The sequence below is a fragment of the Chitinophaga sp. 05T412 genome (assembly GCF_056396465.1).
The window spans coordinates 1-57,671 of sequence record NZ_JBFTLN010000025.1 but is presented as its reverse complement, the minus strand read 5'-3'; the positions used below and the strand labels follow the sequence as shown (position 1 = coordinate 57,671).

At 45.4% G+C, this 57,671-nt stretch carries 47 protein-coding genes, 1 other RNA gene and 1 riboswitch (1 of these 49 running past the window's edge); of the genes, 22 read left to right on the top strand and 26 right to left on the bottom strand.

What is annotated here, in order from left to right:
- The 8 genes from AC1DFM_RS33840 to AC1DFM_RS33805 all read left to right on the top strand — a co-directional run.
- On the top strand, window positions 1-4,296 hold part of the coding region annotated (locus AC1DFM_RS33840; protein ID WP_477081213.1) for a Calx-beta domain-containing protein (this coding region is incomplete at its 5' end). The annotated region extends 1,557 nt beyond the left edge of the window; 4,296 of 5,853 annotated nt are visible.
- A gap of 56 nt (window positions 4,297-4,352) precedes the next feature.
- A complete protein-coding gene (locus tag AC1DFM_RS33835) occupies window positions 4,353-5,267 on the top strand; it encodes a PorP/SprF family type IX secretion system membrane protein (protein ID WP_477081212.1) in 915 nt (304 codons plus the stop codon).
- A 22-nt stretch (window positions 5,268-5,289) separates the two neighbouring features.
- Window positions 5,290-7,434, top strand: a complete 2,145-nt coding sequence (locus tag AC1DFM_RS33830) for an OmpA family protein (protein WP_477081211.1) — start codon at window positions 5,290-5,292, stop codon at window positions 7,432-7,434.
- Between the two features lie 42 nt (window positions 7,435-7,476).
- Window positions 7,477-9,960, top strand: coding sequence for a Calx-beta domain-containing protein (locus tag AC1DFM_RS33825; RefSeq protein WP_477081210.1), 2,484 nt, complete (start codon window positions 7,477-7,479; stop codon window positions 9,958-9,960).
- Window positions 9,961-10,234: 274 nt separating this feature from the next.
- The gene (locus tag AC1DFM_RS33820) at window positions 10,235-11,485 is read left to right on the top strand and encodes a porin family protein (RefSeq protein WP_477081209.1); all 1,251 of its coding nucleotides are present in this window, start codon (window positions 10,235-10,237) and stop codon (window positions 11,483-11,485) included.
- 18 nt (window positions 11,486-11,503) lie between these two features.
- Window positions 11,504-11,938: a QcrA and Rieske domain-containing protein gene (locus AC1DFM_RS33815; protein WP_477081208.1), complete on the top strand. Its 435-nt coding sequence runs from the start codon at window positions 11,504-11,506 to the stop codon at window positions 11,936-11,938.
- A 12-nt stretch (window positions 11,939-11,950) separates the two neighbouring features.
- Window positions 11,951-13,039 carry an imelysin family protein gene (locus tag AC1DFM_RS33810; RefSeq protein WP_477081207.1) on the top strand — a complete coding sequence of 363 codons (1,089 nt, stop codon included), beginning with the start codon at window positions 11,951-11,953 and terminating at the stop codon, window positions 13,037-13,039.
- Between the two features lie 6 nt (window positions 13,040-13,045).
- Window positions 13,046-14,425 carry a di-heme oxidoreductase family protein gene (locus AC1DFM_RS33805; RefSeq protein ID WP_477081206.1) on the top strand — a complete coding sequence of 460 codons (1,380 nt, stop codon included), beginning with the start codon at window positions 13,046-13,048 and terminating at the stop codon, window positions 14,423-14,425.
- Between the two features lie 199 nt (window positions 14,426-14,624).
- Here AC1DFM_RS33805 and AC1DFM_RS33800 read toward each other — a convergent pair whose 3' ends face one another.
- The 7 genes from AC1DFM_RS33800 to rplU all read right to left on the bottom strand — a co-directional run bounded on the left by AC1DFM_RS33800 (window position 14,625) and on the right by rplU (window position 19,644).
- On the bottom strand, window positions 14,625-15,119 hold the full coding sequence (locus tag AC1DFM_RS33800; RefSeq protein ID WP_477081205.1) for an N-acetyltransferase family protein: 495 nt from the start codon (window positions 15,117-15,119) through the stop codon (window positions 14,625-14,627).
- A gap of 5 nt (window positions 15,120-15,124) precedes the next feature.
- The gene (locus AC1DFM_RS33795) at window positions 15,125-15,760 is read right to left on the bottom strand and encodes a DsbA family protein (protein WP_477081204.1); all 636 of its coding nucleotides are present in this window, start codon (window positions 15,758-15,760) and stop codon (window positions 15,125-15,127) included.
- 32 nt (window positions 15,761-15,792) lie between these two features.
- Window positions 15,793-16,497 (bottom strand): PrsW family intramembrane metalloprotease, encoded by a 705-nt coding sequence (locus tag AC1DFM_RS33790; RefSeq protein WP_477081203.1) that lies wholly within the window; start codon window positions 16,495-16,497, stop codon window positions 15,793-15,795.
- Entirely contained in the window at window positions 16,494-18,182 is a 1,689-nt protein-coding gene (locus tag AC1DFM_RS33785) for a helix-hairpin-helix domain-containing protein (protein WP_477081202.1), read from the bottom strand. The genes AC1DFM_RS33790 and AC1DFM_RS33785 overlap by 4 nt, the downstream gene beginning before the upstream one ends.
- Before the next feature lie 281 nt (window positions 18,183-18,463).
- Window positions 18,464-18,895 (bottom strand): hypothetical protein, encoded by a 432-nt coding sequence (locus AC1DFM_RS33780; RefSeq protein ID WP_477026043.1) that lies wholly within the window; start codon window positions 18,893-18,895, stop codon window positions 18,464-18,466.
- Window positions 18,896-18,960: 65 nt separating this feature from the next.
- Window positions 18,961-19,239: a 50S ribosomal protein L27 gene (gene rpmA, locus AC1DFM_RS33775; RefSeq protein WP_079468897.1), complete on the bottom strand. Its 279-nt coding sequence runs from the start codon at window positions 19,237-19,239 to the stop codon at window positions 18,961-18,963.
- Between the two features lie 48 nt (window positions 19,240-19,287).
- A complete protein-coding gene (gene rplU / locus AC1DFM_RS33770; protein WP_291929311.1) occupies window positions 19,288-19,644 on the bottom strand; it encodes a 50S ribosomal protein L21 in 357 nt (118 codons plus the stop codon).
- A 384-nt stretch (window positions 19,645-20,028) separates the two neighbouring features.
- Between rplU and AC1DFM_RS33765 the strand changes: the two genes are divergently transcribed.
- From AC1DFM_RS33765 to AC1DFM_RS33745, 5 genes are all read left to right on the top strand, one after another.
- A complete protein-coding gene (locus tag AC1DFM_RS33765) occupies window positions 20,029-21,528 on the top strand; it encodes a GH3 auxin-responsive promoter family protein (RefSeq protein ID WP_477081201.1) in 1,500 nt (499 codons plus the stop codon).
- Between the two features lie 89 nt (window positions 21,529-21,617).
- A complete protein-coding gene (locus AC1DFM_RS33760) occupies window positions 21,618-22,784 on the top strand; it encodes a 1-deoxy-D-xylulose-5-phosphate reductoisomerase (RefSeq protein WP_477081200.1) in 1,167 nt (388 codons plus the stop codon).
- 85 nt (window positions 22,785-22,869) lie between these two features.
- A complete protein-coding gene (gene rseP / locus AC1DFM_RS33755; RefSeq protein WP_477081199.1) occupies window positions 22,870-24,210 on the top strand; it encodes an RIP metalloprotease RseP in 1,341 nt (446 codons plus the stop codon).
- Window positions 24,211-24,325: 115 nt separating this feature from the next.
- Window positions 24,326-24,699: a transfer-messenger RNA gene (gene ssrA / locus AC1DFM_RS33750) on the top strand.
- A gap of 323 nt (window positions 24,700-25,022) precedes the next feature.
- Window positions 25,023-25,634 (top strand): hypothetical protein, encoded by a 612-nt coding sequence (locus AC1DFM_RS33745; RefSeq protein ID WP_477081198.1) that lies wholly within the window; start codon window positions 25,023-25,025, stop codon window positions 25,632-25,634.
- Between the two features lie 446 nt (window positions 25,635-26,080).
- Here the strand turns inward: AC1DFM_RS33745 and AC1DFM_RS33740 are convergent, their stop codons facing one another.
- The 3 genes from AC1DFM_RS33740 to AC1DFM_RS33730 form a co-directional block, all read right to left on the bottom strand.
- On the bottom strand, window positions 26,081-27,313 hold the full coding sequence (locus tag AC1DFM_RS33740; RefSeq protein ID WP_477081197.1) for an MFS transporter: 1,233 nt from the start codon (window positions 27,311-27,313) through the stop codon (window positions 26,081-26,083).
- 98 nt (window positions 27,314-27,411) lie between these two features.
- The gene (locus AC1DFM_RS33735) at window positions 27,412-28,362 is read right to left on the bottom strand and encodes a helix-turn-helix domain-containing protein (protein ID WP_477081196.1); all 951 of its coding nucleotides are present in this window, start codon (window positions 28,360-28,362) and stop codon (window positions 27,412-27,414) included.
- A gap of 88 nt (window positions 28,363-28,450) precedes the next feature.
- Window positions 28,451-29,041, bottom strand: coding sequence for a hypothetical protein (locus AC1DFM_RS33730; RefSeq protein WP_477081195.1), 591 nt, complete (start codon window positions 29,039-29,041; stop codon window positions 28,451-28,453).
- Window positions 29,042-29,271: 230 nt separating this feature from the next.
- On the opposite strand from AC1DFM_RS33730, the gene AC1DFM_RS33725 reads away from it, so the two are divergent.
- From AC1DFM_RS33725 to AC1DFM_RS33700, 6 genes are all read left to right on the top strand, one after another.
- Window positions 29,272-29,700 (top strand): hypothetical protein, encoded by a 429-nt coding sequence (locus AC1DFM_RS33725; RefSeq protein WP_477081194.1) that lies wholly within the window; start codon window positions 29,272-29,274, stop codon window positions 29,698-29,700.
- A gap of 12 nt (window positions 29,701-29,712) precedes the next feature.
- Window positions 29,713-30,171, top strand: a complete 459-nt coding sequence (locus AC1DFM_RS33720; RefSeq protein WP_477081193.1) for a hypothetical protein — start codon at window positions 29,713-29,715, stop codon at window positions 30,169-30,171.
- A gap of 100 nt (window positions 30,172-30,271) precedes the next feature.
- Entirely contained in the window at window positions 30,272-30,679 is a 408-nt protein-coding gene (locus AC1DFM_RS33715; protein ID WP_477081192.1) for a hypothetical protein, read from the top strand.
- A 16-nt stretch (window positions 30,680-30,695) separates the two neighbouring features.
- The gene (locus tag AC1DFM_RS33710) at window positions 30,696-31,538 is read left to right on the top strand and encodes an SH3 domain-containing protein (RefSeq protein WP_477081191.1); all 843 of its coding nucleotides are present in this window, start codon (window positions 30,696-30,698) and stop codon (window positions 31,536-31,538) included.
- A gap of 2 nt (window positions 31,539-31,540) precedes the next feature.
- The gene (locus tag AC1DFM_RS33705; RefSeq protein WP_477081190.1) at window positions 31,541-32,245 is read left to right on the top strand and encodes a hypothetical protein; all 705 of its coding nucleotides are present in this window, start codon (window positions 31,541-31,543) and stop codon (window positions 32,243-32,245) included.
- Window positions 32,246-32,493: 248 nt separating this feature from the next.
- Entirely contained in the window at window positions 32,494-33,591 is a 1,098-nt protein-coding gene (locus tag AC1DFM_RS33700; protein WP_477081189.1) for a UDP-glucose--hexose-1-phosphate uridylyltransferase, read from the top strand.
- 40 nt (window positions 33,592-33,631) lie between these two features.
- On the opposite strand, the gene AC1DFM_RS33695 is transcribed toward AC1DFM_RS33700, so the two are convergent.
- The 6 genes from AC1DFM_RS33695 to eat form a co-directional block, all read right to left on the bottom strand.
- On the bottom strand, window positions 33,632-34,762 hold the full coding sequence (locus tag AC1DFM_RS33695) for a DUF5074 domain-containing protein (RefSeq protein ID WP_477081188.1): 1,131 nt from the start codon (window positions 34,760-34,762) through the stop codon (window positions 33,632-33,634).
- A 183-nt stretch (window positions 34,763-34,945) separates the two neighbouring features.
- Window positions 34,946-35,156, bottom strand: a riboswitch (cobalamin riboswitch).
- Window positions 35,157-35,284: 128 nt separating this feature from the next.
- A complete protein-coding gene (locus tag AC1DFM_RS33690) occupies window positions 35,285-36,649 on the bottom strand; it encodes an aldehyde dehydrogenase family protein (RefSeq protein WP_477081187.1) in 1,365 nt (454 codons plus the stop codon).
- A gap of 2 nt (window positions 36,650-36,651) precedes the next feature.
- Window positions 36,652-37,356: a gamma-glutamyl-gamma-aminobutyrate hydrolase family protein gene (locus tag AC1DFM_RS33685; protein WP_477081186.1), complete on the bottom strand. Its 705-nt coding sequence runs from the start codon at window positions 37,354-37,356 to the stop codon at window positions 36,652-36,654.
- Window positions 37,357-37,358: 2 nt separating this feature from the next.
- Window positions 37,359-38,495, bottom strand: a complete 1,137-nt coding sequence (locus tag AC1DFM_RS33680) for an iron-containing alcohol dehydrogenase (protein ID WP_477081185.1) — start codon at window positions 38,493-38,495, stop codon at window positions 37,359-37,361.
- A gap of 10 nt (window positions 38,496-38,505) precedes the next feature.
- Window positions 38,506-39,864, bottom strand: coding sequence for a glutamine synthetase family protein (locus tag AC1DFM_RS33675; RefSeq protein ID WP_477081184.1), 1,359 nt, complete (start codon window positions 39,862-39,864; stop codon window positions 38,506-38,508).
- On the bottom strand, window positions 39,861-41,177 hold the full coding sequence (eat, locus tag AC1DFM_RS33670; protein ID WP_477081183.1) for an ethanolamine permease: 1,317 nt from the start codon (window positions 41,175-41,177) through the stop codon (window positions 39,861-39,863). Before eat ends, AC1DFM_RS33675 begins: the two co-directional genes overlap by 4 nt.
- Window positions 41,178-41,300: 123 nt before the next feature.
- Between eat and AC1DFM_RS33665 the strand changes: the two genes are divergently transcribed.
- Window positions 41,301-41,642 carry a winged helix-turn-helix domain-containing protein gene (locus AC1DFM_RS33665; RefSeq protein WP_477081182.1) on the top strand — a complete coding sequence of 114 codons (342 nt, stop codon included), beginning with the start codon at window positions 41,301-41,303 and terminating at the stop codon, window positions 41,640-41,642.
- Window positions 41,643-41,646: 4 nt separating this feature from the next.
- On the opposite strand, the gene AC1DFM_RS33660 is transcribed toward AC1DFM_RS33665, so the two are convergent.
- From AC1DFM_RS33660 to AC1DFM_RS33640, 5 genes are all read right to left on the bottom strand, one after another.
- Window positions 41,647-42,132 (bottom strand): molybdopterin-dependent oxidoreductase, encoded by a 486-nt coding sequence (locus AC1DFM_RS33660; protein WP_477081181.1) that lies wholly within the window; start codon window positions 42,130-42,132, stop codon window positions 41,647-41,649.
- Between the two features lie 5 nt (window positions 42,133-42,137).
- Window positions 42,138-43,211 (bottom strand): cytochrome-c peroxidase, encoded by a 1,074-nt coding sequence (locus AC1DFM_RS33655; RefSeq protein ID WP_477081180.1) that lies wholly within the window; start codon window positions 43,209-43,211, stop codon window positions 42,138-42,140.
- 4 nt (window positions 43,212-43,215) lie between these two features.
- Window positions 43,216-45,216, bottom strand: a complete 2,001-nt coding sequence (locus tag AC1DFM_RS33650; protein WP_477081179.1) for a TonB-dependent receptor plug domain-containing protein — start codon at window positions 45,214-45,216, stop codon at window positions 43,216-43,218.
- Window positions 45,217-45,449: 233 nt separating this feature from the next.
- Window positions 45,450-46,229 carry a sterol desaturase family protein gene (locus AC1DFM_RS33645; RefSeq protein ID WP_477081178.1) on the bottom strand — a complete coding sequence of 260 codons (780 nt, stop codon included), beginning with the start codon at window positions 46,227-46,229 and terminating at the stop codon, window positions 45,450-45,452.
- 90 nt (window positions 46,230-46,319) lie between these two features.
- Window positions 46,320-46,916: a Crp/Fnr family transcriptional regulator gene (locus AC1DFM_RS33640; RefSeq protein ID WP_477081177.1), complete on the bottom strand. Its 597-nt coding sequence runs from the start codon at window positions 46,914-46,916 to the stop codon at window positions 46,320-46,322.
- Between the two features lie 163 nt (window positions 46,917-47,079).
- On the opposite strand from AC1DFM_RS33640, the gene zwf reads away from it, so the two are divergent.
- Entirely contained in the window at window positions 47,080-48,585 is a 1,506-nt protein-coding gene (zwf, locus tag AC1DFM_RS33635) for a glucose-6-phosphate dehydrogenase (RefSeq protein ID WP_477081176.1), read from the top strand.
- A gap of 63 nt (window positions 48,586-48,648) precedes the next feature.
- On the opposite strand, the gene AC1DFM_RS33630 is transcribed toward zwf, so the two are convergent.
- The 5 genes from AC1DFM_RS33630 to AC1DFM_RS33610 all read right to left on the bottom strand — a co-directional run bounded on the left by AC1DFM_RS33630 (window position 48,649) and on the right by AC1DFM_RS33610 (window position 56,857).
- Complete coding sequence (locus AC1DFM_RS33630; RefSeq protein ID WP_477081175.1) at window positions 48,649-49,611, bottom strand: endo-beta-N-acetylglucosaminidase H; 963 nt, start codon at window positions 49,609-49,611, stop codon at window positions 48,649-48,651.
- Window positions 49,612-49,777: 166 nt separating this feature from the next.
- Window positions 49,778-51,421: a SusD/RagB family nutrient-binding outer membrane lipoprotein gene (locus AC1DFM_RS33625; RefSeq protein WP_477081174.1), complete on the bottom strand. Its 1,644-nt coding sequence runs from the start codon at window positions 51,419-51,421 to the stop codon at window positions 49,778-49,780.
- A gap of 25 nt (window positions 51,422-51,446) precedes the next feature.
- Window positions 51,447-54,728 (bottom strand): SusC/RagA family TonB-linked outer membrane protein, encoded by a 3,282-nt coding sequence (locus AC1DFM_RS33620; protein ID WP_477081173.1) that lies wholly within the window; start codon window positions 54,726-54,728, stop codon window positions 51,447-51,449.
- A 250-nt stretch (window positions 54,729-54,978) separates the two neighbouring features.
- Complete coding sequence (locus tag AC1DFM_RS33615) at window positions 54,979-56,160, bottom strand: FecR family protein (RefSeq protein ID WP_477081172.1); 1,182 nt, start codon at window positions 56,158-56,160, stop codon at window positions 54,979-54,981.
- Window positions 56,161-56,254: 94 nt separating this feature from the next.
- Window positions 56,255-56,857, bottom strand: coding sequence for an RNA polymerase sigma factor (locus AC1DFM_RS33610; RefSeq protein ID WP_477081171.1), 603 nt, complete (start codon window positions 56,855-56,857; stop codon window positions 56,255-56,257).
- Window positions 56,858-56,998: 141 nt separating this feature from the next.
- Here AC1DFM_RS33610 and AC1DFM_RS33605 point away from each other — a divergent pair.
- Window positions 56,999-57,671 (top strand): ATP-grasp domain-containing protein (locus tag AC1DFM_RS33605; protein WP_477081170.1); only part of this gene is annotated, 673 nt, incomplete at its 3' end.

Below are 57,671 nucleotides of genomic sequence, written 5' to 3'. Positions count from 1 at the left end.
ACCGATTACAGCCTGCCTGTGGATACCAGCTTCACCACTGCATCCGCGGCGATTGAAGTAAAAGTAGCGGGTGATATCCTAGTGGAAGATGTGGAGAATATTCACATTACGCCATCGATCAGCGACATCTATAGTACGCCTTATACCTTTAATCCGGCCAGCCTCGATCTGACGATTAAGGATGCACAATATCCATTCCCTGCCGGTGACTCCATGATATTGACCAGTGTGCCGGATAGCATTAACGAAGGACAGAGCTCCGTGATTACCGCTACCTTCCCTCATGGGTGGAAAGCAGGTAAAGTATGGACCATCAACCTGGCTAAGAATGCAACATTATCTACCGTGGCAGATAATCGCCATAGCAGCATCCCTGCTACTATCACCATTGCCAATAATGCAGCTTCTGGTACTACACCGGCTATTACTACCAGCACCAACGTTATATTAGATGACGAAGGCGCTATCGTAGTGGATGGTAATGATGGTAATGTAGATATGCCTGCTACCCGCACCGCTATCTATATTAAAGACATCACCCAGCTTCAGCCAAATGCAAGAAAAATAACGCTGACGCCAGATGCTACCCTGGTGCCGGAAGGCAACCGCGTAATGGTACATGTATCCGTACCATATGCATCTACCAAAGATGTAACCATTCAACTGGCAGTAGATAATGCCCTGACAACGGCTAAAAACGTAGACGACTATACGATGTCTGCTACTTCATTTGTACTGCCGCACGGCACCACTACTGCTGATTTTGAACTGCTGAGAACAGCAACAGATAAAGTATTGGAGAATAATGAATCACTGGTAGTGAAAGCGAACACAGGCAACGGTTACACCGTAAATGACCTGAATCTGCAGATCCAGGATCTGACCCGCACCATTCCGGGCAACCTGCAGCTGAGTGTGAATATCTTCAAATCACCGCTGGTAGAAGGCGATAGCGGCGCAGTAACTATTAGTCTGCCTGCAGGAGTAACTACTGCCATCCCTATCCACATCCAGTTGCCGCAAACAGCAGGCACTGCAGAAGCAGGACTGGATTATGCCATGGCTACCACTGTAACTATCGACAGCAGCAGTGTGGTAACGGGATTGGCTATCCGGAAAGATAATTTTACGGAAGGTCCGGAAACCATTACGCTTTCGCCAACAGCCGGAGATGGTATCAGTACCTTTAGTATTGCTATCCCAACCCTGACTATCCAGGACGATGCGGCACAATACCCATTGCCTGCGCCGATTGTAATGCACACAACTGCTGCCGCTATAGATGAAGGTGCCGCACAGGGAGCTCAGCTCAGTGTACAATTGCCAGCTAACTTACAGGCGGGCAGGGACATCACGGTACATATTAATAAGGACAACACCCTGAGTACGGCTATCAATACAGATCATAACGCACTGCCATCTCCCTATGATATTATTATCAAAAAAGGACAAAATATCGGTACACATACTTTTGTACTGAAAGCAGTGAAAGATTTGATTTTGGAAGATGATGAAACCGTAGTGTTCACTGGTAATATCACCGATCCGGTATTCAGTGCAGCAGTAGTAAAAGATACTACTGTTACCATCAAAGACAGAACCCATGATGATCCGGCTACCGGGTTGATACATCTCACGGCCGTTACTACGGGCACGCATGTACTGGAAGGTAATAACTATACCATGAAGGTAGCGTTAGCACCAGGCGTAACTTCCGGCAAGCCAATCGATGTGACATTGAATATCGGTGCAAGATCTGTGGCCACCGCAGGAGACATCGACAACCTGCCTGCTACCGTGACTATTCCGGCTGGCCAGTCCGGTGTGAACTTCACCTTCCAGGCTAAAACAGACTTCATCCTCGAAAAACCAGAACTGTTGTGGATTCAGGCAATGCCGCAGTATGCTGGAATGAAAGGGGATAGCCTGTCAGTTACCATTGATGATGCTACCCGCTTGAATCCGGATAACCTGAAAGTGGAAGTACGTATCGACTCGTCCCTGGTACATGAAGGCAGCGCCAGCAATGCAACCGTTGGATTTGTAAATAGTCAGATTACTTCTTCGGAAGATGTGATCATCAATATCGCCAGAAATATCAGTTCTACGGCAGATGACGCAGACTACAGCGGTGTACCTGCACAGGTAACCCTGGCAGCTGGCGTACACAATAAGGTATATGAACTGAAGATTACCGATGATCAGGTGCTGGAAGGTGATGAGCAACTGCAATTGACTGCACAGTTAGGTACGGCTGGTTATACCCTAGTACAACCGGGCATTGTACTCATCCCTGAAACCGGTGATATGCGTGTAGTGCTGCAGAAAGACAAAGATGCGTCTGAACCGGCTACCAATGGCGCTTACCTCGTGAAGCTGCCAGGTAACCTGACCGCCGCCGCCGATGTGAAAGTAGTGTTCTTCGTGAGCAGCATTGCTGGCACTACCAATATTTCGCCGATCCAAACTTCCGCAGTGATACCGATAGGGAAGAACAGTGTATCCGTTCCTGTTAATGTGATCGATAATAAGATTATTGAGGGAGATGAAACGGTGAAGGTATCCCTGATGCTGGCACAGATGAAACGCTTTAACAGAAATCTGGCCCTGGATGTGGATGACCGTGATTCCGTGAGCCTGAATGTACATGATGATGATGCAGATGCTCCGGGCCGCGCTATCACGATCCAGAAAACAGCAGATGCATCTGAACCAGCTACTGTAGGATCTTTCCGGGTACAGTTTACAGATGCCCAGTTATCTGCCGCCAAAGATGTAACCGTTAATTACACCGTGTCTGGTAGCGCTATAGCAGATACCCGCTACCGTAAACTCAGCGGTACAGTGGTGATCCCGGCTGGCCAGCATAGTGCGGATATCGCAGTTACGCCTATTGATAATGATATTGTAGAGGGAGATGAAGACGTAGTAACGCAGTTAAGCACCGTTAGCAGCACCATCCCGGGTGTGACCTGGCCATTGTCTTCTAACGCATCGGCTACTGTCATCATTCATGATAATGATACCCTGGTGGTGGAAATTTTCGCGAAAGATGCCAGCGTAGCGGAAGGTAAGGCGGTGCAATTTACCCTTAGCTCTCCATCGTCTGCAGCACATGATATTCCTATCCGGATACAGGTCATGCAGGATGCGGCCCGCACGTTTACCGCCGGAGAAGGCACCACCAACAGTAATGTGGTGACGATTACCATGCCGGCACATGCGAAGCAACATACCTTCACCCTTACCACCAACGATAACGATATCAACGATGATGACGGCTATCTGAAAACAACCGTACTGCCGTTCCTCAATGGAGGTAGCAGCACGTTGGTATACAAACCAGGTGATAACGATACTGCCAGAGTGACCATTACGGATAATGATCCGCTGACCCTGTCTTTTGCTGCTGACAAATTCAGCGTGAAAGAAGGTAACCTGGGAGAAAATACACCGCTGCGGTTTAACGTACAACTGAGCAGACAAAGTTCCCGTAAGATTACCATTAACTACGACTTTGAAGAGTCTACCGATGGGGTATCCTATCCATACATGGACTTCAAAGCTACACCGGGTGTAGATTTCGATAACACGATCAAGCAAACGGTGATTGCTCCGCTGCAAACCATCGGACAGATTACGGTGAATATCAAGGGTGATACTACGTTTGAACAAAATGAAACCTTCATCGTGAAAATGTCTTCCGTATCAGTACCATCGGGACAAAACACACCTACCCTCGGTAATCCGCTTAAAGCAACAGGCGTTATCCTGAATGATGATCCGATGTGCAAAACCTGTGATACCGATGGTGATGGCTTAACAGACGGACAGGAAGATATTAACGGTAACGGTGATCCATTTGATGATGACACCGATGGCGACGGTATTCCAAACTTCCTGGATCTGGATTCTGATGGTGACGGTGTACCTGATTCGGTTAGCAGATTTAACCTGGATAAGGATAAGAAAATTAATTACCTCGATGGAATAGATGGTAAGATCCGCGTACATCCTGCTATTTCACCAAATAATGATGGTTTGGGTAATGAGGCGATGTATATCGAGAACATCGAGAAGTATCCAAATAATGAAGTGACAATATTTAATCGCTGGGGTGGCACGGTGTTCAAGCTGAAGAACTATGACAATAAGTCCAACAACTTCAGAGGACGTTCCAATGCAGGAGGCAGTGCGGGTAATGATGTACCAGATGGGTCTTACTTCTATAATATAGAGGTGACCATAAATGGTAAGAAGGAGCGCGTCACGGGCTTTATCGTGATTAAACGTTAACGCATATATGAATTTATTAGTAAGATGAGTTTGATAAAATATTTAAGCTGATACCTATGAAAGAGCGTCTTATGCAAGCTTTAGGAATTGTGGTCCTATGCTGTTGTGTGGGTTTGAAAGCGACTGCACAACAGGAACCGCTGTACTCGCAGTACATGTTCAACGGCATGATTATAAATCCGGCGTATCCTTCTATGGACGAATCTTCCAGTCTTACCGCAGTTGGGCGTAACCAATGGGTGGGAGTAGATGGAGCGCCTAAAACAGCTACAGCTTCTTTTTATACGCCCATTAAGGCTACCAATACCAGTTTTGGCGTATCGCTGATGAATGAAAAAATCACGGTGAATTCACAAACGGCGGTCAACTTTAACGTTTCCCAACGGGTAAAGCTCAACGAAAAAATCTACCTCGCCATGGGGCTCAAGGGTGGGATGTCGCAGTTCCGGGAGGATAACAGCTCTCTGTCGACTTCAGATCCTGTGTTTGCGCATAACCAGAGCTATTGGAAAACGGATATCGGATTTGGTTTCATGGTGTTCACCGACCGGTTCTTTATCGGGTTATCATCGCCTACTTTCAAAAGCTTTGACTTAGGCAACAGTGTGAATAAGGTGAAAGTAGAATCCCATTATTATCTGCAAACCGGCTACCTGATTAATATCAATGACGACGTGAAGTTTAAGCCCAACGTGTTATTACGTCAGGTGAAAGGCGCCGGTTTTCAGTATGACCTGAATGCGAATATCCTGTTGAAAAACGTGGTATGGCTGGGCGCTTCCTGGCGTTCAGAGAAAACCATGACGGGGTTGGTACAGGTACAGATTACCAAGAACCTGCAGATGGGCTACTCTTACGATGCGCCTATGCAGTCGAATCTAAAGGGCGCACAAACGGTATCGCACGAGTTAATGGTAAACTACCGGTTTGCCTGGTCTAAGTGGAAAGTGGTGGCGCCGCGTTATTTCTAATTATATTAAAATCAAGAATAGTATGCGAAAATTTAGTTTCTCTTCCCTCATACTTTTTCTGAGCATTGTTTCCCTGTTTGTTTCCTGCAGCTTTGTAAAGGATCACGTGCAAATAGGTGGCTTAGGGAGTAACGCCAAGGTCAGGCGCGCAGAACGTTTATATAAAAGACAAGAATATGAGCGTGCCATCTCGTTGTGCAATGATGTGATCAATAACGGCGCCACGGAGGACGTGTTGCGTCAGGCAAAATTGCAATTGGCAAGGACTTATTTCGAAACCAGGCAGTTCGAGAAAACGATTAGTTTGTACGACGAGCTGTTATACAAGCCGGAAAAGGATATTCAGGTAACGGATGTTACCAACTATATGGATCTGCTGAAGCGCACCGGAAGGGTGGTGAAGGCCCAGGAGATCAGCGCGGTATATGCCAATAACTATAAGAGTAATGCCCGCTTTTCCAATTTACAATCGTCGCTGGTAGACTATTACAGCTTCTTTAACCGCGACTCTATGGAGAATATCCGGGTAGACAGCTTACGGTTAAACCTGCCCGGTTATCAGTACGGGCTTGCCTTGTACCAGAGCAATATTGTTTTTTTGTCCAATGATTTTAAGAAGAAGGAACAGCAAACGTTCTATACCAACTCCAAATTATACCAGGTATCCGAAGATGGGGTAGAGCCTTTTAATAACAGCCTGCGGGGTGTATTACAGGTGGGACCAGCTTCTTTCTTTGATAACGGGCAGAAGGTTATTTATACCTCTAATCGTTTCACGGACGTGAAAAACGACAAAAACTCCTATATCAATTATAATAATGGTACGCAGTTGTTGTCGGCCATTTACCAGCCGGACCATGATGTGTGGAGTAAACCGGTGCCGGTGAAGCTGGGAAAAAATATGGAATCTTATTCTTTCCTGCACCCATCAGTTGCAGCTAATGGTAAACGGTTGTACTTTGCATCCGATATGCCCGGTGGTTTGGGCGGTACGGATATTTACTATGCCGACTGGGACAAAGAAGCGAAACGGTGGAAAACACCAGTGAATATGGGGCCCGAAGTAAATACCAACGGCAATGAGCTGTATCCTTTCGTGGTAGGTGATAAGTTGTTCTTTTCTTCCAATGGTCTGCGTGGCTTTGGTGGATTGGATATATTTATGATCAATATTAAGAAACCAGAAGAAGGTACCGTACATTTGCCTTATCCTGTGAATACCCAGTTCGATGATCTGAATCCGGTATTAGACGAAAATAAACTGCTGTTATATTTTACATCAGATCGTTCGGGAGCGCATGACAATGATCATATTTATGTATTAAACCTGAAGAAAAATCCTTTGAAACAGCTGGATTTGCCTTATCCCGGCAAGCCAGTAAAAGAAGACGATAAAGTGCCTTATACCACGAATCAGACAGATAGCCGCCAACAGCTAACTTTAGTAGGTAGTAAACAGTATGACAATCTCCCTGTGGAACAAACAGTGAAGGCGCCTGCTGTAGTAACACCTGTAACCAGTGTAGCCGTAGCCGTTACCCCTGATCGCAACGTGGTGGATTATTCCGAAAAAAATATAGACAGCTCACCAGAAAATATCCCCTGGCAAACGACTACAGCGGGAAGCACTACTCCTGCGTACACATCTTCCAATACTACCACTACTACCGTACAAACCAGCCAGGCCGCTTATAGCAGTCCGGAAGTTGTCAGCTGGCAACAGCCCATGGGTATACCTGCTGCGTATAAGGGTAGCAGTTATGGACTGGGAAAAGACAGCGCCTTGAAAACGCTGGACGGACTGTGGAAGGTACCAGGCTTTATTTATTACGATCTGAACTCTTATGTGCCACAAGACCAGGAATGGCGGAAGCTGGATTCCATTTTCCGTATCTGGAAAACCAATCCTCATCGGGTTATCCTGGTGAACGGCCATACAGATATCATTGGTACAGAAAGATACAACCTGTCCCTGTCTAAAAACAGGGCGGTATATATACAGGAATGTTTGCTGGCCAGAGGCGTGGATGCAGATAAAATAAGAATCAATTATTTCGGCTCTACACGGCCGATATGGGTGGCAAAGCAATATAGTCTGGATAATGACAGAGACATCTTCATTCAGCTGCAGGGCGTGAACCGGAGATGCGAGATCAGGATTCAATAAAATGTTTATCGGTTATTTTTTGCGTATATCAAACTAACACAAATGAACAAAATTTCTTCACTAATGCTTTTACTGGCGGTAGGCACACAAGCCTTCGCACAGGAAATGCCTGTTGTGTTTAACAAGAGCTTCAGTGCTCCCAAGAACCAGTATAAGAAGCTGGCGATTGCGGAAAACAATGCGATTGTTGCTATCGGCGGCGGAACAGATAATGGTTGCATTACCAAATTATCTGCAACAGGAAACCTTATTTATAATGCCAAATTGAATAAAGGTGGCCTGGTAGCTTATCAGGATCTGCTTTTATTACCTAAAAATGAATTGGTGGCAGTGGGTGGCGGTACCATTGCTTACGGTAATGCACGTATTACCAAACTGTCGGCTACCGGTGAAGTCATCTTCGACAAGAGCATAGGCAACGGTCAGGGTGGTTATTTCACGAAAATTATTACGGATCGTCATGGTAATTATATCACCGTTGGGGTAGATGGTAGCAAACCGGCCCAGGCACGTATCACTAAAATGAGTGCCGACGGTAAAATTGAATTTGATAAAGGCTTTGGTACACACAACGTTTTTACCAATGTATTGATTGATGAAGATGAAAATATCGTTGCTGTAGGTGGTGACGTAGGTGATGGACAAGGTAAAGCATACATGGTAAAGGTAGATGGTAAAGGAGAAAAGCAATTTGAGCTTTCCTTTGGTAAACCAGGCGCCGTTTTTGAAAAAATGTTATTGCTGGAAGATGGCGCTGTACTGGCTATGGGCGGTGGCGCTTATGGTACCGGCAATGCCAGCCGTATCGCTAAGGTGAATGCGGAAGGTCAGGTAGTATTCGACAAAGAATACAGCACCGTAGATGGTAAATTCAACGCCATCAAAGTGAATGACCTGGGTCAGATCTTCGCCTGCGCAGAAGAAAAAGACAAAGGCCGTATTGTGAAACTGCGTCCGGATGGAACTGAACTGTTTAACAAAGAAACCGATGCCGCTTTATACGCATTGGAAGTTGGTAAAAATGGTAAAGTAGTAGCCGCCGGCGGTAACGTTAGCACTAACACCGGTAAAATCGTGAAACTGTTGCCCGATGGTACCATGGTAGTGAATAAAAACATGGGCTCTGTTTTCCAACACCTGTTACTCACCGAAGACGACGAAATCTGCGTAGTGGCGAAAGATGGCTACCGCATGATTAAAGTAAGTCCCGACGGTGAAATGATGTTCGACAAACAACTGGGTAAATATGATGCTAAAACGAGTCTCGCTTCCCTGCTGATGAGCCCTTCCGGCGAAATCATTGCTGCTGGTGGCGGTGATGAAGATGGTAACCGCATCATTAAAATCAGCCACGGGGTATCTATTAATGATATCGCGGTATCTGAACCACTGAACGGTTTATCTAACGCTACCCTCACCATTACTTTATCCGGATTCCTGAGAAGCAATGGAGTTCGTACCCCCGTTAACGTACATTACAAAACCATTCCACATAAAGGTAGCGCAGGTCCTGCCGACTTCGACGTAACAGAAGGAACCATTTCTTTTGTACCGTCTGAGTTTGCTGCGGGTGCTATTATCTCCAAATCCATCCAGATTCCGATTAAAAGCGATAACCTGCTGGAAGGTAAAGAAGCTTTCCACGTAGAAGTACTGGATGCTTCAGACCTGTACCTGACCAAAGCCAAAGGAGAAGTAACCATCCTGGATCAACCAGCCATGGTGAAATTTATTGGTGGTAACAATGGTGCAGAACCTAATACAGACGTAGTGTTTTCTGCTGGTTTGTTTAAAAGAGATAACACTCCTTTGATAAATGCTACTTCCAAGCCAGTGCGTTTAACCTACAAGTTTGGTAACGGTACCGCTTTACCGGGCGCCGATTTCGTGAGCAGCATTAAAGCGCCTTTCTCGATCGACAGTGGCGCTACCACGGCTAGCCTGAACGTAAAAGTAAAAGACGATAACCGTTTTGAACTGGCGGAAACAGTAGTACTGGTATTAAGCGAAATTAAAGCAGAAAATGAAGCAGTAGTAGGCTACAACGGCGACGTTACCTCTATTTCTGCTTCCCAATACATACAGGATCAGGCCGCATATATTACCCTGGTGAAGCTGACAGATGCCAATGAATCTGCTACAGCACCGGTAAGTATGTTTAAATGTATCCTGGTAAAAGCGGCTGACCAATCCGTACAAACCAATTGTACCGGCAGCGATATCAATATCTTCTTCGGCGTTGACTCTGCCAGCACCGCTGTTTACGGTAAGGACTATGTGATCATGAATGGTGACATGGTGAAAATTACCGGCGACTGCGCATTCAGCGAAACAGATATCCAGGTAGCACTGGTAAACGACCGTATCAAAGAAGCAGATGCTTTGGTAGCAGTGAAACTGCGTGACGCCACAGCAGCAGCAAATGCAGGGGTATTGAAAATCTCCCCTGAGCTGAAACTGAACAAAGCCGTAGCGATCATCCATGATGATGATAACGATGAAGGCACCGTGCTGACAGCTAAATAATAACGGCTTGGATCAATAACCGATATACGCGCTTCAGGCACACCTACTTCCCGCATAGTTAGCTATGCGGGAATTTTTTTTGCAGCAAACAATCAATAAATTTCCGCTTTTGAGCGACCAGATTCAGTATTTAGTTGTATTTAATAAAGCGCAGGTACATTAAAATATTGATAATTAATATGTTTAATGGAATTGTCCCGGAAGTACTCATCTCCCCATAAAATTTTCCGTTTACGATAGTTATTAATCTTCGCTATTGTACAAAATTTGTGCAATGAAAACGGTCATTTCTACGCTCCTGGGTTGCCTGTTTGCCCTGTCATCAGCCAGCGCTCAACAATTAACAGCCGCACAAAAATTAGTATTAACCACCAGTGAAGATTCCCTGAATGCAGGTATCGCCAAAAGTAAAACAGTGATCTCCGGTTATGGGTCTGCTTACTACCAAAGAAACTTTAATGAGCAAATGTCTTTCGCCACGTTGGAACGGGCGGTATTATTTGTAGGACATCAATTTAATGGCAAAATTGCCTTCTTCAGTGAACTGGAACTGGAAAATGCCAAGGCCGGAATAGGGCAGGAGAATAATGGGTTTACGGGAGAAATTGCCTTTGAGCAAGCCTATCTGCGCTTCAACCTGAATCCCCGTCAATACCTGGTAGCCGGGTTGTTTACACCCCGTATCGGGTTGCTGAATGAAAACCATCTGCCGGTTAACTTCAACGGCGTGGAACGTCCGTTGGTAGAACAGGTAGTGATACCAGCCACCTGGCGTGAGCTGGGCGTAGGCTTCTATGGCCGTTTACGTAACCTGCCCATCAACTATAGCGTAGCCATCGTAAATGGACTGGATGCCAGCAAGTTTGCCCATGGCACCGGTTTAAAAGAAGGACGCGCAGAGGGGCAAGGTGCCTTTGCCAACAACCTGGCCATCACCGCCGCTGTGCAATACTTCTGGCGGGACTTTAAATTCCAGGTATCCGGTTATGCCGGTGGTACTAACGGTCTCAATAAACGAAAATCAGACAGCCTCGAGCTCAGCTATGGTATGGGCGCTATGCCGGTATACCTCGGAGAGGCAGACGTACAATATGCCCGCAATGGCTTTGCCTTTAAATTATTAGGGACTTCTATTGTATTCCCGGATGCAAAAGATGTGAATAAAGCCTATGCCAGCAATACGGCCAAAGGCATGTACGGCGCTTACCTGGAAGGAGCTTATAATCTTTTTGAGAAAAGTCGCCGTATGGCCGGGCAGCAATTCAATATTTTTGCCCGTTATGAAATGTTTGACCTCAACAGCGCTACGCCGGTAAATGCGATCTACGATGGCACCGAAAAGCAACAACATCTTATTGCCGGATTCAGTTACCTGCCCATCCCCAATGTGGTGATAAAAGCAGACATGCGACTGATGCACACGGGTGATGAAAACCCTGATCTGGTGGTGAATCCAAGCCCCAACCGGATTCCGTATAAAACAAACAACTCCTTTTTAAATATTGGTATCGGGTATTCATTTTAATGTTCAAATCTTAACGATATGAGTCAACTGAACAGAAGAAGCTTTTTAAAAGATACCTGCAAAGCCTGTCTGGTAGGTGCGGTCAGTATGTCCATGGTAGATTTCCTGGAGTCCTGCAGTACGGTGAAGACTTACCGCGCAGCCATGAATGGCAATGCCGTTACTGTGCCCCTGAATTTGTTTGATGCCGCGCCGCTACAAGTGGTGAGTCCTAAAAGCTATGCCTACGAAATAGCCGTGCGCAAGTTGCCGGATAATACTTATGAAGCCCTGTTGCTTCGTTGCACACATCAGCATAATCCGCTTACGCCTACCGGCAACGGCTATATGTGTACAGTGCATGGCAGCCAGTTTGATAAAGACGGCAATGTAAAAAAAGGTCCGGCCGATCAACACCTGTTACAGTTGAAAACGGAAATACAACAAAGTAATCTCATTATTCACGTGTCATAATTCATCTGTTACATGAAATATTTAAAATTAGCCCTGTTAGGAATCGTGGCCGCAGGGGCAGTCTCCTGTGCCAAGAGCGATAAACCAGATACCACGCCTACGGCGGACTTCAATACCCTGAAAGCTACTTTTATTACCGATTTTGTCAGCAAAACAGCTATCCCCGGATATAATGATCTGGCTACAAAATCGGGTACCTTCAATGATAAGGTTACCATATTGAGTACTACTCCTACTGAGGAAAACCTCGCCGCTGCAAAGCAGTCGTGGCGCGATATGCGTGCTACCTGGGAACAGTGCGAAGGATTTCTTTTCGGCCCCGTGGAAGATGATAACCTCGATCCGGCCATGGATACCTGGCCGGTAGACAAATCTGCGCTGGATGCCGTGATTGCCGATCCCAATAACAAGCTGGACCTGCCGGCTATCCAGGCGCTGACATTCGCGCTGAAGGGCTATCATCCTATTGAATACGTATTATGGGGTGCAGATGGTCAGCGTAAAGCTGCCGATATCACGCCGCGTGAAATGAAATATATTGTGAGTCTTACCCTGGATCTGAAAAATATTTGTACCAAATTATCCAGCAGCTGGACGCCAGCAGGCGGCAACTATGGCAACAAGTTGTTGACCATTGGAGCCAGCGGTAATGTATATACGAAAAAACAGGATGTATACATCGCCATTGTAGATGGTATGAAAGGCATTTGTGATGAAGTAGGTGGTGGAAAAATGAAAGAGCCTTTTGATCAGAAAGATGGTACTAAAGTAGAATCGCCTTTCAGCGGCAACTCACTCACCGATTTTAAAAACAACCTGGTAGGCGCGTATAATGTATACACCAGCAATTTCCTGAATAACAAAGGTGTTGGCTTAGATCAGGTGATATCGGCTAAGAATGCGGCATTGAATAAAAAGATAGTGGAAGGTTTTCAGGCAGCCATTGGCTCCTTTGATCCTATCACCATGCCTTATGAGAAAGCTATTCTCAACGATCAGCAGCGGGTGAAATGTGAAGATGCCATGAAAGCCATTAATGCGCTGGCAGTATTGCTGGACACAGAGCTGAGAGATTTCGTCGTTAAAAACATTACTGACTAAGCGACAATGCAAATTAGAAAGATATATGTAGTGGCTTTAATGCTGGCATCGCCCATATGGCTGATGCGTTGTAAAAAGCCGGATACCTTTGATGAAAGCGGGTATGATCCACGGTTAAGCGGAGGAGAAGCTACTTTTTTCGATATTACGAGCAAGGCTTTCGGACACCCTATTCCCGGTTTGAATGAGCAGGATCAACACGTGCATGATGTGGGAGATGAGCAATCAGATCAAACCTTTGTGACCGCGCCGTCGCCTGTCAACAGTGGTTTAGGGCCAGTATATAATAACGTGAGTTGTAAAAGCTGCCACCATAACGATGGTAAAGGAAATCCTACTACCGGGTTAAATACCTCGTCTATGCTGGTACGCGTCAGTATTCCCGGCACCGACGAACACGGTGGACCGGTAGCCGTTCCTGGCTTCGGTTTGCAGCTGCAAGACCTCGCAATATTTGGGAAACAGCCGGAAGCGAAAGTGAATATTGTTTATACAGATAAAAATGTCATTTACCCGGATGGTACTATTACCGTATTGCATCAACCCGGTTATCAGCTGATCAATCCTTATCTGCCTTTGCCTGGTAATGTAATGTTATCCGCCCGTATGGCGCCGCCGTTTTTTGGTCTTGGGTTGCTGGATCTGATTCCGGAATCTACCATCACCGGTTTTGCGGCGCAGCAAGCGCGGGAGGGACGTGGTATCAGTGGAAAAGCCAACTATGTGTACGATCCGGCTACCGGAAAAACTGCTTTGGGACGCTATGGCATGAAAGCCAATACAGCCAGCTTGCTCACACAGGTTGCCGCCGCTTATCAGCAGGACATGGGTATTACCAGTCGTATTTTCCCGAAGGAAAGTTGTGATGGGCAAGTGCAGAATGAAGGTCGCCCGGCTGATCCGCTGTTGGCAGATACCATTTTAGATGCCACCGTATTCTATATTAAAACGCTTGCTGTGCCTGCGCGCAGAAGCACCACTGATCCGTCCGTGAAGCAGGGAGAAGTCCTGTTTACACAGATTGGCTGTGGCAGTTGTCATATCCCCACCATACAAACGGGCACGGATGTACGCTTTAAGGCGTTGAGCAATCAGCGTATCCATCCTTATACGGATTTGTTGCTGCATGATATGGGCGTTGGTTTAGCGGATGGGCGTCCGGATTTTCTGGCCAGCGGGAGTGAATGGAAAACACCAGCTTTGTGGGGAATAGGATTGTTTGAAAAGACAAATGGGATTCCTTACTATTTGCATGATGGCCGGGCTCGTAGTTTACCGGAAGCTATTTTGTGGCATGGCGGGGAGGCGGAAAGCAGCAAACAGCAATACATACAGCTATCTGCAGATGAGCGCAATCATCTCATCAACTTTTTAAAATCTTTATAAAATATTAATAAACTTAAAAGCAGCATCTTTTATATTAAAATATAAAAGATGCTGCTTTTTTTATGAATTGAAAAACCGCTCGTTAATAGTTATCGTACATACACTTACATAAAACAATGTTATTTTACTTTTAAAGAGTTGTGTCTTTTAATGGTTAACTTGGGAATAGCCTGGTATGTCCTTACCGGGCTTTCTTTTTTTATATAGATTTCCGCATTACAAAATCCTCCATCAGATAGCCCTGCCCGATGTCTGTATCCCGCTCTGTATATACGCTGAAGCCCTGTTTCTCGTAAAAGAATTTCGCTTTATTGTATTTGTTGACGTCGAGTTCGAGGATGTCGGCGCCACGTTTTTTCACCTGGTCAATCACTTCCAGCAGGAGTAATTTGCCGACTCCTTTTCCCTGGTAACCGAGGTCGATATAAATTTTGTGGAGCTTATACACATTTGGCGTGGTAGTCGTACTATACGCTGCGTATCCTATTGGTTGGGCATCATCCAGCAGTATTAAAAACTGGTGTTGCTTTTCGGTCATTTGCTGTTGGAGTGCGTTGGCGCTGTACATCATGTCCAGCATATATTCCATTTGAGCAGACGTTAAAATCGACTGGTAAGTTGGTCGCCATATTTTGTCTGCCAGCGCTTGTATAACAGGAATATCATTTACTGTTGCGGCATTGATTTGGTACATAGGTTTTATAAACTTTTTTCTTCTCGTAATATATTTTCGATGGTTTCTTCCAGTTTGTTCAGCGGCGTATATCCGCGGGCACAGAGGTAGAGTTGCTTGCCGGTATCAAGGATGGCAGCGGGAAATCCGGTGATGCCCCAGTTTTGTATCAGCTGAAATTCCTGATTGGTTTGGTACCGGTAATGTTCTTCCTGAAGTTTGGTGATAAACGCTTCTTCCGGCAAATTAAATTTTTTAATCAGCTGCCGGTAAGTGCTGTCGTTGTTCAGACTCAGTCCATCGTAGTTCAGTGCAACCTGCATATCATGCGCAAAGGTGATGGCATTTTCCGGCTGATATTCTTTGAATACCGTGAGCGCGATGCTGGGTTTTTCTGAATCCATCATTTCTTCCGAGGGCAGTAATTTTTCCAGGAAGTTGGGACCAAACTTAACCCCCGTCGTGTTTTCTACATTCACATGCGCTTGCTGGATGTAGTTGGCCATAGATGACCATGGGTGGCGGTTAGCGCCGGTGATCATTCCTCCGGAGAGGATATCGAATTCCATATTGTTGCTGGCGCGTTCCTGTAATTGTTGTATTACCGGAGTAAAGCCATAGCACCAGCCACAGAGCGGATCGTATATATAGGTAAATTTCATTTTCTAATTTTTTTTGTGAGATGGATACCTTTTTATCCCTGTTCATCTTCAAAAAAATGCTGTTCGTGCAGTTGTTTGGAGAGCGCTTTATCTTTTCGTATAGCCTTGATAGATAGTCGTACTGCAAAAATGAGTGTAATCACCGAGGCGCCCATCAGGAAGATATTATTACCGAGGAACAGGAAGAAATCGTATGTTCCGTGGAAGAAAATAGCGATGAGTAGTCCCTGAAACAGGAGGGTGCTACTTCGGTCCCGGATAAATTTCGCCATTCCCACATAATATCCCATCAGGATAGCGAAGGTAGCATGCGCCGGTACGGAGAGAAACATCCTTGCCACACCGGTACCAAAGCCATATTTGCCTACGTACGCAATATTTTCAAGGGTAGCGAATCCCATTCCGATCATCACGGCATATACAATTCCATCGAGTGGTTCATTGAATGCTTTTTTAGGATAGGCGAAGAGTACGAGGACCAGGAATTTGGCCAGTTCTTCTGAAACGCCTACTACACCATAGGCAAAGGCGGCAGTGCCCAGCAGGGTGCCGTCGTTTTCCCGCAATCCCATGGTAACGGCCAGTCCTTGTATCAGCAATGGCAAGGCTACGCAGGCCATACCAAGTAAGAAGCTTTTTATTAACAGGCCGGTAGGTTCCCGATCGTATTTGTCCATTAAATAGATGAACAAACAAATGGCGAATCCGGGGGCCACGGCCAATGCCAGTAGCATCATGGAAGTAAATTTTTCGATTGTCTGCGTTGCTGCAGGTAGTCGTTCAGCATGTCAACAGTGTAACTACTCAGATTGTTTGCTTTGGTAATACCTCCTTTCTGCGCGGCCAGCGTACCATAATGGATATCCTGGAATCCGTGAATGCTGTGAGCATCGGGATCAATGGAGATAAGCACTTTTTTCTCCATAGCATAAGGCAACCAGCTCCAGTCGATATCCAGGCGACGCGGATGTGCATTCAGTTCTATCACTACCTGGTTGGCGGCACACGCATCGATGATGGCTTTATGATCTACCGGGTAGCCATTTCTGCTGAGAAGCAGGCGGCCGGTCATATGCCCAAGGATGGTGGTATATGGATTTTCGATGGCTTTGAGCAGGCGGGCCATTGCCTTCTCTTCTGTCATTTTGAGATTGGAGTGCACAGAGGCAATTACCAGGTCAAATTTGGCCAGTATTTCATCTGGATAATCCAACATACCATCGTTGAGGATATCGGATTCTATGCTCTTAAAAATGCGAAATGGCGCCAGCTTTTTATTCAGGGCATCTATTTCGGCGTGTTGTGCCAACACTCTTTCAATATGCAGTCCGTTGGCATAGAAAGCGGTGCGGGAGTGATCGCTGATAACGAGGTATTCGAAACCCTGTGCTTTGGCAGCGGTAGCCATTTCTTCGAGGGAAGATTCGCCATCGCTCCAGTTGCTGTGGGAGTGGATAATGCCTTTGATATCAGTGGTGGTGATGACGTTGGGCAGTTGTTGTACGCGGGCCTGCTCAATTTCGTTCATGCCTTCCCGTAGGAACGGTGGAATGAAAGCCATTCCTGCGGCGCTGAAAATGGCTTCTTCGGAAGTGGCCTGGTGCAGGAAGTCGGCGCCGCCGGCAGCGTTGAATTTATCGATAAAAGCTGGGGAGCCGGTGGTCAGGAACAGTTGATGGTGGAAGTCGGCCGGCTCGCAGCTATGCGTAACTACTTTGAGTTTGCCATCGAGTTGCCATACGAGGTGATGGTCGTTGGTGGCGGTGAGTTCAAAGCCTGGGAGGGCAGCCAGTTGTTGGGATACGACGGCTACCGGGGCGGCGATGAGTACTTCTATTTCATCGATGATGATGCTATGGCGGCGGAAAGCGCCGGTGAGGGAAACGGGAACAGGGGCCCATAGCTCCTGTAATTGTTTCTCCAGCTGCTGACCGGTGTTGGCTACTTCTGCGTAGAGGAAGCGGTGACGGTTAGAGAGATAAAATTCTATGTTTTGGCGAACGCTTTCCTGGGTTTTGGCGCCGAAGCCTTTGAGGAGCATGAGGCGGTTTTCATTGCAGGCGTACAGTAGTTCACCCATAGATTCTATTTCCAGCTCTTTCCAGATGGTGGCAATTTTCTTGGGTCCCAAACCTTTTATTTTCATGATTTCCAGGATACCTGCGGGAGTGATTCCGAGGTAGTGGTTGAGGAGGGTGAATTCCTGGGTGTCCAGCATTTCGATGATGCTTTTACCAGTGGATTCTCCGATGCCTTTGATCTTGAAAATTTCTTCTTTCGGTATTTCTTTCAGCTGCGAGGACAGTTTTTCTATGGTAAATGCCGCGGAGGCGAAGGATTTGGCTTTAAAGCTATTTTCTCCATGGATGTCCATGAGTTTGGAGAGCAGGGAGAAGTTATCGGCGATTGAGTAATTATCCATGCGGTAAAAATACGGAGATGTTGCGAGTTTTTATCTTACTCAGGATTACTCTGATTAGACTGATTTTTTTATGTGGATGTTGGAAGATGGGAGCAAATGTGTTGGGGTATATCTTCCAAAATCCTTCCATCTTCCAACATCAAAAAAACAAAAAACAAAAAACAAAAATCAGTATAATCAGACTAATCCTGAGTAAGACAATATCCGCTGGGGGTGGGTACAAAAAAAAGATCCTGACATAAATGTCAGGACCCTTATAACTACATTTTGTAATTCCGATCTTAGTTAGCCGGAGTTGCAGGAGTTGCTGGAGCAGCAGCTGGTGCCTTTTTAGGAGCAGCTTTCTTCTTAGCAACTGGTTTTTTAGCTGGAGCAGCTTTCTTCGCAACGGCTTTCTTCTTAGCTGGAGCGGCTTTCTTAGCAGCAGCTTTTTTAGGAGCAGCTTTCTTAGCAGCAGCTTTCTTCTTAGGAGCAGCTTTTTTAGCAGCAGCTTTCTTAGGAGCAGCTTTTTTAGCAGCTACTTTCTTTTTAGGAGCAGCTTTCTTAGCAGCAGCTTTTTTAGGAGCAGCTTTCTTAGCAGCTACTTTCTTTTTAGGAGCAGCTTTCTTAGCAGCAGCTTTTTTAGGAGCAGCTTTCTTAGCAGCGGCTTTTTTAGGAGCAGCTTTCTTTTTAGGCGCAGCTTTTTTAGCAGCCGCTTTTTTAATTGTTGCCATTGTTTTTTGAATTTGGGTTAGTAAAAATAATTGGGTATTAAAAAAAACTTTATGGCTAACACTGATTAGGCTTCCGCCTGAGCAGTGGTATCAAATGCTTTAACAGAAACGTAAGTTTTGTTTTCGCGACCTTTTCTGAATTCCACTACACCGTCTGCAACTGCGAAAATGGTAAAATCTTTACCAACGCCTACGTTTTGACCAGGATGGTAAACAGTACCTCTCTGGCGAACAATGATGTTACCAGAAATGGCAGGTTGACCACCGAAGATTTTTACTCCCAGCCTTTTGCTATGGGAATCACGGCCGTTCTTTACACTACCTTCCCCTTTTTTATGTGCCATTGTATAATTACTTTATAATGTCTAACAAAAATTTTAGCCTAAAACGAATTAAGCTATTTCATTGATTTTGATTCTTGTAAAATGGGTTCTGTGACCAACTTTCTTTCTGAAGCCTTTTCTTCTCTTCATTTTGAAAGCGATGACTTTATCACCCTGAACATGAGCCAGAATCTCTGCTTTTACTACTGATTTTACATCAGTGCCTACGGACAGCTTACCACCGTTATCGGTTAACAGTACATCGGAAAACTCCACTTTGTCTCCAATATTTCCTTGTAACTGCTGTACAAATATTTCCTGGTCTTTTTGTACTTTAAATTGCTGACCTGCGATTTTTACAACTGCAAACATAATTATCCAAAATATAATTTCCGCAAAAGTAACCTTTTGTTTTTTAATAGACAAAGTTTTTCGGTCTTTTTTAAATCACAATGTATAAACATCTATGAAGGACCGACAAAAGCTTAATCTTTTCAAAGATACATACTTTCTTGAATTTTAAATTAATTTAACAAATTATCCTTTCGGGTGCCGGGCCGCTGTATCCACCTCTTTGTGCTATTTCCGGATCATTTAAAAACAGCTATCTTGCTGTGCAAACCAACGCAAATTTGTATACTTTTGTCGTTTACGCGAATTAAATACAGATAGGATGGGCGCATTTTTTTATTTAATTATTTAGCCATTTATTTTTCCGGCCACCCCTTTTTGGGGGAAAATACCGGTTTTTCAGGCTATTAAATGAGAAAATATTCCAATCTTTAGTCTCTCAATCATAAAACAACAGGCATGAAGTTTAAATCACTGCTGGCCAAACCATTTGCTTCTATCGTACATAATAAGATAAAGAAGGAAATGTTAAGGGCGGTAGAAGATCAGGATACTATCCTGCAGGAGCTGATAAAGACAGGCAAGAAGACAGAATTCGGTACAGACCATAAATTCAATGCTGTACAAACCCACGAAGAGTTTAAGCAGGCTGTGCCTTTAAGGGATTATGAACAGTTTAAGCCATATATAGAAAGGATTAAGGAAGGGAAACAGAATGTACTGTGGAAAGGCCAACCTATATATCTCGCTAAAACATCCGGTACTACCAGTGGCGTAAAATATATTCCCATCTCCAAAGAATCCGTCAATAATCATATAGATACTGCCCGTAATGCGTTGCTCAATTATATGGGAGAAACGGGTAATACGGCGTTTGCAGATGGTAAAATGATCTTTTTATCCGGATCTCCGGAGCTGGAAAGGGTAGGTGGCATCCCCACCGGCCGCCTGAGCGGTATCGTGAACCACCATATTCCCCGGTATCTGCGTACCAACCAGCTGCCATCTTACGAAACCAACTGTATTGACGACTGGGAAACCAAGCTGGACAAGATAGTAGAAGAAACCATCAACCAGGATATGACCCTGATTAGTGGTATACCACCATGGGTACAGATGTACTTCGACCGTTTGATGGAACGTACCAATGGCAAGCGTATCAAGGAAATATTCAAGAATTTTGATGTGATGGTATATGGTGGGGTGAACTTTGAGCCTTACCGGGCCAAACTGATGGCTTCCATTGGCGCACCGATTCATACGGTGGAAACCTTTCCCGCCTCAGAAGGCTTTTTTGCCTTCCAGGACTCCCAGGAAAAGGAAGGATTGCTGTTGAACGCCAATTCCGGGATTTTTTATGAATTTATCCCTGCAGCGGAAATTTTCAACGAAAATCCGACGCGTTTGTCGCTCAAAGATGTGCAAACAGGTGTAAATTACGCCATGGTGATTAACAACAACGCCGGATTATGGGGCTATAACCTCGGAGATACGGTGAAGTTTATTTCCACTAATCCCTACCGTTTGCTGGTAACCGGCCGTATTAAGCACTTCATTTCCGCCTTTGGAGAGCATGTGATTGGAGAGGAAGTAGAATACAGCCTGATGAAAGCGGCTGCAGAAGAAAACGTACATATTACAGAGTTTACAGTGGCGCCTATGGTACAAACCAACGGAGAGCTGCCTTACCATGAGTGGTTTGTAGAGTTTGAAAATATGCCGGAGAACCTGAGTGCTTTCGCGAAGAAAGTAGATGAAAATATGCGTCAGAAGAATATTTATTACGATGATCTGCTGACTGGTAATATATTGCAACCCCTGAAGATAAGGACTGTCCGTAAGCAGGGCTTTATCGACTATATGAAAGCTATTGGAAAACTGGGAGGACAGAACAAAGTGCCTCGATTGAGTAACGACAGAAAGCTGGCAGATGAACTGTCGGCATACTTACAAAAATAACCGGCGATTCAAGGCTGTAACAGCTGTCAGGTCATTACCGGCAGCTGATTCGTCATTTTTTGTTAACTGTAAAAAAGTAAATCACCGTAATGAATAAACGAAAGATTGCCATTTTCGGGTCCACGGGATCTATTGGCATACAGGCACTGGAGGTGATCGCAGCACACCCCGACAGATTTAGTGTAGAAGTACTGACTGCACAGCAGAACGCTGATCTGCTGATTGAGCAGGCATTGAAATTCAAGCCGAATGCCGTCGTGATAGGAAGCGAGGCAAAGTACAAGCAGGTAAAAGACGTCTTATTTGATAAAGGCATAAAAGTATTTGCCGGCCCTAAAGCCATGGTAGAAGTAGCCGCATGGAGTTCAATCGACATGATGCTGGCAGCTATTATGGGATTTGCAGGCCTGGCGCCTACTTTATCTGCCATTGAGCAGGGAACACCAGTGGCTTTAGCCAACAAGGAAACCCTGGTAGTAGCAGGTGATATTGTAATGGCTACCGCACGCAGAAAGAATGTACCCATTATCCCGGTAGATTCTGAGCATTCCGCCATTTTCCAATGTCTGTTGGGAGAACCATTTTCCAAAGTGGAAAAGGTGATTCTTACCGCATCAGGAGGGCCTTTCCTGGGTAAAAAGCCCAATTTCCTGATTAACGTAAAGAAAGACCATGCCCTGCAGCATCCTAACTGGAGCATGGGCGCCAAAATCACCATCGATTCCGCTACCCTGATGAATAAAGGGCTGGAAATGATTGAGGCGCGCTGGCTGTTTGGATTGGCGCCCGAAAATATTGAAGTGGTGATACATGCACAATCTATTATCCACTCCATGGTGCAGTTTGTAGATGGCTCCCTGAAAGCACAGATGGGGCTGCCGGACATGAAACTGCCCATTCAGTATGCGCTGGGGTATCCTGACCGACTGGCCAATGATTTCCCTCGTTTCTCTTTCAGAAACTACCCTTCCCTTACTTTTGAGCAACCGGACACCAAAACATTCCGCAACCTGGCCATCGCCATCGATGCCATGCAAAAGGGTGGTAATGCCGCCTGCGTGATGAATGCCGCCAACGAAGAAGTGGTAAATGCCTTCCTGAGAAACAGGATTGGCTTCCTGCAGATGACCGAAGTAATTGAGGAAACACTGGCTAAAATACCGTTTATCGAAACACCTACGCTGCACGATTACTATGAATGCGATAATGCCGCACGTGAACACGCTGCTTCCCTTATCAATTCTATCGTTATATAAAATTGCCGGTAAAAATTAACAAAGAGTTTTGCCTGAATATGTATTAAAACTAATATATTGGGCAGATTAAAGCAGAAACAACTAAATGACTACAGAGGTAATATTGGTGAAAGCAGGACAGTTGATACTGTCACTTTCTATTTTGGTGGTATTACATGAGTTAGGCCATTTTATCCCGGCCAAACTATTCAAAACCAGGGTGGAAAAATTCTATTTGTTCTTTGATCCATGGTTCTCACTCTTTAAGATTAAGAAGGGTGAAACTGAATATGGTGTTGGTTGGTTACCATTAGGCGGATATGTAAAAATATCCGGTATGATAGATGAAAGCATGGACAAGGAGCAGATGGCCAAACCGCCACAGCCCTGGGAGTTCCGGGCCAAACCGGCGTGGCAGCGATTGATTATCATGATTGGCGGTGTTACCGTAAATATTCTCCTGGCGTTCTTCATATATGCAATGCTGTTATGGCATTACGGCGAAAGCTATTTGCCCGTAAACGAAGTGAAATATGGCGTGGAAGCTGATTCACTGGCACATAGCATCGGCATTAAAGATGGCGATAACATCATTGCCATTGATCACCGTCCGGTGAAATCATTTGAGTCTATTCCCAGCGAAGTAATTTTGCATGAGGCGAAAAGTCTTCAGGTTACCAGGGATGGTAAGGAAGTGGATATTCCTGTACCCGCTGGCTTTATCCGGGCTTTGCTGAAACAGAAAGCACCTTTTGCTGTACCGCGTTTCCCATTTGTGGCAGACAGTATTTTGCCTGGTAGTCCTGCTGCCAAAGCGAAGGAGCAAATACGGAAAGGGGATCAGCTGATAGCGATGAATGGCGTTGCTACTCCTTATTTCAGCGACTTTGTTAAGGAAGTACGCAAGCATAAAAATGAAGATGTACTCATTACAGTACTTCGTGGTAATGATACATTGAGTTTAGCAGCTACTTTAACTGCAAAAGGTGAGTTAGGGGTGTCTGCGAAGAATCTCTTTACGTTTAGCACCAAGCATTTTACTTTCCTGGAGTCATTCCCGGCAGGTTATCAGAAAGGGGTAGATAAGCTGGTAGATTATATCAGACAATTCCGTTTGATCTTTGTTTCCAAAGAAGTAAAAGTATCAGAATCACTGGGTGGCTTTGGTAGTATCGCCAACCTGTTCCCTGAAGCATGGGATTGGGTTTCCTTCTGGCAACTCACCGCGTTCCTCTCTATTATCCTGGCCTTCATGAATATCCTGCCTATTCCGGCACTGGACGGTGGACACGTACTCTTCCTGTTGTACGAGATCATTACCGGCCGCAAACCCAGCGAGAAATTCCTGGAATATGCCCAGATAGTAGGTATGGTGTTGCTGTTTAGTTTGCTCCTTTTTGCAAACGGACTGGATATCTGGAGAAGTATCAGTAAATGGTTTTCCTGAAATCAGTAGATAAGTTATTGTAAGAAAGAAAGTTGCAGCGGGATATTTTCCTGCTGCAATTTTTTTTTGTTTTGACACAGGAGAAAAAAATTGTATCTTTGCGAGCTAGTATACCGGGGATGCCTGGTTTTGACAGCATAGATCTTTGAAAGTGTAAGCATGCCGTGCGTTGGATAATTAGCACGATAATCTGAATATTCAAACTATAATTGGCGAATCTAACTACGCCATGGCTGCCTAATCATAGATTAGACACCCATTATAGCCGCCCGGAGTTGTTGCCTTATGCGACTCCCGCCGCCGAATCATAAACCCATAGGGATAGGCATTCATGGTTTCTGTGAGTGAATGCTGAAGCTACAACGGATACGGATAGGGTTGGTTCGTTACGCCCCTGCCAGGTCCCGACAAATCAATGCGTAAATAAGCATGTAGAAAGCTTTCGGCGAATATGTTTGGACGCGGGTTCGATTCCCGCCATCTCCACAAAAAAGGGAGCTTTACTGTAAAAAGTATTGTTCCCTTTTTTATTTCTTCAAAAATCCGGACCAGGCCTGTTGGAATGACGTTTACGAAAAGTATTAAATAGTAACAATCGACCCATGATACACTAAAGTCATATTTTATTTTCAACCGAAATTCATGGAAAGAGGCAGATATAGAAAGCCATGGGGAAGAAATGATCAGGCTATCTGCTTCAGCACTATCAATTAAAGAAGCGATCTTCTGAAGAGAGGTTGTAATTGTTTTGTTTTACTAAAAGGCATGCGTTGCTTCATTATGATCTTAGTCTGTACAAAATGTATTAAGAAATGCCAGATTACACAAGCAAGTCGATATTCCTACCTGAAACATTTTTGTTTGGACAAAAGGAGCAGTTCGCCCTGGAGTTGGAGAGTATGAAGACCAAACATAATTACAAGTTATGTTTTTGGGTCAATGGTAACAGATTGGGTACTTTTACAAGAGGTGGTGAATTATTGTATGCGATTGAAGCATACTATTTATTTACCCGTCATAAAGAAGACTTTTATCTCCTGGAATTTTCGACAATGTCGCCTGCCCAAATAGATTATTATTTACGCGAAATTATTTTACTGGTAGGCTCGACAAAAAAAGATAAGATTGAAGAGTATAAAAAAAGAGCCAAACTTTGTCTTTCTTTAGGGAATCAGTTTGACGCGGATGGCGTCCACTTATTATACCACAACGACCAGGTATCCTTTATTTATCATCCGCCATTTAAAGGCAAGGTCAAAGCCAAAATAGAACGCTATGAGGTTGTTTATTCAGTGTTTTGCGAGGTATATAGTGAGTTCATAAACTTTTGTTTTGGATCAATTGAAGTATTAGGAGAGAAAGGACATGCCCTTGTTACAAAATGGATTCAACAGGACCGTAAGCCCTTTTTATTGAGAAGTTGACAACTACTCGCTGTTCATTTGGTGCAAAACTTTTACAAGCACGATCAGGGGTTCGATAGAAGTCCCCTTCAAGCCCATAAAAATGATATTGATATCGAGGCGGCTTTTATGAACCGCCTCGATATCTCTTGTATACCCAAGGCCAGTCGATTTCGGCATTTATTAGTTTCTTATTATTGCATAAATGATCTCAGATGAAATCCGGGAAAAACATGAAAATATCATTAGAAGAACTCTCCCTGAGGGGCAAGAAGATCATTGTACAGCAATCAGAAATCTCTTTAGCCGATGCTTTGGCTCAGATCCAACTGTTAAAGCAGCATTCGAAAGTCGCTCCATTCTCAAAGAAGGGTGGGTTCTCTTCTTAGCATCCTCTCCACAAAAGACTTTAAAGGGGCTATTATAACGGTTTATTCTGAGTGATATACAGGTTTAGTTTCTCCCCATTACACTTCCACAGATACCGACGGTATCGGAACTACTTCATTACTTTCTTCGCCTTCTTTCCATTTCGTTCTTACCAGGCAGAGGAATGTAATCACTGCGATAATACCATAAGCTATTCCCAATGCCACCTGGTTGGTGATAGAAATGGTGTTTACCATTAATGAGCTCAGTACAGCGGTTACTACTGCAAATCCGCCACCTGTCAATCCACTTGCTTTACCTGCATATTGCGGAAACCGAATTAAACAATAAGACATCAGGTTATTGAAGAGGAACCCGGCGGTGCTGTGCAGCAGGAAAACATATACTAACAACGTGAATAAATTATGATAGTAACGCGTTAGCGGTATCATAATGGCTACCACCACCAACTGTGATACACTGGCCAGCATCATTTTAGGGCGGAATGCTTTATTTACCAGCATTCTTGATACCATTCCGCCAACCATTACAGCCACCCCGGAGAATAGAGCACAATAGCCTGTTATGGTGGGAGAGAAATGTAACTGTTGCTCTATCAGAAACGGACTGCACATACCATACAGCAGCACCATCCCGTATGTTAATCCGAGTACGATTACACCAGCAGTGAAATCCCATGTTTTGATCATCCTGCCATAGACTTGAGCAACTGATGACACGCTGAAGGGCTGTGCGGCTTTCATCGATTCTCCACCAATGATCAGTTCAATAACAAAGAACACCAACCCGAAATAGCCAAGGAACAGGAAGTTGGAAGACCAACCCCAGGTTGTTTGAAAGTATCCACCCAGGAAGGGCGCTACGATGGGTGCAATAGCCCAGATCACAGAGAACATGCTTGTGTATTTCATTAACGTTTCTCCTTTATACAGGTCAATAAAAAAGGCCCGCTTGCTGATCGCAATCACTGCTACAGTAAATCCCTGTAATATACGCATGGCGTAGATTACCCCGAGATGGGTGGAATACGCGATAACAAAGCTGGACACACTGAATAAAAGTATTGATATCAAATTAGGCATATAGCGACCATAGCTGTCGATCAACCCGCCTACCACCAGCTGCGACACACCGTAACTGATAATGAAGAGGGAAAGTGTCAGCTGAATAGCCGCCGGTGAAGTGTGTAACTGTACTGCCATATCGGGCAGAGAGGGGATAAATATGTCCATCGCAAAACCAGATAATGGCATCAGGCATAGCGACATGATAGTATTCCAACGGGTAGTTGATGCTTTGATCCTTCTCATACTTGTAGCTTTAAATTAGCGCTGTAAAGTTAGGAAGGCGTGTAGCTACCGATATTACACCTTTCAAAGAGATGATTATACAAATCAAATGTGGTGTATTATTTCCGTGATGCGGGTGTTTTCCTATTCAGGCAGAATTCCAGTGGGGATTGATGAGTGGATTGTTTGAAGTATTTATTAAAGTGAGAAGGATATTCGAATCCCAGCGCATAGGCAATTTCAGAGATGTTCCAATCGGTATTACGCAGTAAAGTTTTCGCTTCGGAGATCACGCGATCATGAATGATTTCACGGGTTGTTTTATTGGTATACTTTTTCACTACACTGTTTAAATGGTTTACGTGTACATGAAGCTGATCTGCAAAGTAAGCAGGGGTTAATAATTTCAGGGGAGCTTCGGGTGAATCTACCGGGAATTGTTGGTTCAGCAGTACGAAGAACTCATTCGCCAGCCTGTCGCGGATTGCGGATGCCAGGGCGACGGGTGTTTCTGACTTTTGTTGTAAGCGGATGCCTTCATGAATGAGTAGCTGCAGCAGGTTACGTATCATATCCCATTTAAACGGGTAGTCGGACTCCTGCAGTGCCTGCATTTGTGTGAAATAGATGCTTAGTCGCTGTATTTCCTTTTTTGTGAGCAGGATGACCGGCATCAGGGAAGGATTAAACAACGGGCAGGCATGCCGTATATCCGGGGGAATGCAGCCTTCTATAAAGGGGGCGTTGAATAAACAGTAAAAGCGATCATACGGTATATTTATTTCTATGGAGGTGGGTACTGAAGGGTTGGTGAAAATCAGGCAGTATTGATTCAGCGGTATTTCCTGTTCATGATACAGCAATGTGCCACTACCTTTTGTGGCGGTGTAGCTCAGGCAGATTTTGAAATAGTCGCGCCGGTTAAAAGGTGTTTTCAACGTGGCGGTAAGTGCTTCGCGCACGTTAAAATGTGCTTTCCCTGATTTGTGCAGGAGCTCAGATGGAATGTCGTGGCCAGTGCGTTTGTAGAGCTGTAGCAGTGATTCGGTAGGAATGATTTTTTCTTTCATAACCTTTTGAGATTATATAATTCAAAGGTAATGAATTTGGGAGAGCAGTCATCCCGCACACTGCTACATTTGCACCGGCGTGTGCGATCTATTTAATAGTAACCTCCGGCAATTTACAGGTGGCTACTGCGTTTAGTAGTTTACTTTTTTCTTTCGGAAGGTTTTTTAAGAAAGGAGTTACATCATCACCATAGGCCCGTTCGCTGCCGGCCAAAAGGAGTACACCTTTGACGCCCTTGTTGTTCACCGCATGATAACGGTATACATTTCTTTCTACAATTTCTACACGCTTCCCATCGGCGGTATTTTGACTGATGAGGAAGTCGAGGATATATTCATCGTTCTTTTCATAGACATTGTAATTGACTACTGGGTTAGTAGTCTTTAATTTCTTCAATTCTTCCATTTTTGCGCCTACCAGGTCTTTGGGTTGGACATCGCCCTGTAGAAAATCAATGGTCACGAGCGATTTAAACTTCTCCAGGTTATCATTGGTGGTAAGATATTCTTGTTTGTAGTAGTTGTTATTGGGATGGGTGGTCCATACCAGGCTATAGCTGCCGTTGTTCAGCTGAATGGGACCTGGAATGTGAAGATAGTCCTTCACGTTAGATTGAGCTGCGGAAGTAATTGCCCAGAGGCCTAGTATGAGGCTTAATATTTTTGTTTTGTGGTTCATGAGATGGTAGATAATAAAGGGTTATGATGAAACAGATATCTGTGCGTATTAAATTAAATATAATATATTTAAACGCTATTTGAAGGGAAAGGTAGGGGAAAATATTGATGCGGTAAAAGCCTTAATCAGTGAATGGGTTTGAACCGCTTGAATCTATTAAATAGGATCAATGTGATGTTTACTGATTAGTGAGCCAACTATTCCATTAATATAGGGAAAATCCATAGAAGATGAGTAAAACATATTACCGGTTAATGCCGGAAGTGCCAGGTGGACAAGGTATTAGAACCGTGATGGATACAAAAATTCATCCATCCGTTACCCGGCATTTACATTTTGAGTTTGCAGATTGGTTAGGGGATGATCTGATAGAATCTTTCCCCGTTTTTTTAGTTTCAGAGAAGATGTTTAATTCGCTTATTGCAAGTAACATCAGTGGAATCAAGAAGAATGAGGATGTTGAGTTTTCATATGCTGATATATTCTATGATTTAAATCCCGAAGGAAAGGTCATACCTAATTTTGTATGGATAGAAGTGACAACAGCCCCTGATGCCGATTTTAGGATTGATCAAAATCGCTATCTCAATGTATCTGCAGAAGCATTGAGAGTATTACAGAGTGGACGTCTGAATAACTGTATTATTGAAATTGTTTGAATGGATTAAGACATGGGTAGCTTTCGCATATTACAAGTAGGTCCCGAACAGCATAGACCTCCATTATCTTATAAGGTCTGTGAGTATTTTATGGTTTTCATAGAGAGGCATATTTTAATTCCACAGGAGATTATTTTGCAGGATAAATGGAATATTTGGCTTTCCATGATGTTTTTTAAAAAGGCACGATTTGGTCCGGCGGGAGTTTATGTATATCCACCAACGATTATGAAAGAAAACAGTGTGAAATCATATCCAATACAGATTCCTATCGATGAAATTACAGCAGCAGGTCAGCCGGTGTTGAAAGTTGTAACGCTTTTTTATGAAGGGATAACGCAGTTTTTTACAAAAAACTATAAACAGATTACGGTTGAGTTTATGCAGGAGCTTTGGTGTCAGATAGATATGATTTATCTCTTATCCCTGCCATATCCTGCTAACCCTAAGGACCAAAAGTATCTGGGTTGATAAATAAGGAGTACCAACCTATATAGCTGCCAATTGACCAAAGCTTGAATCTTTAGGGAATAATGCTTTTGTATGTACGCAAAATAAATAAAGAGTAAACATGAACATACTCGTTACCGATGATATTGACAAGTATATTGTATTCACCAGCGAATATGGAAACGGTATCGCCTATACCCGGCAGGATGCATTTACAGCAGGAGAAAGGCATGGTGTCGAATTTGATATTGAAGTTGGTCTCTCTGTAACTATAGATAGTAATACTTCGATTGGGAGTTTACATAAGCCCGGATTTTATCAGGATGGAGACTACACGCTTGTGGTGGCATATGTAGAAAATATAGATGATGATAATGAGATTTGTTTAAGAATTGGTGAGAGCTGTATTATATTAGCGTATGCGGAAGGTATCGGTATCCAGGTTGGAAACCTGGTTGAAATAAGACTGCATAAAGATCAGCTACTAATAACCAGTATCGGCAAAGAATATCCCTATAGYCGTACCTAAAGAATGAAAATAAAATATGAATATCCCTTTCCCCTACCTTAAAGTAGTTTTAAGTTTATCCATCGCTACGCTTATTTCCTGCAACGAAGGACATAAAAGCCAACAAGTACAAGCTAGCACTGATACAACTTTGCCGGCAGCTGCGGCAAAAGCTACCGAACCAGGGCCTTTAGCAGCTATCAGGCGGATTGATAGTTTGATAGCGGCAATTGATCAGCAGGAATACAGTAAAAGTAAAGCCTTTTTAGAACCCATAGAAGAGCAGGATACGGTATGGACTACACTCTATTATTCAAACAAACTGGCACGTAAGTTAGAGTATACTTTGTTGGGTGATGCTGGTACGGATGAAGGTGTTGGGCATCTTTATTTCCTGCCGGATTCAACGGTGATTTCAAAAGCTGAAATCGGACTGGACTTATTGTTCGAGGTGCTTTCCGCCAATGGTGATTATTATGTTTTTTTTAAGAGAGCGGCAGATGGAAGTTATAAGCCAGTCAACAAAGATGCGGATTTAGATACTCAATTCGCTACTAAATTGAGAAGAAGGATATTTGATTTAATGCAGCCATACCCTGATTACAATTTGGGGGTAAGCGATCAACTAATCGGAAAGGGGCTTATTCTTACTGCCTTGGGGAAATTAAGTGTGTATGAACAAAAGGATACTGCTTCCCGGGAGTTAAGCCAATTAAACAGAGGTGATAAGGTGGAATACTTGCAATCCAGCAGGAAAACCGGTAGCTGGAACGGTAAACGCTGGGTATGGTACCAAATTAAGTGGAAAGAAAAGGTGGGTTGGGTAATTGGTTATCCGGGGTTTTTATTAGAGGAAACAGATGAATTTCAAGTAGATTAAGGATGAAGAGATTGCTTATCATATGCTTCATACTAGTCAGCGCCATGTTTTGTGTGTGCAATAGTAGTGGTGAAAGAGACAGTACGCAGGGAGTAGTAGATACAATGATAAAGTCACAGCAGCCATCAAGGGATACTTTACCAACTGTAAACCGCGTAGTTGTAAGTACTACTGAAAACGATAACATGAACTTTGAAGAAGACTCCAATTATGGTATTGGAGATGATGATGCCTTTACTGCAGAAGATTTCAAAGTATATCGGATAAAAAATGACAGCACATCCCCGGCTTTACGGGGAATGAATGATTATAGTTTGACTACCGCAGTAACAGGTAGTTTTAGCGGACGAGACACCATTATACTGGTTATCTGGTTCCCGGGCCTGGTAAATTCCGAAAGAAAAGATCCGCTGATATCTGTAAGTGGGTTAAGTATCTTCAATGGAAACAGGCACAGTTACCAGTTGTGGAAAGAATCAGGAGGTATAAGGAAAATGTCGTTAGCTATCAACCAGCAGGTGTTGGATACGGGCATTATTTTGCAAAATACCTACAAGCACCAGTACCTGGATTTTTCGTATAAGACCCTTTATAATTTCAGTGGGCATAGAGATACGATTAAAATAATAGTAGAAGATATTTATCCGGAGAAGGATAATGAGTATAGTATCAGTGAGATAAAGCTGGATGCGATAAGGTACTATTAAGCCTTTATATTTTTTATGAGGCATAGATGAAGAAGCCAGTATTTTGGCTAACCCGGGACCATGCCCGCCAACCAGTCCGCCGCTGCAATTGCCTGACAAAAGAATGATAAGAAGACGCCGGATAAGGGTTCTCCAGCCTGATATTGTCTAAAAGACATAAATATTTTTTGCCTAAAAGTTGCAACTATTATTTTTACGCGTATTTTTAACGCTTATTAACCGATTGACCATAAATACCCTTGGTAAGTATGGTTGTCGAAATCAACGCAGCACCGTCATTTATGCAAGAATTCCAGTTAGAAGACCACCCTCACCAGCGGTTAAACATATTAACGGGTGAATGGGTATTAGTATCGCCACATCGTACCAAAAGGCCATGGAATGGCAAAGTAGAGAAAGTAAATAAGGAGCCCTTGCCTGCCTACGATGCCGGCTGTTATCTCTGTCCCGGCAACGACCGGATGGGTGGCGACCAGAATCCGGATTACACCGAGCCCTTTGCCTTTACCAATGATTTTGGCGCCCTGATGGCAGACACGCCTGCTGGCGTAGAACAGGTAGATCAGCTGCTGCATGCACGTGGCGTAAAAGGGATTTGCCGCGTGGTTTGCTTTTCTCCCCGGCACGACCTGACCCTACCTCTGCTGGACGTAGCAGATATCCGAAAGGTGATTGGATTATGGGAAGATGAATTCCGCCAGTTATCCGCAGATCCGGCTATTAAGTATGTGCAGATTTTTGAAAACAAAGGGGACATCATGGGGTGCAGTAACCCTCATCCACACAGTCAGATCTGGGCAACCAGCGATTTGCCGGCAGAACTGATTAAAGAAACATCTCACCAGAAAAAATACTATGAGGCTACCAGTAAAAGCTTACTCCAAAGCTATATTGCGCAGGAGTTAGAGAAGCAGGAACGTGTGCTGGTAGAAAATGAGCATTTTGTAGCACTGGTGCCTTTCTGGGCAGTATGGCCTTTTGAAACCATGATTGTCAGCAAACGTCATGTACCGGATATGACGCATTTTACAGAAGATGAAAAACAGGCATTAGCGTCGATTCTGAAAATACTGGCTACTAAGTACGATAATCTTTTTGAAACGTCCTTCCCTTACTCCGCGGGTATGCACCAGGCGCCTGTGAATAGCGGTGAACATCCGGAGTGGCATTGGCATATGCACTTCTATCCGCCATTATTACGCTCTGCGTCTGTGAAGAAATTCATGGTAGGATATGAGTTGCTGGCCAGTCCACAGCGTGATATTACGCCGGAATGGGCCGCTAAGAAATTACAATCCCTCTCCGATGTACATTACACTTTGCTGGAAACGGTAAATGCAGGATAATAATAAAAGGCTGACGATTTCGTCAGCCTTTTATTATTATTTATTCATGAAACACCGGCATAGCAGGGAAGTACCAGCCGTTGTACGTCAATGTTTTTTTCAGGGTAGTAGTGGTGGCATCGTAAATCAATACACGGTTGATGTTACCGGTCATTGATCCGTTGAGGGTGGTGGCTACCAGTTCATTGGTTTCTTTGTTATAAGCAGCGCCTGCACCATAGAAATACTGGCCGGTAGGCAGCGTGATAAATGGTGTAGTTAAAGAGGCTGCATTGCCAATTACATAACGATACAATTGGGTACCGCCGGCAAAGCCGTTGTTACGCACAATGTAAATAGCACTTTCCTGCGTAGAAGCGCTGATGCCTGCATGACGCCATGCACCCCATGGAGACGGTACGGTGAAGCCCAGTTTTACCGCTGTGCGGGTGAGTGTAGCGGGATCAATACGCACCAGGGAATCTGCTGTGGTAGCATATACTGCCCCATCTTTACCAGCCGCAAAGCCAAGGTTAGCGGCGCCGAATTTTTTTACTACCGCGTAAGTGCTGCTGTTCAGTGCTACGATACCATCTGTTTGAGATAATACAAAAATGTAGCTGCCGAGTTTCAGCATATCGCCGGTATAGCCGGATACGCCACTGATTTTAGTACCTACTGCCAGGGATGGTAACGTAATAGGATATACGCCATCGGCAGCGCTCAGCAAGCCATGGGTAGCGTCTACGCCGAGGAAGGCATGTCCATCGTTAGCAGGGAGGGTACTGATGCGACCTGTTTCCACCATGCTGCCACCATCGGTAACTACCAGCGGGCCGCCTGCTTTTACCACGATGTATAACTTGTTGTTGAAGAAGGTAGCAAATTGCAGTGTGTTGGAGGCGCCGCCTAATGCGCCCGTAGGGTTTTCCAGTTGATATACATTCTGTACCAAACTATCACCACTATACGAATAAAAATGAAGGTCGCCGGTGCCATGCCCAAACCAGCCTTCGTTGGCAATAAAGAACCCATTAGCATACTTGCCGGTGATCAATGAGGCGGTAACACCGGTTTTAGTGTTGACGTCTAACTTTTGTAATGAGGACGATGTTAATGCGTCTTCTTTTTTACAGGAAGCGATCAATAGGGTAAACGCTACAAATAAGCAGGACAATAACTGTTTTTTCATATAATACTTGTTTTGATTGATGACATACCTTTCCCTGTCCGGATGGTTGGTCCGGAAAAAAACAACAAATCAAAAGGCCGATGTTAGTACATCTGCATAAGGCGCCCTGGGGTAAATAATACTTTACACAATAGAATATATGCCGTTAGGCTTACATCCCTGGCCTTTCACCCGAAAGCGCTGAATGATTGTTTACAGCTGGCAGGTCTTCTGGCTCTCCTGCTTTTCCGGTAACCTTCCCATCTGCAGTTGGCAGACAGTGGTTTGGAGTATCCGGAAAAAACGATTCATTCGAAAATGAATGCAGGATCACAGCTACGGGGATAGCTCCGGTATTTCACCGGATTCCCTTTTAATCCCGCCAATGGCGGGAACCAATTGTGGATGCAAACGTACGGGAAATGGAGCATAAAGCAAAAAGCATAAAGCAAAAAGCTATTGTCGCGCATGATCATTGCGTATATTATTAACGCTTTAATCACTCGCAACAATAGCTTTTTGCTTTTTGCTTTCAGCTTTCGGCTAAGCCTTCATTTGCCATGATTTTGTTCTCGTAAAAGCGCGTATTCCCTGATGCGACAACGTTGCACCAAACCCCGAATGTTTTCTGCCCGCCCAGGGTAACCCGGCAGTAACGCGGTCGCAGCAGTTCCAATAACCAGTGCCACTATTTACCTGCGACAGAATTTCTTCTGCTCTCGCCTGGCTGTTGGAATATACAGATGCGGTCAGGCCATAATCCGTTTCATTCATAAAGTGTATGGCATCTTCATCTGACTGTACTTTCATAATACCGATAATGGGCCCAAAGCTTTCCTCCTGCATCACTTTCATTTTGTTGTGCACATGTACCAGCACGGTGGGCTCAAAGAAGTTGCCATCATGATCAATGCGTTTTCCTCCCAGCAATAAGGTAGCGCCTCTGATCAGCGCATCTTTTACCTGTGCTTCCAGTACCTCCAGTTGTTCCGGCCGGGTTAAGGCGCCAAAGTATACGCCTTCATCAGTAGGAAGACCCAGTTTCCACGAGCGCACAGCTTTTACAAATTCAGCCACGTATTCATCGTATACTTTTTCGTGTACGTATATCCGTTCTACGGCGCAGCAGCTTTGTCCGTTATTATAGAAGGCGCCATCGGCGGTAGCTGCAGCTACTGCGGCGATGTCGGTGATATCATCTGTTACATAGAGCGGGTCTTTACCTCCCAGTTCCATTTGGCAGGGCACCATTTTCTGCGCTACTTTTTCATAGATGGATTTCCCGGTTTTATAGGAGCCGGTAAAGAAGTAGCCATCAAAGCGAAGGCCCAGCAGTTGTTCGCCGGCATACTTGCCACCGATGCCTACTTTAAAAGCATTTTCATCCACGCCGGCTCTTACCAGCAAGGTTTCTATTTGTAAAGCAGTGAGGGTGGCATATTCAGATGGCTTGTACAGCACGCTGTTGCCGGCCAGTAGCGCCGGAATAAACACGTTGACGCCTACCAGATACGGGTAGTTCCAGGCAGAAATATTACAGATCACGCCGAGCGGTTCGTACGTTACTTTCTCTTTCAGTGTATCCGTATTCGTTACCCATTCGTCTGCCAGGTATTTTTCAGCATTGTCAACCATCCATTGGATGCGGGTTCTGGCGCCATTGATTTCATTGCGCGACTGCTGGAGTGGTTTTCCCGTTTCGGAGGTGAGAACGGCGGCTAGTTTCTCGATATTTTTTTCCAGCAGGTCACTGAATTTACGGATGATTTTTATACGCTCGGGTAAAGGTGTTTTTATCCATTGAATTTGTCCCATGCGGACCTGTGTATATTTGTTCATCAGAGAATCGTCCGTATCGTCACGCAGGGTTTTAATGGTTGCTCCTGTAGCCGGATTAATGATTTTCATGGTTAATGGTTTCTTACTGCTTGAATAAATTGTGCTTTGATTTTCTGTGAAAGCGGGTTCGTTTCTTTGTTGGGCATTCTTTCGGGATGCCATTGTACACAAAGCATAAAAGCTTTGTCGGTTTTATCTTCAAACTCGATGCCTTCAATAATATTATCTGCCGAAGTAGCGCTGATCATCAGGTTGCGGCCCAGGTGACCGGGATGAATAGCCTGATGATGGGCACTGTTTACCTGTCCGCTGGTGACACCGGTAATGCTGTGTAGCAGCGTGTTTTCGCGGATGGTAACGTCGTGTATTTTATCTTCGGTACCTTTTTTATGGATGCTGTTGGCGGCTTCGCCGATGTCTTCATATACTTTTCCGCCTTCCAGGATATTGATATATTGTAACCCTCTGCAGATGCCGAGCACAGGAATGTGCTGCTGCTGCGAGTATTCATAGATCTGTTTTTCAAACGCATCTCTTTCCGGTGAAAAGTGCGCCGGCTGATGCGGATAAGGAGTGGTGCCGCCATAATAGGAAGGCAATACGTCTATACCGCCTGTCAGTACAAAACCATCGCAACCGGGAATGTCCTGTATGTTATGATCGATATAAGAAAGGATGACCAGCTCCAGGTCTTCACCCAGTTCTGCTGGCGTGAACCAGCGTTGATAATTAGGGGCGCTGGCTTCCGTTAAACTGATCCCTATTTTTTTCTTCATAGCTACAACGCGTTTAAGTATAATTGTTTGAAGTCTTCCCGACTCACCGGTTTAGGGTTGTTGGGATGTGCGAAGTCGGCCAGTGCCAGATCTGCGAGGGTATCTATATGTGTCTCTTTCACGCCTATTTCGCGGAGGTGATGCGGAATGTTCACCTGGCTGTTGAGATCAAAGAGATACTGCACTACCGCTTCGCCGGTTTCTTCTTTCAGTTCCAGGGTTCTGGCAATGCGACGGAATTTGTCTTCAAATCCGGCGATGTTAAATTGCATGCCGTAAGGAATATTCACCGCATTGGCGAGTCCGTGATGCGTATCCAGCAAGGAGGACAGCGGATGCGCCAGGGAGTGTACCACACCAAGGCCTTTCTGAAAAGCGATGGCGCCCATCATGGAAGCCATCAGCATATTGCTTCTGCTTTCCAGGTCCGGTTGATTGGTAGCTTTTACCAATGATTTATTAATGAGATAGATACCTTCTAAGGCAATGCCATCGCACAGGGGATGTGGATTCTTTGCCAGGAATGCTTCCATGTTATGGGTAAGCGCGTCCATGCCGGTGGCGGCGGTAATAAAGGGCGGTAACTCCATGGTGAGCATGGGGTCTGCGAATACAATTTTCGCCATGAGTTTAGGCGAGAACAATATTTTTTTCTGATGGGTGTCGTCGTCAGCAATGATAGCGCTCCTGCCCACTTCACTGCCGGTGCCGGCGGTGGTAGGAACGGTAATGAAATGAGGAACGTCGTTGGTAACGTAGATGTCGCCGCCAATGAGGTCATCGTATTTAAAGAGGTCTTCCCGGTGGTGGATGCGAAGTACAATAGCGCGGGCCACGTCTATGGCGGCGCCGCCGCCGATGCCGATGATGCAGTCGCGCTGCGTGGCATCCCATTGCTCGGTGCCTTTATATACATCGCTTTTTACCGGGTTTTTGTGGATATCGCTGAATACTTCCACCGACAGCTGATGAGCGTGCAGGTCGGCCACAATGCCTTTGAAAAAAGAGAGGCTGGCCACGGTGGGGTCAGTAACGATCAGGGGGCGTTTAAGGCCGTTTTTCTGCAGGTATGCAGGTAATTCTTTGATCACGTCTGCACCGAAACGGATGGTGGTTGGAAAGTTGTACTGAAATGCCATATGCTGCTGCTTAGATGATTTCGAAATATCTTTTAAGTTCCCAGTCGGTGACTGCTTTAGCGTATTGTTTCCATTCCCATTCTCTTGTTAAGGTAAAATGTTCTACGAAATCAGCGCCAAATAATTCTTTCGCCAGGGCAGAGCCCTTCATTTGCTGTGTGGCGATATGAAGGTTCTGAGGTAATACACCATTACTGGTATCTTTGTACCCATTGCCGATGGTCGCTTCTTTCTCCAGTGACAATTTATTTTTCACGCCATACAGTCCTGCCGCGAGGCAGGCGGCTAATGCGAGATAAGGGTTGGTATCTGATCCTACTACCCGGGTTTCAAGACGGGTTGCTTTGGGGTTGCCCGGTAATGCCCGCAGGGCCACAGTTCTGTTATCAATGCCCCAGGTGAGTGTAGTAGGCGCCCAGGCACCTTCTACCAGTCGTTTGTAGCTGTTGATGGTAGGCGCTATCATCGGGAGTATCTGCGGGAGGCAGTGTAGTTGTCCTGCGATATAGCTTTTCATCAGCGTACTCATTTTGCGCGGATCTTTCTCATCGTAAAATAAGTTGTGTTGATTATCGGCATCCCATAAGCTTTGGTGTACGTGACCGCTGCATCCGGGGAGATTTTCATTGATTTTGGCCATAAAAGTGGCCAGTATACCATGTTTGTAGGCAATTTCTTTGACGGCGGTTTTGAATAATACGGCCTGGTCGGCGGCGGGCAGTATATTGGCGTACTTAATGGCTGCTTCATATACGCCGGGACCGGTTTCCGTATGTAGTCCTTCTACCGGAATATCAAATTTTACCAGTTGTTCAAACAAGCTGCTCATGTACTCATTTTTCAGCGCGCTGCGTAAAATGGAGTAGCCAAACATGCCGGGTGTCATGGGTGTTAGCTCCCGGAATTGCTTCTGATGGGCGGTATCCGGTGTTTCCGCAAAGTTGAACCACTCAAATTCCTGGGAGAAGTAGGGAATAAAACCATGTTGGGTGGCATCGGCCAGTACTTTACGAAGTAGCTGCCGGGGACAGGTGTAGGCAGCGGTATTATCTTCCGTGACAAAGTCGCCCAGGAAAAAAGGAACGTCATTTTCCCAGGGAATTTTCCGGAAGGTGCTGAGATCTATTTTCACCTGTGCATCGGGATAGCCGGTGTGCCAGCCGGTATACTTCACATTGTCATATACCACATCGCTCATATCCCAGCCAAAGGTCACGTCGCAGAATCCCAGTCTGCTTTCCACTACGGAGGCGAATTTTTCGGCAGCAATATATTTTCCTCTCAACACTCCGTCGATATCGGTGACGGCTATCTTCACTTTCCCGGATGGGTGCTGCTTTACGTAGGCTAATATATCTGATGTAGTCATGTATGGGCAGGTTTAAATATTTTATACAACAAAAAAGCGATGATTAAAATAGAGAAGTAAATACCTCCCAGTAAGGGATTGAAGAAGAACATGGCGATAATGGAGATGGTGGCGATGATCAGTGAAATCAACGGGAAAGCCGGGTAGAAGGCCACTTTGAACGGACGAGGTAAATCCGGTTCCCGTTTTCTCAAAATGATAATAGACACCATGGAGATGATATAAAGGGTGAGTGCACCAAAAACAGATACAATAATAATTTCTGCAGTTTTACCAGATAGCAGTGCCAGAATACCTATCACCATATTACCGATGAGCGCATTGGCAGGTGTATGAAAACGAGGCGATATTTTGCCCAGCATAGCGGGCAAATTATGCACGCGACCCATTTCGAAGGTAGAGCGTCCGGCGGCGAGAATAAGGCCGTGGAAGGAGGCGATTAACCCGAATAAACCCACGGTGATCAGCAGGTGATACATCAGGTGGTMACTACCGGTAATTTTAGCGAGGGCTAAGGGCAGGGGAGAATCGGACGTATCTCCGCTGATGCCGTTTTTGTATACAATGGCTTCCCAGCCGGCAATGCCAGTGGCGGCCACAAAAACAAGTACACATAAAATAGCCAGTGTGAGAATGGCCCATCCAAATCCTTTGCTGATGTCGCGCTGGGGATTTTTAGTTTCTTCAGCTACGTTGGCAATGCCTTCAATGCCCAGAAAAAACCAGATGGCAAAAGGGATCGCGGCAAAGGCGCCGCCCCAGCCATTCGGCAAGGCATTATGCGTGAGATTGGCCGTGTGGAATTTAGGCAGTGATATGCCAGAGAACAGCAACAGTTCTCCCACGGCCAGAATAGTGACTATCACTTCAAAAGAAGCCGCTGCTTTTACACCATACACATTCAGGGCGGTAAACACAAAATAGATGGCAATAGCGCTGGTTAAAATAGGTACCTGCGGGAAAAAAGCGTTGAAGTAAGCGCCGATAGCAAAGGCGATGGCAGGAGGCGCCAGGATAAATTCCACCACCTGGGCAATACCGGCAATAAAGCCGAGATCTTTTCCCATGGCCCTGTTGGCATAGTCAAATACACCACCGGCTTTGGGGATAGCGCAGGCCAGTTCTGCATAACTAAAAGTAAAGGTAACGTACATAACCATGATCACAAGTGTGGCGAGGGCCATTCCCCCGGTGCCACCTTTTTCAAGTCCAAGATTCCAACCGAAGTACATACCGGAAATAACGTATCCTACTCCAAGCCCCCACAGCATAAAGGGGGTCAGTGTTTTCTTTAAGCCCTTGTTTTCTGTCATTAGAAAGATCTTGATGGTGTGTACCGTAATATAACATAAAATAAAATATTTTTATAGTAAGTATTTTGGAGAAGAATAATAAGAAGAGAAGCAGATTTTCAGAACAATATTATACATGACAACATGAAACTGATCGCGAATGGCCGTATATGGATTGAAACAGCAGAGGGCCCTTTTTTAGGGTACGGCAGAATTGAATTGCTTGAGAAGATCAGCGAATTAGGATCGTTGCGGAAAGCCGCTACTGCTATGAAAATATCCTATCGCCAGGCCTGGGATTTTGTAGACCAGATGAATAAGCGTACGGGTCAGCCGTTGGTGATCATGGAGCGAGGGGGAAAGAATGGAGGCGGCGCTTCCCTTACGCAGGAAGGGAAACAGGCCATAGCGCTGTTCCATCAGCTAAATAATGCATTTCAGGATTTTTTACACAACGCTATGACCGGATTGAATAATCCTTTGTAAGCTATTATTCTTTGGCAAATCGTACAGTCATGGTCGTTACTTCCCATATCCAGCGGGCCGGTTTCTTTTCACCTGGCACCACTATACGAAAAGGACCCTTCCCCGCAGGCAGCGGTTGTCCATCGGCCTGATCGGCCAGGATGATCACCCGATCAGTGAAGGTGCTGTCCAGCTCGGGTAAAGAAAACAATACTTCGTATCCATCGCCCGATTTAATCAGCAGGTACTTCGACATATTTTCCCCTCTCAGCTGAGGCCCCAGGGTAACACCGGCCTGCTGCAGCAGTTGATATACCGGCACGCCGGTGTATTGGCGTGCTTTCCCATCGCGATCCGTGGCGGATACGGTGATGTGCTTCATCGCAGTGATATCAGGTACAGTGAGCGTCAGCGGATGCGTCACTTCTCCGTTGATGGTAATGGACTGCGCCCAGGCAAAGGAGGAAAGCAGCAGGGTAGCGGTGAGTAAGGAGAGGCGTTTATATAGCATATCGTTTAATTAAAAGGATTGGCAAATTGTGGATTGGTGATAAAAGCGGAATCGGTGAGCAGGTGCAGAAAAGCGATGATGTCTTTCTTTTCCTGCGGACGGAGTTGCAGGGAGGTACCACCTGTTACATTCGACATATTGCGAAGCAGAGGACTCAGCGAAGCGCTGCTAACAATATGTTCACTATAATGATCCAATACCTGTTCCAATGTTTGAAAGCGGCCATCGTGCATGTAGGGCGCGGTTAACGCGATGTTACGAAGCGTAGGCACCCGAAACCTGCCTCTGTCGGCCGCGAGGCCGGTGAGCTTTTCTCTGCCGGCATCTGTGGGCATGCTATCCAAGCCGTTGTTGTGAAACAGCTCCAGAAATAATTTTGGTCCACCATGACAATGCCCGCAGTTCGCGCCACGGATCTGTTTCGCCGGTTCCGGTGCGGTGAAAAATAATTGCATGCCATGTAACGCGGCGGCATCCGGTTGAAATTTCCCTTCCAGGTAGCGATCATAGGGTGCGCTGGCAGAAATAAGTGTTCTTTCGAATTGTGAGAGGGCTTTCACGATGGCGTCGCCGGTAATGCTGTCCGTACCAAAGGCGGCGTTGAAAAGCGCACTATAGCCCTTCTTATGGCGTAGCTTTTCAGCAGTGATGGTGAGCGATTGTCCCATTTCATGTGGAGCGGTGAGGGGCGTGACGGCTTGTGCTTCCAGGCTGCCCGCTCGTCCATCCCAAAAGAAATGCCTCACCCACAGAAGGTTGGCCAATGACATGGCGCTTCGATCGGTGGGGGTGCTGTCAATTCCTGTGCTGAAAGCTTTACCGTCCGTAAAGGCCAGTCGTTGCTGATGACAGCTACCACAGGATATTTTGTTGTTGGCAGACAGGGCTGTTTCGTAAAACAAACGCCTTCCCAAATCAACGCCTTGCCGGGTGAGCGGATTGTCAGCCGGCACATTAGTTCTGTTACCAAAATAAGCGGGGTATTCCAGGGGATATGGTTCGGCGATAAAAGCCATCCTGCTGCCTATGAAAGGCAGGGCAACCAGTACCAGTAAAATGAGTAACCACCGCGTATGCATCTCCCTAAAAATAGCTATAATTAAAAAGCACTTTGGCAAAATAATTCCGCCCCTGTTCCGGGTACCCTTCTGTGAGCATATAGTTTTTATCAAAAATGTTATTCACGCCGCCCTGTAATTGCAACCAGGGCATAATTTTCACCTGTGCACTGGCGTGTAACAGGAAGAAGCCGGGAACCGTAGTACCGTAGCTGGTGCTGTATCTGCCGGCATTGTACTCTCCATTCACGAGAACGCCTACACGGGAAATATGATATTGCAGCCAGCCAATAGCTTTATGTTCGGGAACATCGGTGAAATGAATATTGGGGTTGTCGAGGTTTTTGCGTTTGATAAACGTATAGTTCCAACCGGTAGTGAAATGAGACGATACCTCCCAGGTAATGGCCGCTTCTGCACCGTAGTAAGCCGCTTTCCCCTTGTTTTGGGACTGCGACAACCACTGGCGTTTCAGCGTATCGTATTGCACATTGCTGACATTTTGAATGACGTTCTGAATGTGGCTGTAGAAAATGGAGCCATCCAGACTTACTTTTTTAATGCGTGTATCGGTATACTGCAAAGCCATATTCAACGTGTTCTCGGGTTGCAGGTCCGGATTAGGAATCGCGGTACCCAGCTTATAGGAGTAACGGTCTTTGATGGTAGCAAACCGGGTCATCCGGTCGGCAGAAAACTGCAGGATACGCCCGCTGAGGAACGTGTATAGTAATTTCAGCTGTGCATTAACGGCATGGCTGTTGCTGGCCGGAAAGTCAGTGATTGCCTTGGTTTGACTGCTATAATTCTGTGCCTCCAGGCTTTGGCGATAGTTGAAAGAGGCGCCTCCCTGTAAAGTCCAGTGCGGATCAAAGGTGTGTTGATCCGTAACACCCACAGAAAAATTATTATCTGCTACCCGTCTTTCCGGTTCGCCTTCATTATGCTCCCGATGTACATCCTGTTTGAAATGTAAGGCTGCCTTCAGTTGGTTGGCGGTGGATAAAGCCTGTCCATATTCCATGTTACCGCCAAACGTATAGTCGTTGTAGTGACTGCTGAATGCGTAAGGTCTCTTTTGTGTGCTGTAAGTGGCGTCGTCGTAGCTGTTCAGCAGGTTCACAAAGCGATCATAAAACAGCCTTGTTTTCAAACTGCTTTTTGTTGTCAGCTGGCTATTGGAGAGGAAATAAATGCTTTCTTTATTCCATTTGGGCCACTGCCAGTAGCGGGGACTTTTGTACAACGAATTCAGTGTATCCGTGCCCGTATATACCGGCGATCCTTTGCTACCTTCCTGATGGACATATCCAATGGCGAGTTCATGTTTGCTGTTAGGTGTGAAACCCAGTTTGAATCCATACCGCCAATCGTTGTTATAGGAGTTTTCCCTTTTGCCTGCCGGTGCTGTTTTAGTAGGGGTAAAGTCGTGCGACAGGCTATAGTAATCGCGCTGGTAGCGGGATACATCGCCCTGTATATAAAATTTCTTTAGCCGGCTGCCTATATTGAGGGCCGCTTCACTGCCTCCGCTGAGCCATCCGGCGGAAGCATTTACTTCCAGGGCATGGGTAGGTTTTGAGGAGATGAGATTGATAACGCCCCCCATGGTGTTAGGGCCGTATAACACGGAGGCTCCTCCTTTTTCTACTACTATTTTGGAGAGATTAAAAGTGGTAAACCGCGCCAGATCTACATAGCCATCATAGGGCACATATACCGGCACACCGTCAATKAACACCGGTGTTTGTCGCAGGTCGAAGCCCCGGAGATAAATCATGGATTCGTTGCGGGGGCCTACGTTCGACTGACTGATACCTGGTAGTAAGTTCAGTGCATTGGCCACCTGGAGCCGGTGAAACTGTTTGATTTGCTCCATGGTAATGGTGCCGGCAGAATCCGGGCGGCTGCCATGGGCCACTACTTCACCAAGAGAAAATACCCTGCTGCTGTCTTGTTGTAACTGGGCGGAGAGCCGTGTCATACTGCCGATGAGGAATACGGCCATCATAAATATCCTTTGCATGTACCTGGTTTGCGTTATTCCTATTTTTGAATAACGGTGAAAAAATGCTTACCGCTGCTGCAAAACAAAAACACGGAACCAAAAAAGGGAAGCTGGAAAAAATGAGGTGTTAGGGTGTATGATAAACCGGGTACAATGATAATACTAAAAAAATAAAAAAAGGAGTTTTGGGGGAGATGTATAAAAAAAGGTGCTGATCATTTGCTTCAACAAAGACCAGCACCTGCCAAACTTTATGCTGCCACCGGCTTTTCAAACCGGAGGGCCTGTAAGCGGTCGTATTCTTTTACATAATCGGGATTTTCTGTGCCCATCATGCGGTCCCAGAAGCGGAAATACAGTCCATAATTCCCCCTGAACTTTTTATGATGCAAGTTATGATGGGTAGACGTATTGATCACTTCAAACAACCATGAATGCCGGAAGTTTTTCGGCATAATTTCATAGCCCAGATGTCCATATACGTTGATGATAAACCCACTGATGGTAAACAATAAAATAGACAGTGGATGTAACGGCATCACAAATGCGATCACAATCAGCACACCGCCTTCTACCACCGCTTCAGCCACATGAAAGCTGTAAGACGTCCAGGGCGAAGGATTGGTGCTTTCGTGGTGTACCACATGCGTTAGCTTGAACAAGCTTTTATGGTGCATGAACCGGTGCATCCAGTAAAAGTAGGTATCATGTACCACCAGGCTCAAGGCCACACTCACACCTACATACCATATCGGGAAGTCAGAGAGGTTGGTATAAATCTGTGTATACTGCCGGATAGGCGTAAACAACAGCACCATGGTAATACCTGTAAATACCAGCGTGCTTTGCATGGAATACCATATTTCGCGAAGGAAATCTTTTTTGGAAGCAAGCCGTTGCTGGATCTTGAAACGGTTCCAGCGTTTAGGCATCAACAGGTAAAATAATGCAAAGGGAATACCTGCCAGCAAAAAATACCGCAAGGCAGAGAGCAGGAAAATTCTACCTGCCGCCGTTACTATCGGATCCATAAACCAATCATTTTAGGCTCCAAAAATAACGTAGCGTCCCGGCAGAAGTGGTTAACAAAGGATAACTTCCAATCTTAACAAAGGTTAATTTCAGCCCTTTCCTTTGGTGTGCAACCGTTTCCGGATGCGACTCAGCGAAACAGGCGTGATGCCCAGCATAGAGGCAATATACTTATCGGGCACCCGGTTCACGAGGTCAAAGCGCCCTGTGACGAGGTTTAGGTAGCGTTCTTCCGGAGATAACGTCACAAAGGATTCCATCATCTGCAGCGACTCCGATAACATGCGCATCAGGAAGAAATTCCGTAGCGGTTCATATTCCGGATGAGTTTTTAATACTGATTCCAGCACGTCATAGTCCATTTCCAGCAGGGTAACCGGTTCCAGCGCGCGGTAGATAAACCGGGACGGCTGCCGGTGTATGATAGAATCGTGAGAGGCGATGAACTGCTCTTCCCAACGGAGAAACAACGTAGCTTCGTCGCCGTTAGCCTTGATAATATACGCCCGCATAATTCCCTGCTCAATGTAAGCAAGGCGGCGTGCGGTTTCTCCTTCACGGATATATACTTCGTTGGCCTCCAGCTTCACCATCCTGGTCATGGAAAACAGGGGCGCCGTATCGGCAGGTAATACACCGGCCAGTTCAAATAATAGTTGTTGTAAGGTAGTTTTTGATGTACTCATATCAGTTTACGGCCACAATCAGCAATCGCTAATGTAAGTTTAATTCCCCGAAACTGCCGCAGGACATGTTACTGTAGGGTTATTTATGGGACAGATGGGAAATTGTATTCGCATATTCCGGGAATTGATGCTTAAATTACAGCACTATTAAACCGATGCTTAGATGAAACTTGGAAAAATAATCCCCGCGTCTATCACCATCTTTGGTGCTAAAGGGGACCTGACAAAAAGAAAACTGATCCCGGCACTTTATAATTTGTATACCGACAAGCACCTGCCGCCGGTGTTTAACATCTACTGCGTAGACTTTCTGCCGGAAGATGAAGCAGCCTTCAAACTGGATTTGCTGGCGGGTATCAACGAATTTAGCCGGAACGGGAAGGCCGATGAAAAAGAATGGGAAGGATTCGCTAAAAACATCACCTACCTGCAGGGCGACTTCCTCAAAGCGGAAACCTACACCGGGCTGAAAGCCAGGATGGATGCTTTTGAGAAGAAACAGAAAAAGGACAGTAGCCGCGTATTTTATTTCGCCGTAGCACCCCGCTTCATTGAAATCATTGCAGAAGGCCTATATAAGCACAGCCTTTGCTGTCGCGAAGACCTGGATCGCATTGTAGTGGAAAAGCCTTTTGGTACCGATCTGGATACCGCTAAGAAGCTCAACCGCTTTTTAGGGAAACGTTTCGCAGAAAAGCAGATCTATCGTATTGACCACTACCTGGGCAAGGAAGCGGTACAAAATATCATGGCATTCCGTTTTGCCAACTACGTATTCGAGCCATTATGGAATAAAAAATATATTGATCACATACAGATCAGTGTAGCAGAAGAAGTGGGCGTGGGCAAACGTGGCGGCTATTATGACGGCGCCGGCGCCTTGCGCGACATGATACAAAATCACCTCCTGCAGCTGCTTTGTATTATAGCAATGGATGCGCCTAAGTTCTATAAATCGGAACTGATCCGCGATGCCAAGGTGAAAGTATTAAAGGCTATCCGCCCCTACACGCCGGCACAGGTGCTGAAGAACGTGATCCGCGGACAATATACCGCCGGCAACGTACACGGTGGCCCACGGGTAGCTTACCGCAAAGAAGACCATGTGGCGCCTGCCTCCAACACAGAAACCTTCGTAGCAGCCAAGTTGTTTATTGATAACGACAGATGGAAAGGCGTGCCTTTCTTTTTACGCACCGGTAAATCCATGCCGGTACAGTCGTCCGTGATTGTGGTACAATTTAAAGATTCGCCTAACAAAATTTTCAAAGATGACCTGACGCCTAACCGCCTGATCATTAGCATACAGCCGGAACTGGAAATCAGCTTATTGTTTGAAAGTAAAGTACCCGGTTTGAAAATGAGGCTGAAGCCCGTAGAAATGGACTTTACCTACCAGGAATCCTACACGGAAACTATTCCGGAAGCCTATGAAGCATTACTGCTGGATGTGCTGGATGGCAACCCTACGCTGTTTATGCGTGCGGACCAGGTAGAAGCTGCCTGGAAAGTGGTGATGCCAATAGTAGATACCTGGAAGAAGTATCCCGCCAAGGAGCTGCATTTATACAAAGCAGGCACCTGGGGACCTACCGCTGCCACTGCTTTATTAAAGCCATATGCAAAGGATTGGTTCCGGTTATCGGCCAGAGAAGAAAGTATAAAGTAAACGTATAAACGAAAAAAGCGCCGTTTCTCCTGAGAGAAACGGCGCTTTTTTATGCCTGTAAAATTATGGCGTGTAAGTAACACTGCTACCATACAGGATATTAGATACCCCGGAGAAGTAAGTATGTTTATCGGTACTGGTAAGGTTATACCATAAGTACACGCCATAGCCATTATTCTTTGTTTGTGTAGCCAGGGAGTTGGCGGTGCTTTGACTGGTACTTTGTATATCCACGGCTGCAGGAGCTAAGTTGCTCTTCGGCAATCCTGCTACATTAGGCACGGAATAGGAGCCATAGATGGCATTCCAGCTATAGTTAACGAAGTCGCCCACTTTTTTGCCACCCCAGGATAAGCGGGAAGCGGCGGGTCCGTAGTAATAGAAGGAGATGATTTTGGAGGGCATTAATTTCCGCAATTCATCTACCAGCATTACGAAGGAGCTGTCGTTAGGTTGCGTGGTGCCGTTGTTACCATATTCTGCGTATTCATCATCGAAGTCAATACCATCTAATCCATAATACGCTACAGTATCGCTGCATTGCTTCGCGAAGGCATGGGCGGCGGTTCTGCTGGTGAAGTTGCAGATACCGGCGCCCTGGTGGTTGCCGAGTATGGACAACAGTACCTTCATGCCTTTGTTTTGAAGTGGTACAATCTGTGTGGCCTTATTCACCAGCACATTGGATACGTTGGGGTTGTTAGATAACACTGCCTGATGGGTGGTAGTATTGTAGTTGATATTCGCCGCGAAAATAATGGCGATATCAAACAGTTGTTGTCCGCCGGTGGTGAGCGTGTATTTGCCGGTATTGAGTAAACTGTTGCTGTTTACTTCTACATAGCAAACCGACATGCCTCCGGTTTTGGCGACGGTTTTAGCGGTGATGGGTGTTACGGCAGCATTGTTGGCCGTAATGGGCTGCAGGCCTTTTTCATTTTCTTTTTTACAGGCGGCTGCAAAGAGTAGGGTAATAGCAGCGGCGGCGCCGGCGGCTGTCAGCCGCGGGAAATGGAGTTTTTTCATAACAACATTTTAGTGGTTTAAATAATCCGGGTTCAGTTTTGGTTGTGGGCTTCCTGACTAATGGGCCTAACGACAGATATGCTGGTGATGATACCGGGCTAACGTTGAATATGATAGATACCCGGTGGCGACTGATGGGCCCACCACCGGGTAACAGGTAATGTGTTTATTTTCTTTTATCCCACCAAAGCGGGGTAGCGCCGGTGTCGTCGCCGCCCAGCAGTTTTATGCCATTGGCCACAGCAGGACCACTGGTACTGTATTCATCCTGTGGGTAAGGTAATCTTCTGATTTGGAGGGAAGAAGAAATTACGCCACCGCTGTTGTTATGTATTACCTGGAATAATTTGGGATAGCCGGTACGACGGAATTCAGACCAGGCTTCCTGTCCTTCGGGGAATATGGCCAACCATTTCTGGGTAATGATACGCTCGAGTTTAATATCATCTGATGCTGCATCATTCCATTTGATGGTGATCTTAGAAGGATTAGTGATGGTATCTTTGGCCTTTGGATCAATAGAAGGATCGGGGACGCTGGTATTATCATTCAGATAGCCCGCCGGGTCAACTTTCCATTGTGCCATAGAGGTATTCACGCCTTGTTCATATAATTGCTGCACAGTTCCGCCGGCGTTGGTCCAGCCAAGCATGGCTGCTTCTGCGCGGAGGAAATATACTTCTGCAGCAGTCATTAACTGCACTGATGTTTTTAGGTTAAAAGATGGCGAAGTACCATCGTTGGTATTTAAAGAGGAATAACCGGAATGTGCATCTTTAGTATCAGCCCCTGTGATACTGCCACTGCGAATGCCAACATATCGTGCGGAGAATGCAGGATCAGTAGATTTGTCCATATACTTGCTGATACGTGGATCTTTAAATCCGGTGAGGAAGCATTGTAAGGTGGCACAAATACGGGTATCCGCCCAGTTTTGGGCGATAAATACAAGCGGGTTGGTAAAATCGCCAGTTACTTTTACCGTCATGTTATCTACATTATCGGTGAGTAAGCCGCCATTAGCGGGATCGAGGGCTTTTTCGCCTTCAGATTTTGCCATGGCCAGATCTGCTTTCTGAATGCGGATGGCGAGGCGTAAACGAAGAGAGTTGGCAAATTTCAGCCATTGGGTAAAGTTACCTGTATATACTGCATCGAAGTCACCAAAATTAAAAGGTAAAGGAGTACCGTTGCTGATTTGTGTACGTAAGGTTTTGGCAGCAGAATCCAGTTCCAGGAAGAAACGCTTGTAGATATCCTGTTGGCTGTCGTATGGAACACCACCAGGTGTTACCTCACCAGCATGGCTATACGGAATAGGGCCATAGATATCCGTTACACGGCTCATGCCGGTTACCTGCACAATTTGTGCTACTGCCCATATGGCCGGATAGGTCTTTTCAATCCCGGTTCTTCTGAGTTTGGTAATGGGATACATGACGCTCAGATAACCTGCTTTATAGGCTTCACCGTTCCAGCCGCTTACCAGGCCGTAGTTCATATTGGTGTTTCCACCAAATGGATTAGGTGACATGAAATAACCGGAAAAGCAATCCGCATTGAGGTTCTGCTGTACCTGGAATGAATTGGGATCGCCTCCACCGGAAAAGTTGTAAATCGCCATCTGGGCCGATTTAAGGTAGGCCCCTAATGCGATGAAGTCTGCGCTCAACTGTTCGTCTGTTACGCCGTTATTGTTGGTATTATATCTTTCGAAATTCTTGGTACATGCACTTAGGCCAGTCATGAGCACGGCTACTGCTATCCATAGACGAGAGGTGTAGCCTTGCAGTTTATATTGAAGTTTCATCGTTGTCAGTTTTTGCGTGAATGATTTAGAAAGAAGCATTTAATGTAAGGCCATAGCTACGGGTAGCTGGTAACATAAATACATCTACGCCTCCCAGTCCATTTGCCGTAGACATGGTTTGTTCAGGATCAAATGGTGCTTTCTTGGTGAAATAAAGCAGGTTCCGGCCCGTCAGCGACAACTTCAATGTTTTCACAAAAGTGTTAGTAATCGGGAAGGTGTAGCCCAGGGCTGCTTCTCTCAATCTTACGGTGGTAGCACTGTACAGATAAGCAGCGGAAACGCCCTCTCTGCCAGCTACTACAGAGTACCACTTGGCAGCATCAACCATACTAACAGGTTTATTATCTACTACGCTGACACCGTTAACAGGAACACCGCCGGCATCACGGGCATCTCCCGTAGCTTTAGATACACCATATTGGTCCATCATAGCCTGGGTAACTGACATTACATTACCACCAAATTTGCCATCGATCAGGAAGGCGAGTGTGAAGTTTTTATATACAAAGTTGTTGTTCCATCCGAGCTGCCATTTGGTATTGGAATTACCCAGATATACCATGGCACCTGCATCTTGTTTCATAGGTTTACCATCTTTATCAATTTTCACTCTGTCTTGATCATCTGTTTGTAATACCCGGCCGTAGATATCACCAAAGGAGCCACCTACTTTAAACTGAGATGCATAGTTGGCGCCGGAKGCACCGCTCAGGGTAAAGATGTCTGCCAGTGGCGACAACTCTATAATTTTATTTTTGTTGGTAGCGAAGTTCAAACCAGTATTCCATTGCAATTTGGTATGGCGTAATACATCATATCGGATAACTGCTTCCACACCCTGGTTCTGGATGTTACCTGCATTAATAAAATAGGTGTCATAGAAAGTGGCTTTGGCAGCTATGATTTGCATGGTTTGGTTAGTGGTGTTGGTTTTGTAGTAGGTGAGATCTACGCCCAGCCTGCTGTCAAAGAAACGCCACTCCGTACCGAATTCCAGTGATCTTGTTTTTTCTGGTTTAAGCTTGTCGAAAGGCGCAGCTGTAGCTGGCAGCGGGTTGCCACTGGTCCCCAGCAAGTTGTCGGCAGCATGGCTCTGATAGCTTAATGGAGAGTTACCAACAATAGCATAGGAGCCACGAACTTTGGCATAGCTTATTTGCTCCGGCATCTGCACCAGCTGATTCAACATTACGTTTAACCCCACGGAAGGATAGAAATAAGACAGTTGCGATGTGAATGCCAGGTTGGAAGCCCAGTCGTTACGGGCAGTGACATCCAGATACAACCAGTCTTTGTAGGCAATGTTAGCGCTCGCAAATACAGACTGCCATTGTCCATGATTTTCCAGTTGGTTACTGGAGTTACGGCCATTGACCGTTTTAATATTCTGGATAGTGAATACGTTTGGTATCATCAAACCATCTTGTCCCGAATTAAGATATACGCCGGTGGTCTTTATATCCCGGATACTTCCTCCAACAACACCTGTAATTTTAAAGTCATGAACAGGAATATTGAAGTTGGCGATCAGATCGCCGTATTGTTGTGTAGTGGTACTGTTGTTGTAATTATATAATCCACGTGCAGGCGCTACCGCTTTTTGCGAACCTGCATAGATTTTCTGTTCGTATACATCTGCAATGCGGTCGATGCTTCCTCTTGCCTGGATGTTTAAACACGAGAACAAATCGTATTTCAGACTTGCATTGGCTAATATCCTGTTGCGGGTAAGGCTGTTAATATTACGGTTGGTGATCCACCACGGATTTTGTTGTACGTCTTCATCGAAAGCCCAGTTTTGTACTGGCAGGAAGTTCCTGGCAGGATCTGGTTTTTCAAACTGATCTTTAAAAGGACTAAGGTCACGGCCACGGGGGAACAGGTATAAGCCTGTCAGTGGATTGAAGTACAAACCAGAAAGTGGTGTGTTATCAATCTGCTGGGTCATATAATTGACGTCTGCAGAGGCAGTCAGTTTATCATTCAGAAAATGACCAGTTTCTTTGAAGTCAAGGTTATGGCGACCTAGTTTATTACCAGGGGTTATGCCTCTGGCGGAGGTGTTGGCATAAGAGAAGTAAGTTTGCATTTTCTCTGAGCCGCCCGACAGGCTGATAGCATTGGTAAGATTAGTACCAGTCTGGAAAAAGGAAGAAAGATTGTTGGTCGCGCCATTGATTTTATCCCCCCAGCTTTGTGGCGACCCTTCTTTGGTTGGGCCATAACTATTCTGGAATTTAGGCAGATAAGCCGCCTGCATTACATTGAAGCCGGATGAGAAATTCACCACAGTGCGACCAGCTTTTCCACTTTTAGTAGTCACAATCACCACGCCATTAGCGCCCTGGCTGCCATACAATGCAGCAGCAGAAGCACCTTTCAGTACAGAAATGCTTTCGATATCTTCCGGATTCATGTTAGAGATAGGATCGCCGCCATCATAAGAGGTGCTACCACCGTATACGCTGGTGGGTTGATTGGTCAGGTTATTGTTCATCGGAACCCCGTCAATTACATACAACGCCTGGTTGCTTTGTAAGCCGGATTTGGCGCCACGAAGCACCACCTTGGCTGAACCTCCAACACCGGACGCACTCGGAGAAATAGTCAAACCTGCCACTTTACCATTGAGTGAGTTGATCAGGTTAGGATCTTTCGCTTTGGTCAGTTCCAAACCATCCAGTTGCTGGGTAGCATAGGTGATAGATTTATCTGCTCTTTTAATACCCAATGCAGTTACTACTACCTGACTCAGTTGGCTGTCCTGTATAGCCAGACTTACATTGATATTGTTATCCGTACCTACGGTAATTTGTTTGGTTTCATAGCCAATGAAGCTGATGAGCAATACATCACCGGGATTGGCGGAGATATTGAAAGCACCTTCCACATTGGTCACAGTACCTTTGTTGGTACCTTTTATCTGGATAGATACGCCAACCAGCGGCTGTCCTTTGGAATCCGTTACTTTACCCTGAATAGGCGCGGCTGCAGGAGCTGCTGCTGCGGCCGATTTTGGGCTGATCACAATTGTTTTGTCTATAATGTTATAGTTAAACAATTTGTTGTTCAGACAGGCGTTCAGCACTTCCGTCAGGGAAGCCTGATTCATGTTCAGGTTGACCGGGGGAGCTTTCTCCAGTAATTTTTCATCATAGATGAATTCGTAACCTGTTTGCCGGCTAATGCTGTTAAACACATCATAAAGCGGGAGCCGCTTTCCTTTGATGGTAACAGACTGAGAATAGGTTTTGGCGCTCAGCTGAAGGGTGAATACTAGTGTCAGTATTGCAGTTAATCGCATAATTAACAGTAATTTTCTATGCACAGTCGTTCCTTTACAGGGGACTTTGCAAGTACCAGGTAGTTCCATACTTTTGTGTTGTTGGCTTAATAATTCAATTTCTAACGTGATGCTGGGAGTTGGGTTGCCTTCTATAGCCGGGAGCATTGCAGTGCTTCCGGTTTTTTTACAACCAGTAGTGGAATTGGACTACGTCTTCATAACTTTCAATGTTTTAAAATGATGAATTCATAAGTGGACAAAATAGCTGCTATTCAGGATCGTATGGCTTTACCATGATCCGGTTGTCTTTAATCTCAAAGTGAACGCGTTTGGTTGTTGATAAAATGCTTAATAAAGAGGATGCATTCTCCCTCCGGGAAATGATCCCTGTTAATCGAATATCTGAAAGGTCGCCCTGGTAGACTACCTCAATATTATACCATCTGGCCAGCTGCCGCATAATGGTTTCTATGCTGGTATTGCGGAACCGGAATTTGCCTTCTTTCCAGGCCAGCGCCTGTTCCATATCTGCTTTCTCAATCACAAAATCTTTATCGCCCACGGATAAGCTACCGCCATAGCCGGGTTTCAGCAGGCTTTTGTTGTTGCCATATACGAGTTGTACCGCACCATTTTCCAGGGTGGTAGTGATGGTTTTTTCGTCGGGATAGGCCATCACATTGAAACTGGTACCCAGTACATTAATAGCCACGTCGGGTGCGCCTTTTACTTTCACCCGGAAAGGCTGCTGGGCATTGGCGGCCACCTGGAAGTATCCTTCTCCCGTAATCTCCACAGTTCTTTCTTTCCCTGTAAAAGCAGTAGGGAAGCGGATGCTGCTGGCAGCATTCAGCCATACCCGGCTACCGTCGGCCAGGGTGAGCTGATATTGGCCTCCACGGGGTGTTACCACTGTATTGTACACTACCTCTGCTGCTTTGCCTGCGGCTTCGTAGGCGAGGCCTTCCTGTGTATTCAGCACACGGGTGTTACCTTGTTGTGCCAACGCGCCCAGGTTGGCGCTATCCAGTGGAATTTCCCTTCCATCTGCCAGCACCAGCTTAGCTTTATTGCTACCTGGCGCCAGAGGAGCTGGCGTAGTGGCAGCTATTGCAGGGGAATGCGAAGGCCGTTTTAACCCATAATAGGCGCCGGCAAAAGTGATGAGGCCTGCGATGGCTGCTGCTGCTGCATAAGGCAATAAGTGAAAGCGACGGGGAGCTTTTACTGGTATGTCGGATTGCAGAATCTGTTGCAGGATCGCTGCTTCATCTTCGTGTTGCCAGCCACCGTCGCGTACAGGTCCATATAAGGTCATCAGGATATCTGCTTTGATTTCCGGCTCATAATCGTCGGTAGCTACCAATGCTTTTAAGCGCTGTAGCTCTTCCTGGCTGATTTGGCCATGTTTATATTTTTCAAGCAGTAACTGTACTTCCGAAATGGACATATACAAAGTTTGGAAAGGGTGATGCAGGTAAAGACGAGCGACAAATAAAAAAGGAGTATCCTCCGGGAAAATTTTTTTTTGGGAGGAGGCGGGATTACTTGAACAAGGTAAGAATGACAATCAGGAAAGGGAGCATATCGTTGTGGATACGGGCTTTTACAAAGGCCCGCACGGCATGCATGGCCAGGCTCATTTGTTTTTTTACGGTATGTACGGAGATATTGAGCTGGAGGGATATTTCTTCGTTGCTCCAGCCTTGTTTACGGGCTAGATATACTTTTTTACGTTCCGGTGGCAGGCCGGCAATGGCTTTATCAAGAATAGCATCGTACTCCCGTTGCAGTAAGAGGTGATCTGTATCGTTCTGAGAAGCAGGTTGATTTTTGCCAAGCAGGTCGTAGACTTTCCCTCGTACCAGCTGCTTTTTAAAGCCATCATAAATATGATTGCGGGTGAGTATAAAGAGGTAGTCTTTGAAATTCTTTACCTGGTGCATGTCGGCTTTTTTCAGCCATATCTTCATAAATACTTCCTGTACAATTTCCCTGGCCAGTCCATTGTCTTTCAGGTAAACCATGGCTACATCAAACACCTGTTGACTATAATGCCGGAAAAGAATGGTGTAGGCTTCCCCGTCGCCTGTGGCGACTTTCTGTAGCAGTTCACGCTCATCTGTTAAGGAGAAGTTTGACAACATTGGCGGTTTAGAGGCCCTGACAAAATCAATAAACAGAGTAAATTTAGTGGACCGGAAATTAATAATAAAATAATTTATCGCGATGGTTAACCCCGGGGGCAGGTTTTTAAAATTAAAGAAATTATTATGTAATTTCAGCGTATGCCAGACCTTTATCCCGGAATACAATGGGTGGTGCAGCGGAATCTGACAAATAAAACAGACCTTGAAAATTTACAACGGGCATGTGAAATAACCGGTGTACGCTGCCTGCTGATAGAGATGATTCCTTTTGCTGTTACCTTACCCGATTTTGATAATACCCGCCGGAGTATTTTTTACGGTTCCACTACGCTTTGTGCACTGGTGGTGGAAAATAAGCAGTTGCAGGCAGGTTTATTTTTTGACCCGGCATTGTTTTCCATCGGTAATTATTTAAGCAGATGGGGAAAATATATGCTAAACTATGGTGCAGAGGTGACCACGTTTGCTGCGTTGATGAGCAGTGCTGCTGCGCCGGAGACGTTGTTTTTTATTCGCCCGGATGATGACAGTAAATCCTTTGCCGGAGAAACCAAATCATTTGGCGACATTAAAGCCTGGTATGATCAGTTGAAGATGGTAGAGAATACCAATTTGTCGCTTCATTCTCCCATTGTGGTATCTACACCTTATAACATTCAATATGAATGGCGGTTATGGATCGTAAACGGAAAAGTAATTGCAGCGTCAAAATACCGGACTTATTTTAAGCTGACGCCTGCAGCCGGATGCCCGCCGGAAGTTGTTGCTTTTGCCGAAAGCCGTTGTGAAGAATATATGCCACAGGCAGTAT

Bases quoted from the DNA above. Each gene is read 5' to 3' on its own strand.
- AC1DFM_RS33645 (WP_477081178.1), bottom strand. From the start codon at position 46,229: ATGGATCCGATAGTAACGGCGGCAGGTAGAATTTTCCTGCTCTCTGCC.
- AC1DFM_RS33690 (WP_477081187.1), bottom strand. From the start codon at position 36,649: ATGAAAATCATTAATCCGGCTACAGGAGCAACCATTAAAACCCTGCGT.
- AC1DFM_RS33700 (WP_477081189.1), top strand. From the start codon at position 32,494: ATGGTTGTCGAAATCAACGCAGCACCGTCATTTATGCAAGAATTCCAG.
- AC1DFM_RS33710 (WP_477081191.1), top strand. From the start codon at position 30,696: ATGAATATCCCTTTCCCCTACCTTAAAGTAGTTTTAAGTTTATCCATC.
- AC1DFM_RS33675 (WP_477081184.1), bottom strand. From the start codon at position 39,864: ATGACTACATCAGATATATTAGCCTACGTAAAGCAGCACCCATCCGGG.
- AC1DFM_RS33685 (WP_477081186.1), bottom strand. From the start codon at position 37,356: ATGAAGAAAAAAATAGGGATCAGTTTAACGGAAGCCAGCGCCCCTAAT.
- AC1DFM_RS33705 (WP_477081190.1), top strand. From the start codon at position 31,541: ATGAAGAGATTGCTTATCATATGCTTCATACTAGTCAGCGCCATGTTT.
- AC1DFM_RS33660 (WP_477081181.1), bottom strand. From the start codon at position 42,132: ATGCTATATAAACGCCTCTCCTTACTCACCGCTACCCTGCTGCTTTCC.
- AC1DFM_RS33630 (WP_477081175.1), bottom strand. From the start codon at position 49,611: ATGAAAAAACTCCATTTCCCGCGGCTGACAGCCGCCGGCGCCGCCGCT.
- AC1DFM_RS33820 (WP_477081209.1), top strand. From the start codon at position 10,235: ATGAAAACGGTCATTTCTACGCTCCTGGGTTGCCTGTTTGCCCTGTCA.
- AC1DFM_RS33640 (WP_477081177.1), bottom strand. From the start codon at position 46,916: ATGAGTACATCAAAAACTACCTTACAACAACTATTATTTGAACTGGCC.
- AC1DFM_RS33795 (WP_477081204.1), bottom strand. From the start codon at position 15,760: ATGAAATTTACCTATATATACGATCCGCTCTGTGGCTGGTGCTATGGC.
- AC1DFM_RS33780 (WP_477026043.1), bottom strand. From the start codon at position 18,895: ATGGCAACAATTAAAAAAGCGGCTGCTAAAAAAGCTGCGCCTAAAAAG.
- AC1DFM_RS33665 (WP_477081182.1), top strand. From the start codon at position 41,301: ATGAAACTGATCGCGAATGGCCGTATATGGATTGAAACAGCAGAGGGC.
- AC1DFM_RS33835 (WP_477081212.1), top strand. From the start codon at position 4,353: ATGAAAGAGCGTCTTATGCAAGCTTTAGGAATTGTGGTCCTATGCTGT.
- AC1DFM_RS33765 (WP_477081201.1), top strand. From the start codon at position 20,029: ATGAAGTTTAAATCACTGCTGGCCAAACCATTTGCTTCTATCGTACAT.
- zwf (WP_477081176.1), top strand. From the start codon at position 47,080: ATGAAACTTGGAAAAATAATCCCCGCGTCTATCACCATCTTTGGTGCT.
- AC1DFM_RS33610 (WP_477081171.1), bottom strand. From the start codon at position 56,857: ATGTTGTCAAACTTCTCCTTAACAGATGAGCGTGAACTGCTACAGAAA.
- AC1DFM_RS33800 (WP_477081205.1), bottom strand. From the start codon at position 15,119: ATGTACCAAATCAATGCCGCAACAGTAAATGATATTCCTGTTATACAA.
- rpmA (WP_079468897.1), bottom strand. From the start codon at position 19,239: ATGGCACATAAAAAAGGGGAAGGTAGTGTAAAGAACGGCCGTGATTCC.
- AC1DFM_RS33655 (WP_477081180.1), bottom strand. From the start codon at position 43,211: ATGCATACGCGGTGGTTACTCATTTTACTGGTACTGGTTGCCCTGCCT.
- AC1DFM_RS33725 (WP_477081194.1), top strand. From the start codon at position 29,272: ATGAGTAAAACATATTACCGGTTAATGCCGGAAGTGCCAGGTGGACAA.
- AC1DFM_RS33745 (WP_477081198.1), top strand. From the start codon at position 25,023: ATGCCAGATTACACAAGCAAGTCGATATTCCTACCTGAAACATTTTTG.
- AC1DFM_RS33825 (WP_477081210.1), top strand. From the start codon at position 7,477: ATGAACAAAATTTCTTCACTAATGCTTTTACTGGCGGTAGGCACACAA.
- AC1DFM_RS33730 (WP_477081195.1), bottom strand. From the start codon at position 29,041: ATGAACCACAAAACAAAAATATTAAGCCTCATACTAGGCCTCTGGGCA.
- AC1DFM_RS33615 (WP_477081172.1), bottom strand. From the start codon at position 56,160: ATGTCCATTTCGGAAGTACAGTTACTGCTTGAAAAATATAAACATGGC.
- rseP (WP_477081199.1), top strand. From the start codon at position 22,870: ATGACTACAGAGGTAATATTGGTGAAAGCAGGACAGTTGATACTGTCA.
- AC1DFM_RS33810 (WP_477081207.1), top strand. From the start codon at position 11,951: ATGAAATATTTAAAATTAGCCCTGTTAGGAATCGTGGCCGCAGGGGCA.
- AC1DFM_RS33680 (WP_477081185.1), bottom strand. From the start codon at position 38,495: ATGGCATTTCAGTACAACTTTCCAACCACCATCCGTTTCGGTGCAGAC.
- AC1DFM_RS33720 (WP_477081193.1), top strand. From the start codon at position 29,713: ATGGGTAGCTTTCGCATATTACAAGTAGGTCCCGAACAGCATAGACCT.
- AC1DFM_RS33790 (WP_477081203.1), bottom strand. From the start codon at position 16,497: ATGATGCTACTGGCATTGGCCGTGGCCCCCGGATTCGCCATTTGTTTG.
- AC1DFM_RS33760 (WP_477081200.1), top strand. From the start codon at position 21,618: ATGAATAAACGAAAGATTGCCATTTTCGGGTCCACGGGATCTATTGGC.
- AC1DFM_RS33785 (WP_477081202.1), bottom strand. From the start codon at position 18,182: ATGGATAATTACTCAATCGCCGATAACTTCTCCCTGCTCTCCAAACTC.
- AC1DFM_RS33695 (WP_477081188.1), bottom strand. From the start codon at position 34,762: ATGAAAAAACAGTTATTGTCCTGCTTATTTGTAGCGTTTACCCTATTG.
- AC1DFM_RS33735 (WP_477081196.1), bottom strand. From the start codon at position 28,362: ATGAAAGAAAAAATCATTCCTACCGAATCACTGCTACAGCTCTACAAA.
- AC1DFM_RS33815 (WP_477081208.1), top strand. From the start codon at position 11,504: ATGAGTCAACTGAACAGAAGAAGCTTTTTAAAAGATACCTGCAAAGCC.
- AC1DFM_RS33740 (WP_477081197.1), bottom strand. From the start codon at position 27,313: ATGAGAAGGATCAAAGCATCAACTACCCGTTGGAATACTATCATGTCG.
- AC1DFM_RS33625 (WP_477081174.1), bottom strand. From the start codon at position 51,421: ATGAAACTTCAATATAAACTGCAAGGCTACACCTCTCGTCTATGGATA.
- AC1DFM_RS33805 (WP_477081206.1), top strand. From the start codon at position 13,046: ATGCAAATTAGAAAGATATATGTAGTGGCTTTAATGCTGGCATCGCCC.
- AC1DFM_RS33830 (WP_477081211.1), top strand. From the start codon at position 5,290: ATGCGAAAATTTAGTTTCTCTTCCCTCATACTTTTTCTGAGCATTGTT.